The organism is Paenibacillus solani (assembly GCF_001277345.1).
Classification (GTDB): Bacteria; Bacillota; Bacilli; order Paenibacillales; family Paenibacillaceae; genus Paenibacillus_AQ; species Paenibacillus_AQ solani.
Map to the genome: position 1 here is coordinate 545,294 of NZ_LIUT01000003.1, position 57,671 is coordinate 602,964.

Sequence of the window (57,671 nt, forward strand, 5' to 3'; positions counted from 1 at the left end):
CCATTTCTTCATTTGACGCATTTTTTTATCTGACGAACTGTCCGTCAAGTGAGCAAACCTACTTATGGGACAGCCCCGTTTAAAACGTTTTGTGCTTTCTGCGGTGCGGTGGAATGACCGCTTTCTTTCCCTCCTCCTTTCCCTCCAGTTCAAAACCTTCGCCGCCAGGTTTAAACATCTGACGCAGCGTTCCCAGCATAGACAAGGCATAAGCCACAGTAATAAAGCTAAAAGCAATCTCCATGACCACAACCAGCCGGGAAGTGTTATCAACTGGCGCAACGTCGCCGTATCCCACCGTGACAAATGTCGCCATGCTGAAATACAGAAAGGTGATGAACTGACTTACCATATCCTCACCGAGATTTTTGCCTTCAAAGGAAACTCCTCCAAACAGCTTGTAGATCGACATATATACCATCGTAAAGAACAAGATGCACATCCCCGCCGCCATACTGATTCGGACCAAGGTTGTTTTCATGCCTACATGCTGATGGACGGAGTCTGCAATCTGACCGAATATATACAGTACATAGAAGATAACGGAGCCTAGGGCAAACAGCAGGATCAGGGCGCGCATGCCGCCTTCGCCTGGCACAACTTTCATAAGATCGATCCAGCCAAGCAAATCCTCGACGGACACCAGTACATATATGAGTAGTGGAGCAAGCAGCAAAGGCCTGCTGGACCACTTTTTATCCATGCTGTAGAAAAGATAGATCAACAGCAAAAGTCCAATCATATTGAGCAGCCACATCCACCAAGACATGTTCAGGCCCCCTCCTTTAGCTCGGTCCCGAACTCCGGGCCGTACCCTTACATCCTATATAACCTCAGCAGAGGATGTTTGCACCTGGAGACCGCTGGCAGTCGGAGCAGACAGATACATCTTTATTGTAAGCCAAGGGACCCATTCACCTCTGTACTTGAAATCTCTATCCCACCACCCATTGATGGCCACTCACATTAAACCGCACTGCTGCCATAGGGATATTAACGGTTAGTCTCCAACCACTCCACTGCGTAGTCGACCATCGATCTTTGGTCTGCCAGAACGCAATCAGCCTTGCCGACAAGGCCACGTTTATATGCATTGGGACATTGAGCTTCAAAAGCGGTGCCCAACTCCTCAAAATCGTCTGAATGATAGTTGATATCCTGAAAGGCCTCCCATTCTGTTTTCCCCTGAACTCTGCGAATCGGTGCATGAGCGGTAACCACCTTTTTTCCCGCCCAATCTGCACGATACTCGCCAAGATGAAAAGTAGTATTGTTGTCATAACCCGTGCCGAGCAACAATACATAAGCTCCTGCGTCATACAGACGTGCTAGAGGCGAGGCTTCGCCCAAGCTATAATCCAGCGCATGAGTTTGCATGAATGCTTCTGCAAGCCTCCCGCGCGCTGCAAACGAGACATGCGGATGCAAACTGCGGATGACGCCTGCTTGTTTGCGGAATGTTTCCGCAATAATCCCCATCCCCATACTGGCCGTCAAATTCGGATCGTAAGGCGGCATTTCATCGCGAATCAGCTCCCACCACTTCGGGTCCGCCGGAGGATACCTCCAAGTCTCTGGATTCGTCAGGTTTGCAGATTGCGTCGGCATTACCAGCGTTCCCTCTTCACCCAGAACCTCTTCGAGTGCGAGAATGACAGCTTCCGCACCGCCAACGATCCATCCGCCCAGGCTTTTAAGCGAGGAATGGACCAGTAGCGTCATTCCCTTCTGTACTCCCAGTGCCGCCAGGTCATCACAAATATCTCTTATCGTAATCGGTCTTTCGATGATCAAATGACTCACCTCAATCTATTATCCTGTAGAACATATGGAATGATATCACACAACAAAAAAAGCGTCTGTACCGAAGCCATGCTCCGGTCAGACGCCTTGTGATGAAACTAAACCGATTAAACGCTCAACCAGCGCTTAAACAGCTGTTTGGTTGTATCTTTATTCATTTCCGCAATGGACGTTGTCAGCGGGATGCCCTTCGGACAAGAACGCACACAGTTCTGCGAGTTACCACAGCCCTCAATGCCTCCATCCTGCATCAGCGCTTCCAGACGCTCTTCCTTGTTCATCTCACCTGTCGGATGAGCATTGAACAAGCGGACTTGAGATATAGCGGCTGGTCCGATGAAGTCTGTTTTTTCGTTGACATTCGGACAAGCTTCGAGACATACGCCGCAAGTCATGCACTTAGAGAGCTCATAAGCCCACTGACGCTTCTTCTCGGCCATTTTCGGTCCAGGGCCCAGGTCGTAGGTGCCGTCGATCGGAATCCATGCCTTCACACGCTTGAGCGCAGTGAACATGCGGCTGCGGTCGATCACCAAGTCTCTTACAACCGGGAATGTCTTCATCGGCTGGATCCGAATCGGCTGCTCCAGCTTGTCGATCAATGCCGCACAAGCTTGACGCGGCTTGCCGTTAATGACCATGGAGCAAGCTCCGCACACTTCTTCCAGACAGTTCGAGTCCCAGCATACGGGTGCGGTATCTTTACCCTGTGCATTTTTGGGATTACGCTGAATCTCCATCAGCGCACTAATGACGTTCATACCGGGACGGTACGGGATTTCGAATTCCTCGGTATAGGGTTTCGTCTCCTGATTGTCCTGACGTGTAATGATAAACTTAACAGTTTTTGAAGCGGCTGCTGTTTGTGACATCGTAAATCCCCCTTTCTTCTTACTTGTCTTTCGAATAGTCGCGAACACGCGGCGGGATTAAGGAAACATCTACTTCTTCATATGAAATCTGTGGGCCATCAGGCGTCCAGGTTGCTTTGGTTGTTTTGAGGTATTCCTCATCGTTACGATCAGGGAAATCCGGCTTGTAGTGAGCACCGCGGCTTTCATTCCGGAGAAGAGCTCCCAGTGTCATAGCTTCGGACAGCTCCAGCATGTTCCACAATTGACGGGTGAATGCCACGCCTTGGTTATTCCAGCGGGAAGTATCCGTCATATTGATATTGCGGTAACGCTGTTTCAATTCCTTGATTTTGTTGATGGTAGCTTCCAGCTTGTCATTATAGCGAACAACCGTCATATTGTTGGTCATCCATTCCCCGAGCTCTTTATGGATCACGTAAGCATTCTCGGTTCCTTCCATCTTGAGCAGTCCCTCATATTTGTTCGTTTGCTCTTTCGCTGCACGATCAAATACTGTAGAGGAAACATCCTCGGAAGACTTCTTCAGACCTTTGACATATTCAATGGCCTTCGGTCCGGCCACCATACCGCCGTAAATAGCGGAGACCAGGGAGTTGGCGCCCAAACGGTTCGCGCCGTGATATTGATACTCACATTCTCCGGCTGCAAACAAACCAGGAATGTTAGTCATTTGATTATAGTCAACCCACATGCCGCCCATGGAATAGTGGACTGCAGGGAAGATTTTCATCGGGATTTTGCGCGGATCATCGCCCATGAACTTCTCATAGATTTCGATGATACCGCCGAGCTTAACATCAAGCTCTTTAGGATCCTTATGTGACAGGTCGAGGTAAACCATGTTCTCGCCGTTAATGCCCAGTCCCATATCGACGCAGACGGAGAAGATTTCACGCGTTGCTATATCGCGCGGCACCAGGTTCCCGTAAGCAGGATACTTCTCTTCGAGGAAGTACCATGGCTTGCCGTCTTTATAGGTCCAGATCCGTCCACCTTCACCGCGTGCCGATTCCGACATCAAGCGGAGCTTGTCATCGCCAGGAATGGCTGTCGGGTGAATCTGGATAAACTCACCGTTAGCATAATGAACGCCTTGTTGATATACAGCACTGGCTGCGGTTCCCGTGTTGATAACCGAGTTAGTTGTTTTTCCGAAGATGATACCAGGGCCACCGCTTGCGAGAATGACAGCCTCGGCTTTGAATGCCTTGATTTCCATCGTGCGCAGATCCTGGGCAGCAATCCCGCGGCATACGCCTTCATCATCAATGATGGCATTCAGGAACTCCCAGTTCTCGTACTTGGTCACAAGACCTGCAGTTTCCCAGCGGCGAACCTGCTCATCCAGCGCATACAATAGCTGCTGGCCGGTGGTTGCTCCGGCGAATGCCGTCCGGTGGCGCTTCGTTCCGCCGAAACGGCGGAAATCGAGCAAGCCTTCCGGTGTACGGTTAAACATAACGCCCATACGGTCCATCAAGTGGATAATACCCGGGGCCGCTTCACACATCGCTTTTACCGGTGGCTGATTCGCAAGGAAGTCGCCGCCGTATACCGTGTCGTCAAAGTGCTCCCAAGGAGAGTCACCCTCACCCTTCGTATTAACAGCTCCATTGATACCGCCTTGCGCACACACGGAGTGAGAACGTTTAACGGGTACAAGTGAGAATAGATGAACATGAGCTCCGGCTTCTGCCGCCTTGATGGTTGCCATCAATCCGGCAAGACCGCCGCCCACTACGATAATATTAGATGATGCCATTGTTGGTTCACTCCCCTTAACTTAAGACTGTCTTAACTACATCGAATGCTGCTGTAGCAGCCTGAAATTCAGAACCGCGGAATGCTGTCATAGCAAGAACAAACAGCACGCTCATCAATACGAACAAGCCCATGCAGATGTACGTGGATACCTTCTGCGCACGCGGACCAACCGTGATCCCCCAGCTTACGAGGAATGCCCATAATCCGTTTGCGAAGTGGAAGGTTGCCGATACAACCCCGATGACGTACAGTGCAAACAATACCGGGTTGTTCATGATGCCATGCATCGTGGCGCCCAGATCATCGTGCGTGATTTTACCGATCATGATCTGGAAGCGCGTATCGTACATATGCCAGATGATGAAGACGAATGTAATAACGCCTGTAATCCGCTGAATCGTGAAGCGGATGTTTCTCTCATAGTTGTAGTTGCCTACGTTGTTATTAGCTTGATAAGCAATGTATAACCCGTAGACGCCATGATATAGAAGTGGCAGCCAAATCAGGAACAGCTCAAGGAAAAAAATCAGCGGCATGCTGTTCAGAAAATTCACCGCGCTTGCGAAGCCTTCCTTTCCACCCTCGAAAGCTTTAAAGTTGGAAATCATATGGCTGAGCAAGAATGCCCCAAGCGGTATGATGCCGAGTAAAGAATGAAGCTTTCTGGAATAATACCCTTTCATCAGTTGACGTTCCCCTTTCCAATGTGCAGCGTTTTCATTTTCAATCTTTTCTTATTCTCAGAACAATACACTTACCTGTCCTGCTTAAAACCGTTGCAACGACAAAAAGCTGCCTATTTCGGCAATAGTGTGAACAACTTGTGTCATATCTCATGTTACTCCTTTTTATCTTATAATGGAATTGCAATATACGTATTAATTGTTATAACATTTATGCATAACCATTGTTACATGCAAAACGTTTCTATTAAATAGGCGATCAATTTAAGAGATCATTCTTTTTCAATATAACTATACGTCGAGTACTTGGAGGGATGCTACCTATGATGGAAGATTTTCTGGTATTCACTACGGTCGTTGAGCAATCCAGCATGAACAAAGCTTCAAAGCTGCTAAATTTGTCGCAGCCAGCCTTGTCACGCAAAATAGCCAAGCTTGAGGAGGAATGGGGTGTCGCGCTATTCGAACGGAAAGGGAAGCGACTGGAACTGACCCGCGTCGGTCAGGAGGCTTACATATACGCCATGGAGCAGTGCCAGCGCCACCAGCATTTCCTGCAGTCGGTTTCCCGCTTCAAAACGGCAGAACGAAGGGTCGTCACTCTCGGAGCAAGCCTTACAACAATCCAGACGACCCTGCCCCCGCTGGTCACCGCGCTCATGAATAAATTGCCAGACATCGAGGTGAAGCTCATTACGGGCAAAACCCATGAAATCGTCTCCTATGTCCGCGACAAAAGGGTCGATCTGGGCGTCGTCGCCTCGTCGATTTCCGAGCAGGGCTTGAAATGCATCCCCCTGTTTCAGGACCACCTGGAGCTGGTCGTTCCCCGGAACCATGTCCTGGCTGGAGAACAGCCTGCCGCCATGGAGGATTTAAACGGGCTGCCCATGATCATTTTCTCCAAAGGAACATGGTACCGGAAGCTGATTGATCATCTGTTTGGACGATACGGCATCATACCGGATGTGCGAATGGAAATCGATTCCTTCGAAGCCATTGTCCGTCTTCTTCCGACATGCCGAGCCGCCGCGCTCCTGCCGCAATCGTATCTGAGGCCCCAACTGCTTAAGGATAATGAACTGGTGGCTCTGCCCATGAAAGAGCTGGAGCAAACGCGCCGGGAGACCTGCCTTATTTATGGCAGCAGCTTGGAGCTGACTCAAGAGACCAAAGATTGGATTAAGGATATCAAGGGCTGTCTGATCAATGCCCTGGAGCTGGAGCAGATTTGAAAACATCGTGAAGCATAAAGCAAATCACACAACGGCAAAAAGCAACCGCGAGCAAAGACTTCCGGTTGCTTTTTTAGGATTTTTTTAGAAAAACAAACGATCTGTTAAGCTTTCAAGCTATCAAAGTATACCTTTTGCCCTGATTGTGCGGACAAATAAAGCGCTTCAAGCGTCTCGGCAAGTGCAATCCCATCCTGGACAGCATTCGGCAGGCCCGCTTCTCCCTCCATGGCTTTAAGCCATAATGAAAGGGTGGATTCTCCGGCTTCGCCCATCGCGGCTGCCTCATTCAAAGCCTGCTTCTTCTCTTCTGGGGCAAACAGCCTTATCGTGCTATCGGAAGGATTCAGTAATTTGCGGTGCACTCCGTTTATACCTCCTCCAAGAAAGCTTCCGGATGTTCCGTAAAGCTCGATAGAGAACGGTGAATGATCGGCTGCGTAGCTAGTATCGCATATGACCAGTACACCATTCGGAAATTCGAACAATGCTGCCGCATTATCCTCCGCTCGGTGGTCTGTGTAATGAGCCGCAATTGCAGTTACGGCAATCGGTCGTCCCAACAGCCATCTCAACAGATACAAGCCATGGGCACCAAGATCCGTGAATACGCCATATGGCGTATTCAAATATCGCGAATCAAGAGGATTTTCTCCGATCGCTCCGTTATGCGCATTCCGAATCCGAAGGCTGGTAATGTCACCGATGATTCCTGCAGACACGACTCTCTTGGCTGCTATATTGACTGGCCAGCGCCTTAAGGACATATCGATCGCGAAGTGAATATCAAAGCGCTCAATACATTTGGAGATCTTGTTTGCTTCCTGCAACGAAAGGGCCAGCACTTGGTCGCTGAGTACATGCTTTCCTGCTTGAGCGGCAAGCTCAATCAATGATCCGGCCTCTGCAGGTGAAGAGTCAATAATGACGCCATCCAAATCTCCTCTAGCCAACAGCCTCTCTAAATCCGGCTCGAAATCCGTACCAAATTCCTCGGCAAAAAACTTCCCCCGCTCCATAGCGGAATCCCAGACGGCGCTGATTCGTACATCAGGGAAATCGGCCAAATCTCTAACGAAGCTTCTGGCATGATAGTGATTCCAGCAGCTCAGCATAGCTATATTGGGCACAAGTCTACCTCCTTTTCCTGAATAATCAAAATCATATATTGACAGCAATGATCGCCAGAATGCCTGTCGCAATTCCAGCCGCTCCCCCGCGCGTCACCTTCTCCTTAAAGAAGATGGCAGAAGCGAACGTAAGCAGGATGATCATGCTCCCGTTGACAAGCGGATAAAGATAGGCACCCGGCAGCCTGCCTGACAGAACATTCATCAATGCATTGCCTATACCGGTCGTTAGCGCGACACCGATGATCAGAAGCGTGGACTGCCAATAGACCGGGATTATTTTAGAAGATTCTCCCGAATTCCTAATTCCGCTGTACCCGCCGCATACCATCCATCCAAGCAGGGAACAAAGTGCCGCCACGGTGAAGCCGACCAGCGTCAGTTCTGCCGCTTCACGGCCGCCCATCAGCAATTGATGCGTTTTTGCAACCACGGGAATAAGTCCATTGAAGAGAAAAGCAAGCAGGCAATAAGCAAGCCAGCGCTTGTCTGTCTTGCCCGCATTTTCCCGGTGTTTGCCATAAATCTGGATGAAGTAAAAAGAAAGGAGAAACAGGATCAGTCCGATCCATCTCATAATTCCAGCCTTCTCCTGCCATATTGTCATGCTGGCCAGAACAGGAACCATGAGACTTGCAGAGAAATAAAAGGAAGAATACGAAAGCGGGCCGGTATTCATCGCGCGCGTGTAGCAGAACATTGTTGAAGTAAAGACAACACCGTAAAGAGAGCCGAGCAGCCACGTCATCGTGCTGGCCGCCATCTCTGCGGTAAATAAAGACCATACCCACAAACCAATGGCGATAAGAGAGCAGTAAGCTGCTATAAGTCCGAATGATGCCCGGTTGTTTTGTGGATCCGGCAGCCGTTTAAGACATAAGGACTGGAGAACGAACATGACGGCGGCGGCAATTGCAGCAAGCAGCATGTTTCCTCCTGCTTAATCTGCGGTCGATAGTCCCAGCATCGGGAACATTCGCTGCAATTCTGCGCCGCTAGGGCGGCGACCATAAGAAGCAATTTCAAATGGTTCTGCATAACGAACCTTTTTCATATGCTCCTTGCCATATCCGTACTCAAGCGCCGGTCTCATTTCTTCGGAGACGTTCATAAATTCGGCCCAGTACTTCAACAGGAAACTCTTTTTGTCCTCCCAACTCTCAGGCACCTCGCCCAGGAAACCGCCCTGCCACGGAGCAAATTCATAGAACTGGGAAGCATGAGCATCGCATGCAAGGAGCTTCTTCTCCAGAACGGGCTCAATATCAATGACAAGATCTGCCGAATAGTGCTGTTTCATTGAATAATCAGGCATTAACAGCACAACGGGGCTTTGATTCAGCGCAGCAGCTTCCGTAACGGCATTCGGCGTCTTGGCAGTGAGTGGAATGGCATCGCCAACTACCTTTCCAGCGTAACGGTTATCGGGATGTGCTCCTCCTTCAGGATGAAAGGTAATGACCACATCCGCTTTCCAATTTCTAATCTGCCGAATGACCTCGTTACGGACCTCAAGGGTGGGAAGCAGTTCTCCATCCGGCGTATGCAGCACTTCGTATTCGTCAATTCCAAGCCTCTTCGCCGCGTCCTCGGCTTCCTGCCTCCGCCGCTTGACCAGCTCTGTGCGAGTCATCGAATAATGCCCACAGCAGCCGTCTGTCAGAGACAAAAATTTCACCCGATGCCCCAACTCCGCGAATAATGCTGCCGTTCCACCTGCATAAATGTCCGGTTCATCCGGATGTGCCCCGATGACGATTACACGAATCTCCTCTTTCATTCCACACGCCTCCTTAAAGTTTAAGTTATATTCAACCAGCTAATCCAAGCTCCCTTAGCACCTGCTGAAGGTACTTCCGGGATGACTCCAGCCTGTCGTCCATCTCATCCCAGTAACTGATCGCCTCGTATACATCCGGCTTCATCCATTCTCCCGAAGCTATTTTCTGCTCGCAGAGCATTGCCAATCTGACCAGCTCCGTCACTTCTGCCATGTTAAGATCAGGGTGAACGTTCCTCCACTCCTCAACAAAAATATCAACATGCATCAATCCCTTGTGATCTTCAACCTGGACATGAAGTTCGGGATTAACCTTGCCAATCTCCGCAAAGATCGTCTTGTAGTCAACGATCCCTTGACCGGAAGCCTTCAACTGGCGCACCAGCCCGTTCTCCGAAAAATATAAAATACCATCCTTCGCATGCATCTGATGAATATATGGCGCAGCCCGTCTGGCAACAGCTACTGGATCTTCGGCCCGGGACAGCACATTGGCCGTATCAAAGGCAACGCCGAGCACATCGTCTCCCACCTCCTCAATCATGCGCAGCACTTCATAAGAAGTGATTTCCTCGTGCGTCTCAAGATTGATCCGCGATCCGGCGTCCCTCAGCACTGGTGCCAGCCGCTTCAAAAAGCGGGTTGTTGCTTGCAGCTGCTCTTCCCAGGTGACATCTGTCCGGAAACGATCGTTCACAAAATATCCGGTGTGCTCTCCACGCCACCCTGCGGTCACTCCGATAAGCTCCTTTGCACCCATCTCCGCAGCTGCGTAGATTTGCTTCTCCATCGCCAGCTTATAGTCGCCTCCGCCCAGCATCCAAATCTCCGGCGATTCCGTCGTATTATAAGGGTTAACCCGCCCGATGCCAAAATCGAGGAACATCTCAAGCTGCTGAGCGCATTGACTTGCTGCCCTTAAAGCACCGATATCCAATGTCTTGGATACATAGAATGGGGATTTATAATACACTCCCTCGTAACCATCGGCTTTCGCTTTCTGGAGCACTTGCTCAACAGACATATATTCATCCCTTAAATAACCGTGATGCAGCTCGATACCTACCTTCATGGCTCTCGCCCCCCTACTGTTGTCTTGATCCGGATCCTCATATCGAGACAGCCCCTTGATAAATAGCAAGAGGCTGTCTCCCATTACTTGCTTACTTCAATGTATTGTTATAAATTTCAAGCAATCTGGTAACACCTTTTTCGTTAATTTCCTGCACGTAATTGTCCCAGTCCTTATCGATCGAAGATTTACCATAGACGAACTGTTCCTGCATTCTCATGAAGTAATCATGAACGGTTGTATTTCTCATCGTCTCTTCTTCCTTGTCTTCAGGAGTCAGCTTCGGAACTTTGGCAACGGCAGGGAACCAATTCTTCTGATTCGCTTCATCTGTTAGGGATTCAACAAGCGGATTGTTCAACACCTTAGAAAACCAGTCATATGTAAATACCGTAGTAAAGTTGTTGTTGGAAGCACCCACATTCCATAATGCCTTCTGGATGCTGCCGCTTTCCTTCACAGCATCGGTGAAATCCCGCTGGCCGTCCTTCTCCATAAACGTTTCGCCATCAATACCCCAGGTTCCTATATTGATAGCCTCATCGCTATACATCCAGTTCACGTATTCCAGCAGCTTGTCAAAGTTCGGCTTTTTAGCCGCGCTCTCCGGAATGGCATAAGCGAAGTTGATGCGCTGTGCAGAAGGCCCCTTGACTCCGCCCGGTCCGGCAATCGGCGGAAGTGGAGCAAGCTCAAAATCCGGCGTTACATTCTTCTTGCCATCCGCATTAATCTGGCCTAACTCGCTGATCCAGGTATAGGTGAATACGCTTTGTCCTGTCGCCATTTTCTGCTTCCACTGATCCGTGCTGGAAGTAAAAATCTCCGGATCCGCCAATCCATCCTCCATTAAACGACTAAAGAAGGACAAGTATTGTTTATAATTCTCGCTTGTATATGCATATTCGAACTGGTTTGATTCAGAATTGAACAAGAAACCGTTATAGACAGGTCCGACACCCCATGCAGCCCCTGACAAGTTCAACAAGCCGAGCGCTCCGTTGAGGTTGGCCATCGGATAACTGTTGGGATCAGCCTCCTTCAGCTTTTTCAATACCGTGTACAGCTCGTCCATCGTTGTTGGAGCTTCGAGATTGTATTTTTTGAGCAAATCTACACGTATGACCGGAGCCGTGTTATACATCGCCGATTCGAACATAAAAGGCAGCCCATACAACTTGCCATCCTTCAACGTCCAGTTGTCGAGTTCCTCGGAAATATTGTATTTCTCCAGTTTTTCCTTCAAATTTGGCAGTTTGTCCATATAATCGCTGATCGGCAGTAATACCCCGGTTTGAGCGAATTTCATATAGACAGGGTGTCCGACGGAGCTGATAAGGTCCGGAGCGGTGCCTGAACTGAGAACAATATTCAGCTTGTTCTGGTAATCAGCGTCGGGTGTCGGCTGGATCTCCAGCTTCACATTCGCCTGCTTTTGAAATTCCTGCAATACAGGCCAGGACGCATTGAAGGGATAGGACGGATTATCGTCATACATCATCGTAATCGTGACAGGCCCATCACCGGCTTTTTCTGTAGCCGCACCTCCTTTGTCCTTCGTGCCAGAGCCTGAGCATGCGGATAAAACTAACGACATCGCCAGCGTAAGCGCGGCTCCCTTGGCAAACCACCTGCTTGCTCTTTTGCCTTGTACCTCTTTCATTGTTCAACTGCCTCCCTTTGATTGATATTAATCTATCATTAAAGCTGTTCAGGCTGAGCCTGCGTTTAAAACTGCCTTCATCCCTTAACGGAGCCGATCATAACTCCCTTGGCAAAATACTTCTGTGTGAAAGGGAATATAAGCATGATTGGAAGCGTAGTTGACATAATCGCGGCCGCCTTAAGCGATGCCGTCGATACACTGTTTCCGATGTCGCCAACCGCGGCGGCATTTCCCGCCAGTTCTGATCCCGAGATAATATTGCGAACAATCATCATAACCGGATGCTTATCCGTGTTGTTCAGATAAATCATTGAATTGAACCAGTTGTTCCAGTAATACACAATGAGGAACAAGGTAAGCGCCGCTAAAATCGGCTTAGACAACGGAAGCACAATTTTTACAAGGATACGAAAAGGTCCTAATCCGTCAAGCATCGCAGATTCTTCAATCTCTTCGGGAATCCCTCCAAAATAAGTCATCATCAGCAGCAAATAATAAGGCGTAATACTGAAGGGGAGTACGATAGCCCAAATGGTGTCTAACAGCCCCAGACTCTTGACCAGCATATAGGTTGGAATCAAGCCTCCGCTGAAAAACATAGTAAACATTATGAAGAGGATAAGCAGTTTACGGCCCTTAAGTGTTCTTTTTGACAGGGGATAAGCACAAATCGTCAGCATGAACAAACTAAGCGTCGTACCCAACACGGTTTGAAAAATAGAGTTTTTGAACCCAACGATAATACTCGGATGCTCAAAAACGCGAACATACGCATCCAGATTGAAGCCTTTGGGCCATATTCCTACCTTTCCTCCCACGACTGCGCTGGAATGGCTTAATGAGACGGAAAGAAGATGAAGAAACGGAATTAAGATAGCGGCTACAAGAAGGAGCATAATGACTGAATTAATAACCATGAACCATTTGAACCCTAGTGAACGTCGGTATAGCATTGCAGTTATCCTCCCTCCTGCTAATACAATGAAAAGCCGGATATTTTTCTTGAAATATAGTTGCCCGCCGAGACGAGCACGAGTCCGATTAACCCGCCAAACAGGCCTACGGCTGTAGCGTAGCTGTAATTGTTATTCTGCAAGCCCATACGGAAGACGAATGTGTCGATAATTTCACTCGTTACGGAGTTGCTAGGCGTATACAGCAATAACACCTTTTCAAATCCAAGCATCAGCATGGAACCTAGGGAGATGATCAGCACAACGGAGATCGTCGGCAGAATCTGTGGAATCGTTACACTTAACGTTTGCCGCCATCTCCCGGCGCCATCCATCTCTGCCGCTTCATATAACTGTGTATCCACCGAGGAGAGAGCTGCAGTATAGATGATGGCATTCCAGCCCATGAACTGCCAGATGTCGGATGAGATGTAGATGGTCCGGAACCAGCCAGGCTCGTTAACAAAAAAGATGGGGTCGATCCCAAAATACCCCAAAAAGGAATTCACGATCCCGCTCGTGGGAGACAGAATTTCCTTCAGCATGCCCACGACAACGACAACTGCGACGAAATTCGGGAAATAAGAGATCGTCTGAATCACGGTCTTGATCTTCTTATTCAAAATTTCATTCAGCAGAAGTGCAAATAGAATGGGGAGCGTAAACGTAATAGCCAAATTCATAACGCTCAGGAGAATCGTATTCTGAAACGCCTTCCAGAAGCTGGGGTCATTCCAGAACATTTTGAAGTACTGAAGTCCGACCCATTCCTCCCCGTATATTGACCCGCCCGGTACATACTTTCTAAAGGCGAGCACGTTACCGATAATTGGCCCGTATCTGAAAATAATGAAATAAACAATTGGCAGTATGAGCATGATGTAATACGCTTTGTAGCGTTTGAAATATGGACTCACCCGCATACCAACCTCCTTCTTTGTAATCTTCCATTATCCAAACACATCCGAAAACCGCTTACTACAGCCAAATCAAGCCGAATGTCACACGAATCTACTTCTTCAAAGTCACAAAAAATAATCTTGTAACACTTTTCTACCTATTTGCTTAATGAATAGCTTGACTCGTTGACAAGAAAGCGCATCCATAATACTCTTTGTGTCTAAGCAACGAATAACTCGGGACGGATGTCAGGTGGCTGGATAAGAAAGGTGGGTTTAAGGAATGGGGCGGGTGACTAACATATGGAAGGTTGGTTTCCAAAGTATCTTTTTTCGGTTCATCATTTTGTTTGTCTCCATATCCTTGTTTATTCAAATCATTAATTTCGCAACTTACAATATGTATTTGCAGTATGTGCAGAGCCACATCGAAACCAACTACATCAGCTCTCTCTCTAACGTGGCTTCTTCTCTTAACCATCTGTTTGAGGGGATATATCAATCCAACTTTTTGCTTGCGCTTGACCGAAGCATTCTGAGTGTCTTCTCCGAGGAAGAAGACAACAAAGATATATCTAAATACGCCGACATTAGCCAAAGCGTTAGATCCTTAGCGAGGATTAAATATTTTGATTCATTTATTGACAGCGCTTATATTTACAAAAAGAAAGACGACCTTATTATTAGCAATGAAGGTACCTTCTCGGCCTCTTTCTTCTATGATAAGGTGTACCGGTTTGAGGAGTATCCCGCCGATTTCTGGAAATCGAATCATACCAGCAACCAGTTGTTCTCCATTTTGCCCCCCTCACAGATCAGCGGAACAACAAAGAATGTAGACAAGGTCATTATCCCGATTGTTCAGACTAAGATTGCGGAATATTGGTCCAACAATCTGTATGTTATCAACCTGAATGCTCAAGCCATAGTGCGACTGCTGCAAGATTACAAATTAACGCCGGGCAGCATATTGTTCATTGCCGATAAGGAAGGGACGATGCTGTCTTCCTCTGAAGCCGATTTTGTCCGTAATTCGGAGTTGCAGGCATTCATGTCCAGTCTTCTTAGAACCTCGGATACCGGGGCACCAGTAAACTATCGTGAACAAAAAATGAGGGTAATCACCCTCAACACAAATTTTTTCTATAACGATGTCGTCATGATCGCCGCTGTGCCGGAAAATGAAATCCGCAGCAGTCTAAGCAATCTGGAGAAATTGAGGACTTGGTCGACGATATTCACTTTCCTTCTCTCCTTGATCTTGTCGGTGGCTTTCAGCAAGAATCTGTATGCCCCGATTAAATCGCTCGTAGATCGGCTGAATGGCCCGCGTAACAATGAATTTAAATACCTGAATGATGAGATTGGCCGGATTATGAACAATGTACAATCGCTTAATCAGCAGCTTTCCTACGCGCTTCCACTAGCAAATGAGCAGTCCCTGGTAAAAATGCTGAAATATAACTACCTGTATGATGATGTCAGCATCGAAATCCATCCGCATAATAGCAGCTTTTCATTTGAACACGACCATTTTATCATCACCGTCTTCCAGTTCAATTTCCGGAAGCCTTTCTATCATTCGTTCAGTGAATCCTTTCAGAGCGATTCTTCGAGAATGCTTACAAGCCTTTTAAAGGCGCTGCTGCCCGCAGATCATCCCTGCTACTTTCTGGAGATGGATGCCCATTTGTTCTGCTTGCTCGCTAACGTACCGGAGGGGACCTCTCAGGAGTTCTATCAGCGGTATTGCGAGGATATTGTGGAGCTGTTCCGTACGGATGAGGACTTCCTCAGAGTTCATGCCGGAATCGGAAGCGTGGGCCATGGATATAAAGGGATGCGCCAGTCATATATTCAAGCGATGAAGGCGCTCTGGCGCATTTCTCCATTCGATGGAAAGCGCGTTTATACATACACGGATATAGACCAGGAACCGGGCGTGATGCGATATTTGCTAAGCAGAGATGACGAGAATCGGCTGTTCAATCTGCTCTTATCTGATAAGAAGGAGGAAATGCATGATCTGTTAAAGAAAATTATCGATCAAAACTTGGCTGCACGTATTTCTCCTTCACTGCTCAAGGAGCTGTACATGAGATTTTATATGATCGGCCTCCAGGTTCTGAAGCAGCGGGACAAGGATTTGGATGAGGAAACCAGCAATCTGTATACGAGTTTTATTCTTTCTAATGAGTCCTTATCCGTAGATCAAATCACGGAATCCATTTTCTCCTATTTTGACACGGTTTCAAGCTTGTCCAGCGAAACGCTCAAATTTGACGTCGGTTCCTTCAAAGCCTTCATAGACGGGCATTATTACGAGGATATTCATTTGGAAATGCTAGCCCAGAAGTACAATACTTCCGCGCAGTATATGTCCCGTCTACTAAAAAGAGAGCTTGGCATGGGCTTCCAGGAATATTTACTGGATCTTAGAATTCGTAGAGCCAAAGAGCTGCTATCTCAATCCGACCGCAAAATCGGGGACATCTGGGAAGCTGTCGGCTTCAATAACAGAAATACATTTATTCGCGCCTTTAAAGGCAAAGAGGGCATTACACCAAGCGAATATCGGAAAAACATGAATAAATAAACTGCTTTTTGCCTAACAAAAGAACGAACCCTAGAAGGAATCTAGTGGTTCGTTCCTCATTTGTTTATGGGAGCCATCCATGTTCATCTCCGACTTCATCTGCCGTAATAAGAAATTGCTTGACCGTTCCTTCTTATCGCTACTCATCCTCGTTAATGACAGCCTCAAATCTATCAATATTATCATTATCACCGATCATGACCATAATATCTCCGGCGTTCAGCACATCCATCGCGGTAGGAGCAACAATGACCCCTGTCTGCTTTTGGATAGCGACGATGGTGCAGCTGTAATTCACGCGCCGGTTGATCTCACCCAGCATCTTGCCGTCAAGACATTGGGGCACACTTAACTCTACGATGCTGTACTCCTTTGACAGCTCGATATAATCAAGCAGATTGGGCGTTACAAGCTGGTGAGCTACCCGGATGCCCATGTCCCGCTCCGGAAAAATAACCCGGTCCACACCCAGTCTCTCCAGCGCCCGACCGTGGAGCACGGATATCGCCTTGGCAACGACCATGCCTACACCCAGCTCTTTCAACAGGATGGCCGACAGGATGCTCATTTGGATATCGTTGCCTATGGCAACGATCCCGCAATCGAAGTTGCGGATGCCAAGCGATTTAAGCACCTCTTCATCTGTAGCATCCGCTACCACCGTATGTGTCAGCAGCTCGCTCATATCTTCGACGACCTCTTCGTTCCGGTCGATACCGAGCACCTCATAGCCCTGTTCCATCAGTTCGAGTCCGAGGCTTGCGCCAAAGCGTCCCAAACCGATGATTGCAAATTGCTTTGGTTTCATGTCTCTCCATGCTCCTTATCCAATAATCATTTTGCCTTCCGGATGACGATACAATTCTTTACCCTTTCTACGCCCAAGTGCATAAGCAAGCGTCAATGGCCCCAATCGCCCTACAAACATGGTAAGGCTGATCATGATCTTGCCAAACACGGTCAAATCAGGCGTTAAGCCCATGGAGAGACCCACTGTTCCAAAAGCGGATGTGGTTTCAAATAAAATCTTCAGAAAATCCCCTTCTTCTGTCGTCGACAGAATCATCGATACCGTAAGAATAAGCAGAAGTGCCAATAATACAATGGTCAGCGCCTTTAACACCCGTTCCTGGGCCAAGCGGTAGCGGAACATAACGATGTCCTCGCGCCCCCGCATCATGGCGATGACCGCTCCGACCATAATGGTAAAGGTGGTTGTCTTGATGCCGCCCCCTGTTGATCCCGGAGATGCTCCGATAAACATTAGGATAACAATGAAAAATTGCGTGGCCTGTCTAAGACCGGTTATATCTATCGTATTCGCGCCTGCAGTTCGCGGCGTTACGGATTGGAACATCGCACCAAAGAATTTCCCGCCCCAGTTCAGAGAACCAAGCGTTCTTGGATTCGTAAATTCAAAAATAAAAATGATGATAAATCCAACCAGCAGCAATGCAGCTGTCGTGGTGAGCACAACTTTGGATTGCAGGGACAATTTCCGCTGCTTCCGGAAATCGATCAGATCAGACAGCACAATAAAACCAATACCGCCGGATACAATCAAAAATATAACTACAATATTGACCACCGGATCATACACATATCCGGTCAAACTCCGATAATCGCCGAACAAATCAAATCCGGCATTGTTAAACATCGAAACAGCATGAAAAATGCCATAATAAATCGCCTGCCCGAGCGGCATGTCAAACGCAAAGCGAATCATGAGTATAACTGCGCTGCAAGCTTCGATAATGAGCGAATACAACAATACCCTGCGAATGAGTCTTACGATGCCTTCCATGGAGGACTGATTCATCGCTTCTTGCAGAATAAGTCGGTCCTTGAGGGATATACGTCTCTTGAATGCCAGTGCAAACAGAGTCGCCATCGTCATAAATCCAAGGCCGCCGATCTGAATCAGCAGCATGATCACAAATTCTCCGAAGTAACTGAATGTCGTCGCTGTATCTACCACAACCAGACCCGTCACACATGTTGCTGATGTCGAGGTGAACAATGCATCTATGAATCCTAGAGACTCCCCCGTTCGCGTTGAAATCGGCAGCATTAACAGCGCAGTCCCAAGCAGGATAATCGCTGCAAAGCCAAGCACGAGAATGCGCGGAGGAGATAATCTGAGCCATTTTAATTTCTCGTTCAATCGGTCACCTTCTTAAAAAAAATCAACGAAAAAAGACACTGGAAAACGCAGTGCCCCTAAGGTCTGGTTCCTGTGCTGCAGCCTACGAGGTTAGCTGACGGGTTCGGGCATATCCACAGGCCGCCCTATTCATGCTCCTTACGAATCATGAAATTCACCCCAATTACATGGTTCCCCCATTTTCAATACGAAATTCGGCTGGCATATTCAGTTCCTTGTACTTTCCGTAAAGCATGATGTGATTATAACGCAATCTGAAACGTAACCCAACGCCCTTTTTCACCCAAAAAATCTTTAAAAGGACGCGAATTGGGCATATACAAGAATACAAGCATAGGGTTCTCTAACGTTTTCGAAATCTTTCATTGATTTTCATCGATTTATTTCAATATTTCTCAAACTGGGATAAGCTGCTTATGACCTTCATAACTATGTTATATTGACTTTATGTGTTAATGTGTTCCTGAAATCAGGCCACTCGAATATCTGTAGAATCTCAACTTTCTTTATGAGGAGGAATTTCATGAATCGTGCAAGAGAGCCCTTGAAGCTGGAACCCAATCTCAAACAGCTTTTTGTGCCTGCCGCAATCGGCCTGATACTGTTCCTGTTATTTCAGGTTTTTCCAACCTTCAGTCCCGAATCTGCCGAGATGGCATCGCCGGATATCATATCCAAGGAACAGGCTCAGCAAGCAGCTTTAAGATTTGCTTCGGAGCAGCTCCAGTTTTCGGCTGTGGACCCGGATGAAGCCTTGGTTACATATCAATCGAAATCCGAGCTTTACGGCTATTTAGCTAAGGTTAAGAAGCTTCAGGAATATAACAAGACTTATGAAGCCAAATATCCCTATGACGTATATCGTGTTCGCTTGAGTGAGCCGGGAGGTGATGCGCTGAACGTGGACGTGCATATGCAAAATTCAGGTATCGTCGGCTTCTCCTATGATTACGCCCGCTCCAGTTATGACCGGATCGAGCTGAACAAAGGAGATGTACAGAAGCAGATGCTTCTTATTGCCGAAGATGGCCTGACACTGGCCGAGAAAGAGGCGCTTGCTGAGCCTTGGCTCCAGCGGGCGGGTTACGACCTGCAGCATCTTGAACGGATTACGAAGGAAGGGGAACCAAGGCTCCAGTATGTGGACCGGGAATCCAAAATCGGCGATTCTGCTCTTGAGCTCCGATTTACCTTCGAAAATGGGAAGCTGCGTTCCTATGAGCCGCTTTTCTCCGTTCCGGCATCCCATTCGGCTTATGTCAACAAGCAGACTAAGAATGCAACGTGGCTGACGCTGGCAGGGTATGGCCTATTCACCCTTATTCTTGGCATTCTTGCGATTGTCTACAGCGTGAAGACCAGAGCCCACACATCGTTTAAGCGCGGCCTGTTTCTGTCGGCGCTGCTGTTCGTCATACAGATGCTGAATACGTATAATCTGATTCCGGTTTTCAAAGCCCAAGGCATGTCCCAAACCGGCTTAATCGGGATGATGATTTTCTATGCGATCTATTCACTCATTTTCTCGGCGCTGCTCTATTTCTCTCTTGTGGGCGGCAACGGACTGTGGAAAAAAGAGGACGGACTCAATCCTTGGCCGCGTGCCAAAGAACCCGGATACGGACATTATGTACTAAACAGTATGAAGCTGGGATATGTATGGGCTTTAATTCTGCTAGGCATCCAATCCATCATCTTTATCGTTTTGAGTCTCACCTTGAATACATGGTCCACCACAGATGCCACGCAATCGCCTTATAATATGCTCTACCCTTGGATGTTCCCGCTAATGGCCTGGCTGGCCGGCATATCCGAGGAGGCCGTCTATCGGCTGTTTGGTATCAAAATGGTGAAGAAAATCGTCCGCAATACCTTTGTGGCGAGCTTGATTACCTCGCTCATCTGGGCGCTGGGGCACACTCTATATCCTATTTACCCGGTCATTTCCAGACCTATTGAGCTGGTCATTATCGGCTTGCTGTTCAGCTACATCTTCCTGAAATACGGTTATTTAGCGGCCATGTTCTCCCATGTCATCTTCAACAGCATCTTGATGGGCATCAGCCTGATCATGCTTAAAGATACAGCTAATATGCTGACAGGGGTCTTCTATATGGTGCTGCCGGCAATTGTCGCATATGTGATCTATCGATTTAATCCAACAAAAAAAGAGAAGCCGTATATTACGACTCCTCCTCACGAAGTGCATTAAGAATATCCGTTGCTAATTTCTCACCGATTGAAAGGGGCTTGAAGTCTTCGACTGAAGCCTCTTTTATTTTTTTGATGGAGCCAAAATGCTTCAGCAGCATTTTGCGGCGTTTCTCCCCAATGCCTGGGATGGAATCCAGCTTGGAGGACACCATCGATTTGCCCCGCTGTTCGCGGTGAAAGGAAATCGCAAAACGGTGAACCTCATCCTGAATACGCTGCAGTAAATAGAACTCCTGGCTGTCCCGGGGCAGATTAACCGGCTCAGGCGGATCTCCAACCATCAGCTGAGCTGTTTTATGCTTGGCATCCTTCACAAGCCCGCACACCGGAATGAATAACCCCAGCTCATTCTCCAATACATCGATGGCTGCGGAGATTTGTCCCTTCCCTCCATCGACTACGATGAGGTCGGGAAGCGGCAAGTTCTCTTTCAACACGCGTTCGTACCGCCGCCGGATCACTTCCCGCATCGTATCATAATCATCCGGTCCAATGACAGAGCGGATCTTATATTTACGATATTCTTTCTTATCCGGTTTTCCGTTCGTGAATACGACCATGGCCGATACTGGATTGGTTCCCTGAATGTTGGAGTTATCGAACGCCTCAATCCGGTTTAATGATTCAAGCCCGATCACTTCACCCAGATTGGCTGCAGCGACCGAGGTCCGTTCTTCATCACGTTCAATTAAACGGAATTTCTCATCCAAAGACACCTTCGCATTATCTATTGCCATGCCTACCATCTGTTTCTTCAAGCCGCGCTGCGGCACAAGCACCTTCACACCGAGCCATTCCTGCAAGGCGGCTGCGCCTCCAGCAGCATCCACGATGCCTGCTGCCTCTGCTTTCTTCTCTTGAGCTTCGACAAGCGCCTCCTGCTCTTCGGATGAGACCGAAGGAGCCTGCTCCTGCGATTCGTTTATAAGCTCTGAGGTGCGCTCACCTTCAACATCGGCAGAGGTTTCCATTGCCTTACCTGAATCAGCTTCCTCCAGAAGCAGCGGGCCCGGCAGCAGGATTTCCTGCGGCAGTGCCGGATTGTCACTGTAATACTGGGCAACAAATGACATAAAGTCGCTGTGCGCATCACCATAGAATGGAAAAACCGACTTGTTACGCTGCACCATTTTTCCCTGACGCATGTACAGAATTTGCACACACATCCAGCCTTTATCCACAGCATAACCGAATACATCCCGGTCCCGGGTATCCGTTGTCGTTATCTTCTGCTTCTCCATTAAGGTATCGATATGAATGATCTGGTCTCGAAGCTCCTTGGCTCGTTCAAAATACAGCTCCTCCGCAGCCTCCTGCATCTTGCGCTGCAGTTCCTTCTTGATCTCTTCATGACCGCCGCTCAAGAAAGAAGTGATCTCTCCCTTAATCTCTTCATATGCATTCTCCGGCACTTTCTTCTCGCATGGTGCCAGGCACTGCCCCATATGATAGTACAGGCAGACTTCTTTGGGCATAACACCGCATTTGCGCAAAGGATACATTCGGTCGAGCAGTTTTTTGGTCTGCTGTGCAGCATAAGCGTTCGGGTAAGGGCCAAAATACTTGGCTTTATCTTTAAGCACCCTTCTGGTCACTTCCAGTCGGGGATGCTCTTCATTCGTTATTTTAAGGTATGGATAGGTTTTATCATCCTTCAGCAGCACATTAAATCTCGGCTGATGGGTTTTGATCAGATTACATTCCAGTATCAGAGCTTCCATGTTGCTGCCTGTTACAATATATTCAAAATCACGGATCTCCGAAACAAGCATCTGGGTTTTTCCATTATGGCTGCCGGTAAAATAAGAGCGAACCCGGTTCTTCAGCACCTTGGCCTTGCCCACATAAATAATCGTACCTTCCCGATTCTTCATCAGGTAACAGCCCGGCTGGTCCGGAAGCAATGCCAGCTTATGGCGGATATTCTCCATGGCCTTCTCCTGCTCCTGAAGCTGGTTAGCAAAGTCATCCATACTCATCCTCCTCTCCAAGGAGATTGTATATTATAGTAACCACACAAAGCGCCTCCGGGTTACACCGAAGGCGCTGTATGAAAGCAGATGATGAAGCGTCCTGCTTATTGATGTTTTGCAATGATGCCCTTCAGGGCTTCTTTGGAGTTCAGACCTACTACTTTATCGACAGGCTGGCCGTCTTTAAAGAAGATCATGGTCGGAATGCTCATCACACCGAAGCGTGCCGCGGATTCAGGATTCTCATCCACGTTTACTTTTGCAATTTTTACATCATCACCGAGTTCCGAAGACAATTCGTCCAGAATCGGAGCAAGCATTTTACAAGGGCCGCACCATGGCGCCCAAAAATCAACTACAACCGTTCCTTGGCCTTCAACTTCATTCACGAAGGTTTGATCGGTAACATTGACGATAGCCATTGTATTCTCCTCCTCACAGGATAAGATCAGGTATAGTGCGATGCATATTTGTCGAATGAGTCGACGAATTTAGTATACCACAACGCACCAGAAAAAGTGAAATATACTCACCTTAAGAAAGAGCTGCATTCAGGTTTTTCACGCAATCTTTACAAATGATTTGACCTTTGGGTATACTACTAGTAACAAGTCGGGGAACTGTCAATTTTTTTCTCTTGTTCATTCGGCATGTTCACCTATGGAGGAGGCAAGCACCATGGATGTAAATGTACGTATTAACGATCCACGGGAGCATATCAATGAAGAGCCGCGCAATGACTTTGGTGATTTGATGATGGGCTTCATTGGGATGTTCGGTTTTATGACCGTCATCTTTTTCGGATTTGTCATCATCAAGTTCTTGGTTGGCTAATTACGGATGACTCCTTGTGCGCACATAAAAAGTCTGATCCTATAGCGTTCCTTACGCTAACAGGATCAGACTTTTTAACGTTTTACTCCCTAAGGAGGCCCCTCCCCACGGAGGAGCTGCGCTGTTATGGTATTAAAACTTCCCTCTCTGATTCTCTCCGAATAAATGAACGACATCCACAAAAGGCGCAATCCGGTTCATCAATCGCTGGCCTTTGTGCATCTCCTCGCCATCCTTGCTCGTAAAGCTAAGATGCTGTTCAAGTCCATCAAGCGGATAGTTCGACGTATAGAAGGTCGGGAGTCGGTTCATTCGGAAATTCAGAATGGAACCAAGGACATGGTCCCGAACCCAAGGATTCAAATTCTCAGCTCCGATGTCGTCAAAAATGAGCAAATCGCAATGCTTCATCGTCTCGACCATATCCTTGAGCTTCTGACCGTCCTGCATCATCGTTTTCAAATCTTCCACGAAATCCGGCATATATACGATCACACCTGAGTGACCCGCTTTTGCAAGCTCATGCATCAAATAACCCATCAGATAGGTTTTTCCGGTACCGAACGAGCCTGTTAGATACAAGCCCCGCGGGGACAAGCCGTTCTCCTTCGTATCCTTAATATACTTGAAGACCTGGTGCACCGCTGGCGCCCGCAATCGGTCTTTTGCCATAATCTCCATGTTGTCATAACCTTCGTTCAAGGCATGTTCATCAACATAGAAGCTGCGGATCCGCTTCTTGATTTTATCTTCATTCGTTTTTGCAACCTGTAGGGAACAAGGCGTCTTCCGCTCATAAATCTCCACCGTCCCATTCATCCGCTGGATATCGAGCTTGCTGAAATGTCCCTGGAAGTCATTCGGACAATGCTCCAGCCCAGGACATTCCCGACAGTGGGCCTGGTCTCCGGCATATTGATACAATTTACTTAGATTCAGTCGTATGACTCGGTCATCGATCTCCGGATATTCACTCCGCAAAGCTTGTATCAACGGATTCCGCAGTAAATCCTCCGTGATCCGCTCGGTTCTTTGCCGGAGGGCGGGACTTTTCATACTTTGCAGCAATTCGCCAAGGGACTCCATTTCCAATTCCCTCCTCTCATAAACATCTGTAGTTATCCGCCTTTATGATTACCAGCCTGCATTTCTGCTGCAAATCGCATCATGGCTTCGAATTCTTCATCCGATACGGCCTCACCCTGGTCAGTCTCCAGAGCCACTGGAATTTCCGGTTTCACCTTACCGCCTGCAGCGTATGTACGCGTACGCTGTGTGCCTGCCTTCTGCTTGCCTTTCATCTTGGCTTGATCCCTTATATATTGAACGGCTTTCTCATAACTGTTTATCTGTTTCAGAAGCATATTGGAAGCAATGGCCTCCACGAAATTGCGGTTGATTCGCTGCTCGCCACCTGCGGCCATTAAGGACATCAGATAATGAATGAGCACATTAATGACTTCACCCGGCAGCTTATAGCTCAGATCAATTTTTTCGAAAATATCAAGAAATTGAGCTGGAACTGAACCCGGGAAAAATGTCTGCAGGAGCCGGGTATAAGGTTCGTTGCGAAGCATCATATTATATTGGTGAATATCACATTTGGATTGAAATTGAGCCGGAACCTCTACATAATATTCCATCTGAACCGCATGCTCCTGGACAGGCTCATCCGGATCAGCCATCAATTCCTGATGCAGAGCCACCACTTTGCCAGCCGTAATCTGCCGCTGCTCCTGCATCTTCATGCCCTGCCGGAAATGAAGACTGGCCTTATGCTGCAGATCATCCAGCACGACCTCGCCGTGCTCGGTAAAGATCCCGTCTTCATCAAGCAGACGACATAAATCCTGTATGCTCAGATCGTATTTTCGCACAACGTAATTGACGATGCCCATCTGTTCGTGATCATAGCGCAGTCGCTCAACAAAGACCCGATTGCGAGATTCACGCGGAAAGCGAAGAATAATGTCCGCATAGTTCAATCCCTCGCCTTGGTGACTCGACGGCACGATGGGCTTGCGTGAGACTGCCACCTCTTCCAGTGCTTGCTCGAGTTCATAGTCGATAACATGCGTATTCAACTCAAAAATATCATAGAAGGGAACTGAAATGTTCTCCTTGTTCAAAGAAATACCAGACCATTCAAGGGGTTCCTTGCTCCACAGCTCTTCCCGCAGTGACAGAACTGCGAATTTCCCCACCATGTCGCGAAGCAGCAGCGTCAGATGCTGTGTATTAAAGAATTCTGCAGGGCTTAGCGGTGCCTGCAGTTCATATTCGTAAACATGGTCGTCCGTTTCTGGAACGAACATCCGGCTGGTCTGCAATAACCCGACCGCCTCCAGCTTGGAGGTCTGCTCGATGAGATAGCGGCGTCCTTTTTCACTTGGCTCTAGGCCCAGTGTCAAGAACAGTCGCCGCTGCTGCTCGATTGCTGAATACCCCACCTTCTCCATCGGCACATGCGATACGAGAAGACGGTACAGACTGACCGCAAATGCACCAACCATCGGTTGATAAATCGAACCAAGCATTTTGTCATCCAGGCCGCTTAAACAGAAGTCACGGTATACGCAGTAACGGTGATTCTCTGTAAAATGCAAAAAATTGGTCATGCGCATCGTTTATGCTCCCCCTGTCGCCCAAAAATAGACTTCCTCTATTCTATCACAAAACTGAAGTTTCGAAGTCGGTTCTTTTGCATTGAAATTCTGGAATTCATACTTCAATTCAATGAAAATGACTGGACCATAAATAATAAATGACGGCCCTCAATAATTGGAGAGCCGTCATTACTACTACATTCAATTTACAACAAATCGATTAAAACATTCTAAAGCCCTTAATCCGCAATGTCTTAATGGTCCATCCGCTCATATAAGCACCAATCAGACCTGCTACCCCCGTTAAGTAATCCACCAGTTGGAACGATCCAACATGGGTCCAGAACGACATCTGGCCCCGATCCCACAAGCTGTATACAACGACCGGCAAAATAACAATCACGAACAGAAAGCATGGAAACCAGGTCGTCTTCATCAACATATTTAGGATAAAACCGATACCGAACATCATGACAAAAAACAAAATCATCAGCACGAGCACAGGAATAAATTGAAGCATGATCGCTGTTTTCACCTCTTCTTTATCACCTACGCATAGCAGCTATCCTACTTAATTTCAGCAAGAAACAGCACACCAAGCTTTAGCTAATTGCTAGTTTACTAAAAAAAATGTCACAGATCAATGAACAATCATGAATACATTGTGTCAGCGTTTGCCCTTACGCCCGCGCTTACAGTACAATGTAGTGAGTTAACGCAAGCGGTCATCCGCTTCCATGATAACGAACATAACGTTTAGGAGTGATCACATGAACGAAGCTGCTATGACGCTTGAGGGCTGGTATGCGCTGCATGATTTCCGCACCATCAATTGGCCGGCCTGGAAAGCTGCAGATGAAGAAGTACGTGCTTTTGCGCTGGACGAGCTGAATGCGTTCCTCGAGGAATGGGATGCCCTTGAAGCTGCTCTGAAAGGCAGTACCGCTGTATATACCATCGTCGGTCAGAAAGCCGATTTTGTATTCATGCTTTTGCGCGAGACGCTGGAAGAGTTGAACGCGATCGAGAATGCCTTTAACAAAACAACGTTCGCCCAGTTCACCACCAAGGCTTATTCTTATGTAAGCATTGTCGAGCTGAGCAACTACCTGGCCGGCTCCTCCGATGAGGATCCGATGCAGAATCCGCATGTCATTGCCCGTCTGAAGCCGGCTCTGCCTAAATCGAAGCATATCTGTTTCTACCCGATGAACAAGAAACGGGACTTATCGGATAACTGGTACATGCTGAGCATGGACGAACGCAAAACTATGATGAGAAGTCATGGTATGATCGGCCGGGGCTATGCCGGCAAAGTGAAGCAGATCATCACCGGTTCCGTTGGATTCGACGATTGGGAATGGGGCGTAACCCTTTTCAGTGACGATGCGCTTCAGTTCAAGAAGCTCGTGTACGAAATGAGATTTGATGAGGTAAGTGCGCGTTTCGGCGAGTTTGGTCCGTTCTATGTCGGAAATCTGCTTGATCAGGCTTCATTTACAGATTTAATGAAGGTATAATTCCTTCTGCACATAAACAGCATGTACGCAAAAAGGGATGCTCTCAACACGAGAGCATCCCTTCTTCTATTCCTCACCGTCGTCCTCATCTTGCTCTTGCTTGCGCAAGTTTTCAAGATATTCAGCCGTCGCCCGGTCCCGGGCACGACCTTTATCCTTGAGCCGCTCAATGGCAGGAAGAATAAGAAGGTCAACTTCCTGTTGAATGGTGTATGCAAGATCATACCGCTCTTGCGACTCCAGATAGGAGCCGACTTCCATCAGAGCATTGTAACGATCCAGCTCGTCTCTCGTGAGCAGCCCCCGTACTTGAACGCTGCAATGTCTCATTTATAGAAACCTGCCTTTTTTCAGGACAAGCGGAATGCCTCCAATGATGAATAGGTAACGCAGATCCACCAGTTTCTTCAGCTGGGCCGCTTTCCATCCCTGATATTTCTTATCTCCGACCACTGCAATCCCTTCACCCCGACCAAGGGATGCGACGGTTCCTTTGTTATGGAACTCAAACTTGCGCATCGACTTATCCCGAATCGCTGCAACGATATTTTGTGCACAGCATACGCCCTGCTGCATCGCCATCTGGGCAGTAGGCGGGTAAGGCCGACCTTCCTCATTAAAAATCAAGGAATTATCACCGATAATATAGATATTCTCATAACCTGGGGCACGTAAATACTCATCTACCTTCACGCGGCCTCTCATCGTTTCGAAGCCTGCTGCTTCGATTAGGCGATTCCCGCGGATACCGCCCGTCCATACTACGGTCGCGGCTCGAATCTCTTCCCCATTGCTCAGAATAACGCCGCCCGGTAGACATTCCTTGATGGCAATGCCCATTTTGAAGGTAACGCCCTTCTTCTCAAGCACATTCATCGCGTACTCTACCAGTTCCGGTGCAAAGCCCGGAAGAGCAGCGGGAGCAGCTTCTACATTATAGATATTAACCAAGGCCGGATCTACGTCATATTCCTTACACAGCCTTGGGATGCGATCTGCCAGCTCGGCTACAAATTCGATACCGCTAAAGCCGGCTCCGCCCACCACAAAGTTAATTCGTTCTTGTGGTCTGCGCTCATTCTTATATAATGCAAATTGATATCCGATATGCTCCCGAATCAATCGAACCGAGTTGATGCTTCGAATGGTCATCGCATGCTCAGCGAGTCCTGGAATACCAAAGGTCTCCGGCTCTCCACCAAGTCCAATGACGAGATAGTCATACGACAACGTTCCATCTTCAAGAATGACCTTCTTATCGTGAAGCCGGATTTCCTGAACCGAGGATTTCACCAGGTCGATCTTGAACTCATCGATCAGTTTGGATATGGATACCCGAGTGTTCTCAATGCTGTCTGTTCCTGCTGCCGGCATATGCAAATGCGTTGTAATATAATGATAGTCATGGCGATTCACCAATGTAACATCGGCCTCATTATAATTCAGCTCTTTTTGCAGCCGCTGCGCTGTCAATATGCCCCCGTAACCCGCGCCAAGGATTACGATCTTCGGTATGCTGCTCATTCTACTGCTCCTTCCAACTTACTTCTTTTATATATACAGTATGGTGTAGATGTTAACATTCTGTGAAATGACATCCAAAAAAAGAGAAGAGCCCTAATCAGAGCCCGTTCCAGCATTTGTTCTGATGGTTACTAATAAATCAATAAAAGCCTAAATACCGCGGTATCCTTATAGAAGCACATGCTCACCAATAGATATAGCAAGCCCGCAATAAACGCAAGTTATCACGTTAATCATATGCATAATTCTTGCAAATATCAAGAATTTTTTTGCCATTTTATGTGCAAATTCTTCCAGTTATATCGCCTATTATCGAAAGTAAGCGCAACCAATTCATTGTTACGCGTTTTAACTCAATTCTCGTCTTTTCATGCTGGTTCGGGAAGCTTATAATAAGTAAGAATTCCTGAATCAGCTTATTCCGGACAAGTACGTCTGTCTGATTCGAATATAAACTCATTTTATGGAGGTGCTTACCGCATGACAACGATGCCACAAGACAACAATATGACGGATCTTTTGATTATCGGTGGCGGACCTGCCGGTATGTTTGCTGCTTTTTACGGCGGAATGCGCCAAGCTTCGGTAAAACTTATCGAGAGCATGCCTCAGCTTGGAGGCCAATTGGCTGCGCTGTATCCCGAGAAATATATTTATGACGTTGCGGGTTTCCCAAAAGTAACCGCTCAAGAGCTGGTGAACAATCTTTCCGCACAGATGGATTTGTTTAACACGGATATTCGTCTTGAAGAAAAAGTCCAATCTGTGGAAAAGCTTGATGAACGCCATTTCGTTGTAAAAACGAATCTGGGCGAACACCATGCCAAAGCCGTGATTATTACAGCTGGCGTAGGAGCATTCCAACCTCGTCGCTTGGAGATTGAAGGATGCGAGAAATACGAGAAGAACAACCTTCATTATTTCGTCAACGATCTCAGCCGCTTCAAAGGCAAAAAGGTATTGATCAGCGGAGGCGGTGACTCTGCAGTAGACTGGGCGCTTATGATCGAACCGATCGCGGAACAGGTAACCCTGGTTCACCGTCGTGATAAATTCCGTGCCCATGAGCATAGTGTTGAGCAGTTAATGGCATCGAAAGTGGATATCATCACCCCAACCGAAATTTCCGAATTGCATGGTGAAGGTTCCATTACCAAGGTGACGCTTTCGCATATCAAAACCAAAGAAACACAAGAGCTCGAAGTGGACGATGTCATCGTCAATTTTGGATTTGTCTCTTCTCTCGGCCCGATTTCCGAATGGGGAATTGCCATTGAGAATAACTCCATCGTCGTAGATTCCCGCATGGAAACAAGCATTCCTGGTATTTTTGCCGCCGGCGACATCACAACCTATCCGGGTAAGGTTAAACTGATTGCTGTCGGATTCGGTGAAGCACCTACAGCTGTAAATAACGCCAAGGTATACTTCGACCCGGATGCCCGCTTAGCTCCTGGTCACAGCAGTAACATGAAGCTGTAATAGCTATAGCTTTTATCTTCATCTGAATACGTATTACTATAGAAAAAAAGGTATCTTCGTTCTAGAGAGGCCAGGCGCCGCTCAGAGATCGAAGATACCTTTTCTATTTCTACCCGTCATATGTAGAACTTGGTTGAAGCTCCCACATTATATACGTGCATGTCGTAAATTTATCTATTCTATATACGAAAAATCGAGTTAATGCAGGATGCTACTGGAATCGGTGTCCAAGTTCCGTTTATGAATTTCAGCCAACAGTAGAGTGATGAACTCTCGCTCCAGCTTCAATTCAACAGCCATATGATAGGAATCGAGAAGCATTTCATCCGTTAACATAGCCATCCTCTCACACCCCTTCCTCAAATTTCCTAAATCTATCATATCAGACATCAGAAAACGGAACAACTGTTCGCTTATCCACAGCCTCTTGTGGAAATCCTGTGTATAATTTGTTGGTAAGTGTAAAAAACTAGGTCATATCAAAGTGGATTATGGGGATAAATGTTATACACAGGATATGTGGAAATCTACTATAAAAAAAATTGATCAATTATTATATCGGAATTTCTCGCTTATTTTTTTATTACCCTATTAAAAATTCATATAAACTAAATTAACTTGGTCTTGTATTAACTTCTAAAATCCATATTTTACCTTCCGTATCTACTCCATAATCAAAACCGAGCTCCCCGATCCCTGGAAAGCGGGATTCGAGTAACGAGATACATTGCCTTGTGAGATGACGCATTTCGTTTCGTTTTTCTACGGCATTAATATGGGGCAACGATAATCGCAGCGCATGACGGCAACGAAGCAGTACTCCCCCTTTGCAGACATTCGTTACGAAAAGCCCAGGACTCGCAAGCCGCCCAAGCATGGCTCGAAAACCCCATTTTCCCCGTTCCTTAACTACCTTCACCCGGTAATCCAGCGGACGTCCTTGAATTCTGGCCAAATGAATACCCTGCTGTATCAAATATCGCCGTCTCAGTCTCAGTCTGTTTAGTACATATAACAGGGAATGCAATGTATTTACATGGACCGAACGCCTTTTGTGAGTTATCAAATATCCCGTTTCGTTTTTTTGTATTCGGATGACCCCATTGCCACCAGTGCCCACAATCGGCTTGATCACAACCATTCCATATTCGGTGAGCATGGAGTCCAGATTATCCCCTCCATATGGCTTGGTAGCTGGAATGTAGGGAGCAACTTCCGGGTCGGTAAGCAACGTTTCCGTTTTCAGCCACTTGCTGGCCAATTGTCTTCCCGCCATGCTGCTTTCCCCTCCTTTTATTCATGACATACGTTATCCTATTCCTGTATCCGCTATTTGTCTTGGATGATTGTCCTGAACGTATGCCTAATAATTGGCATTATCGTGTCAGCATAAGGGCTTCCCTTTCCAAATGCTGTGATCTATCGTATAGTTAGGACAGAGATTTGTCTGTAATACATCCATCACCCAGGATAATTTAAAGGAGGCTTTATCCCCTTTGGCAGACCTGTTTGAAGTTTTGTACTGGATTGCTACTGTCGCCATGTCGGTTGCCTTTGCAGCCATAACCATCTTGATCTTTGTCATGGGCTTCAAGTTCATCAAAGACAAGCGCCGTGGCCTCGGCGTGGGCTGTATCGTCTTCTCGCTTGTTGCAGGCGGAATGATTGTCGTTATGCTCAACGATACCTTCTTCTTTCCCGTCTAATCGGATAAGAAGAGCACAAAATGCAGCTTCCTTCGTTACTGCGAGGGAAGCTGCATTTTTTCGTTCTAAATGAGGACTAAACAGCGGTAATTTAACGCGGAAATAACGCGCTACCTGCTGAAATGATTTCATTTTATTGTATTGAAGCCGTAAAAACCATTCATTATTTTTGTTGTTATATCAACAAGATGATATCAACGGTATAAATGCTTTCTAAATAAAGGAAATGAGGATATACCATGAGGAACATCATTATAATGTCGAGTCTTTTATTAGGAGTTATCGCTTTATCAGCATGTTCAGGGGAAAAAAATTGATTGAAGCAAGTGATATTATTTCAACTCCCGACAGCGGCTATCGAGTAGAAAATTTTGAAAAGTTGATAGCCGGCTCGGATCTTGTTGTTATCGGAACGGTAGATAAAGTACATCCAGCGACTAATAGAAATATAAGCTCGGATAAGTCTGATCCATTTTATGCTGTCTACACTGACCTTGATATTAAAGCGGAACAAATAATTTTCGGAGAGATTAATCAAGGCACTCAAGACATGTTTAAGATGAAACAATTAGGTGGATTATACGATGGAAAAGAATACCCGACCTACGAACCTATCTTAGAAGAAGGGAAAACATATTTATTTTTCTTGGCTACTTTCGATAAACTCGGCATACCAGAGGAGCCTTATACATTGGTAGGCACTGATGAAATCGTGGTACCTGTGGAAGATGGGATCGTAAAATTCCATCCATCTCTAACTCTCACGGATCCCCTATCAACAAAACAAATCAAAGATGAAACATCCACGAATCATGAAGTTGTTCTAAAGATCGATGATGTCATTGCCGAGGTTGTCAGAATAGATAATTACCTTCCGGAACCAATTTATAATATAGATAATTATCTTCCGGATATGCCCGATCCAGATAACAAATAGGCCTCTATAGGAGTGATAGCACAAGGCTATCACTCCTATAGAGGCCGTAATTCAGGACGCACATCCTGTGTAGTGCTCCCATTTCGAATCCGTTCAGATCAACGGATTACAACCGCGTGGCTACCTGATTAACAAGGCTCTTCGTTCGGTTTACCCGCATCCTTTGCGGTGCGGAAGGAAGAACCGCAGCCGCAAGTAACGGTAGCGTTCGGATTGTGGATCGTAAATCCGCCTGTCATGCCGGATTCCTCGAAGTCGATCTCAAGACCGTTCAGGTATTTCAAATCGTCCTTTTCAACAACGACTTTCATATCCTTCAGGTCCATATATACATCAGCCTCAGATTCTTGATCGTCAAAGCCCATGGCATATGAAAAACCACTGCAACCGCCGGCAGCGACACCCAATCGAAGGAACATATTGGGCGTTTCCTGTTCAGCAAGCATTTCTTTCAGACGTTCTGCAGCTGTATCGCTGATTGTTATCATAGGTCACCCTCCTTTTTGTTCATTCTTTAAGTATACTCCTGTTCACGTGTTCGCTCAAGGTGGTTATGACGGCCACTTGCCATGAGAGGAATAACCTATTTTCAATTCCTCTATATGTATTGCTACCCCGAAGGGTCAGGTTTATAATAGGGAAGGAACATGGGCGGCAACTGTTGGATTATTGTCACATCCCCCGGCTAAAAATCGGAAAAAGGTTATGGCTAGTCTACAGTTGTATTTTTTTTCACAAACCTATTTTGAATAATGATTTTATGCTCGCCCATTCATTACTAACGTTGTTAAACCACTACTACCAAACGGACCGTTCCCTAATGGGAGTGATTCACTTTATGATCACTTATGCTGCTCCATTGTCAGGCAGCTCAAGTGTGAACAGGAGGATGGAATATGTCCACAATTGTGACACCTTATACCGACCAGAGAATGGCTGAAATCGTTGCGAAAGTCCAAGGCGGCGAACGACTGAATCTCGAAGACGGTGTGTATTTGTATCAAACAGACGATCTGCTTACCCTTGGGCAGCTGGCGAATGAAGCCAATCTGCGCAAGAACGGAAAAAAAGTTTATTTTATCGAAAATATGAGTCTCTATTTTACCAACGTATGTGAATCCCGCTGCGCATTCTGCAATTTCCGTAAAGACCAAGGCGAGGAAGGCTCCTATACCCTGTCCGGCGCTGAGATGATTGAGTATGTAGAACAGCATATTCATCCGGGCATTCGTGAATTCCATATCGTTGGCGGACATAATAACCATGTGCCATTCCAGTACTACGTTGATTCCCTCAAGGCACTGAAAGAGCGTTTCCCTGAAGTAACCCTTAAAGCTTATACGGCTGCCGAGATTGAATTTTTCACCCGCATTAGCGGACTCAGCACTAAGGAAGTGCTGCAAGAGCTTCAAAAAGCAGGATTGCAATCTTTAACAGGCGGCGGTGCCGAGATCTTGTCTGATCAATATCGTCAAAAAATGAAGGTAGACAAGGCCAATGTGGATCAGTACCTGGACGTACACCGCACTGCACATAAGCTTGGAATGAAAACACACACAACCATGCTGTACGGATCGATCGAGAGCCATGAAGACCGCATTCGCCATATGCTTCAAATCCGTGATCTGCAGGATGAGACAGGCGGATTCATGGTATTTATTCCTCTCTCCATGCAGCCGAAGAACAAGAACGCAGGCATCATGCGTCGTAACTCCGCTTACGAAGATCTCAAAACCATTGCGATCAGTCGTTTGATGCTTGATAATATCGACCATATCAAAGCATACTTCATTAATATCGGTGCGCAATTAACTCAGGTTGCCCTCAGCTTTGGTGCTTCCGATGTTCATGGTACGATCCTGAAAGAACGCATCAGCCATGCGGCTGGCGCCTTAACTCCGGAAGGTCTGACACGCAAAGAGCTTGTATGGCTCATCCAGGGTGCTGGCCGAATTCCGGTTGAACGCGATACGTTCTATAACGAAGTTAAGGTTTACGAATAAGCCCTACCGCAGAGATGAATCAATTGCAGCGTTCCAAGAAACGGAAAATAGGTTAAAGAGATAATATAGCGTGGGTACCCTAAGCCGCTTTTAGCGGCGTTTTTCTTGCGATTGACGCCCACCTTCTTATTTCTTGAGAAAGGGAGAAATCTATGAAAAAGCTCGTCATTCTCGGCGGAGGCTATGGTGGTCTTGCCCTAATTCAAGAATTATTCAGCAGCTATCTTCCTCCGGACGTGGAGGTCGTGCTCATCGACCGCATGCCATATCAAGGACTTAAAACCGAATATTATGCACTGGCAGCAGGCACCGTGGCCGATACCGCCGTTCGTGTGAAATTTCCTGTGTATGACCGTCTCCAGATTGTTTATGGCGAAGTTAAATCCATTGATCTGGACAAAAAGCTGATTAATCTGGACAACAATGATCCCGTAGAATACGACCAGCTTGCTATTGCTCTCGGATGTACAGATCGCTATCATGGGGTACCCGGCGCTGAAGAATTTACGTTCAGCCTGCAATCTTTCTCCGCATCCCGGGAAACCTATTTGAACCTGAACAACCTGAGGCCGTATGCGTCAGTTCATATCATTGGCGGAGGCTTAAGCGGTATCGAGCTTGCTGCCGATCTCCGTGAAAGTCGGCCCGATCTGAATATCGCCATTTTGGACCGGGGACAACGGGTACTTTCCTCTTTTCCCAACCGATTGTCTGCATATATTCATCGCTGGTTTGAGGAGCATCATGTTGATATCCACAGCGGCGTTTCCGTTTCACGTGTTGAGAAAAACGCTGTGTATAACATGGATGTTCCCATTGCAACAGACTTGGCCGTGTGGACAGCCGGGATCCAGCCTGTACAAGTCGTACAGGATCTCGATCTGCCAAAAGACCGCAGCGGACGCATTCTGCTGAACGAGTGGTATCAAGTACCCTCCCATCCGGAGGTGTATGTGATCGGAGACTGTGCCAGCCTCCCATTCGTTCCAAGTGCACAAGCTGCTGGTGCTCAAGCCGAGCAAGTAGGACATGTCATGAAAGCCTTATGGCGTGAGGATACGCCCCGAGTATCTCCGCTTAAGCTGAAGGGGACGCTAGGTTCCCTTGGCAAACATGCGGGCTTTGGCCTCATGGGCAGCACATCAGTGATGGGCCGGGTGCCAAGAATATTGAAGAGCGGCGTGCTCTGGAAATCCAAGCGTCATTACTAGTCTAAAGGCCTGGGTTATGTGCTTATAAATCCTTCTATAGAAGGATTCCACAGAGCAGAGCGGATCGTCAGCTTTTCCCTTCATCGTCCTGAAAGCTTTCAAGTTTCTGTACAATAACTTCCAGAAGCTCTTCTGCTGTTGGTGCCTCAACCCAATCGCCGTCCACATAGGCGAAAGGCATGAGGTAGCATTGCCCACAACTGGTGAGGCAGCCATATTCAACAACCTGGCAATCGAATCGGTCTTCAAGCGTGCTCAGTACTTTATCAGTACCGAAGTATGAATTATTTGTACAAAACTCAATGATAATGGACATGATATTAGACCTGCCTTAAGATTGGCATTTTATTTTGCCGATTTATGTACTATAATATAGGGAGGAAAGGAGTTGAACAAGATGAGTGAAAACACGCAAACCACTGTATATGATGAAGTGGCTGAAGTTCTTGATAAACTTCGTCCGTTCCTGCAGCGCGACGGCGGTGACGTGGAATTGGTCGACGTTGAAGACGGCATCGTTAAGCTGAAATTGATGGGTGCATGCGGTAGCTGTCCAAGCTCCACCATTACTTTGAAAGCCGGGATCGAACGTGCCCTGGTTGAAGAAGTAGAAGGCATTCAAGAAGTAGTACAAGTATTCTAAAATTATTCTTTAAACTATAAAGAGTCTTGGCTTCCCCTGTGGAACCAAGACTCTTTTTTTGATAAGGAAACATAGTGCAGTGCGTTAATCATTCTTAATCAGAGGACGGATTGGATCGAGTCCCCCGGATATATCCATAATGTTGCCCGTAATGAAATCGGAGTTGTCGAGGCATAAGTATTCAATCACTCGGGCGATGTCCTCTCCACTACCTGATCTTCCCCGTGGAGTCAGCCCATCGAAAGTTCCTGACACTTCGGCAATAGTTTTCTCTTTATTCACCCCACGGATATCCCCGGGACAGATCATGTTCACGGTGATGCCATACGGTGCTTCTTCCACGGCAAGCGACTTCGTAAACGAAACCAAGCCTACTTTGGCAGCTGCATAGGCTGCGCGCTGAGGCCAGGCCCTGGCCTCTCCCGCATGACCGAAGCCAAAGTGGATAATGCGTCCCCATTTCTTATCCCGCATGGCAGGCAGCACCCGATGGTCCAGCAGCATCACGCCGGTTAAATTACCATTAACCATATGTACGATTTCATCACGGCTGTACTCTGAGAACAGACGACGTTCCCGAATAAACGGACCAGCGTTATTCACCAGAATATCAACGCTTCCCAGCTTCTCCTCCGTCTGATCCACCAATGAATACAGCTCACGCTCGCTCGCGATATCCGCTTTAATTGCAATAGATCTGACACCCAGCCCTTCAATTTCACGGGACAGCGCCTCTGCCTCATCCTTGCTATTTACATAATTTATAACAAGATCACACCCCTGACGAGCTAACGCCAGAGCCGTCATTTTTCCTAAACCTGTCGCACTGCCTGTAATCAGCGCCACTTTTCCCTTCAAGGCTTTCCCTCCTCAGATGGCTATCCTTTCTTCAGTATAAAAGATTTCATAAGCCCTCACAACTTAAGAGGCCACATATTACAAAGCCACAAAAAAGAAAAGGCATGCTCCTTAAAGACCTACAGGTCTTCTGGAGCATACCCTTTCTTAATGAATGCAACTCGATTAGAATGCCGGAATTACAGCACCTTTGTACTCTTGTTCAATAAAAGTTTTTACGTCTTCGGAAGTCAGCGCCTTCGCCAATTTCTGAATAGCATCGGAATCCTTGTTGTCTGGACGAGCTACCAGCAGGTTGGCATAAGGATTCTCTTTGTCTTCAATAAAGAGCGCATCCTTCGTCGGATCGAGTCCCGCTTCCAGCGCGTAGTTCGTATTGATGACAGCCAGATCCAGCTCATCGAGCATACGCGGCAGCATTGGAGCTTCAACTTCCTTGAACTTCAGGTTCTTCGGATTCTCCACGATATCCTTGGCGGTAGCTTCAAGCTTCGTTTCATCCGCCAGCTTGATTATGCCATTTTTGGATAGCAAGGTGAGTGCACGGCCCCCATTCGAAGGATCATTCGGGATAGCTACAATAGCTCCGTCCTTCAGCTCATCCACAGATTTAATCGTTTTGGAGTAAGCGCCTAGCGGTTCCACATGGACGGCGATTACAGGTTCAAGGTTCAATTTACGCTCCTTGATCTCATTATCCAGATAAGGCTTGTGCTGGAAGAAATTTGCGTCGATTTCTTTAGAATCCACTTGTGTATTTGGCAGAACATAGTCTGTAAACTCCACGATTTCCAGATTCACGCCCTCTTTTTCAAGTGCTGGTTTGACATGCTCCAGAATCTTGGCGTGAGGTGATGGCGAAGCCCCAACTTTCAAGGTTACCGTCTCCTGATTGTCGCCTCCCGTTGTTCCCCCTGGCTCCGATGCGTTATCCGCAGGCTTGCTGCCGCATGCAGCCAGCACCGTTACCAATGCCAAACTAATCAATGCTAATGTCCACTTTTTCATGCTAAAACCTCTCCCTCCGAAAAATATATTATTTATATGTTGTCTTTCTTGATGCTTCAATTATCCGTCATTTTCTTGTATAACGTCGTACTAAGCGGTCACCAACCATTTGAAGGACCTGCACCAGTATGATCATTAAAACAACGGCCAGAATCATAATTTCAGTCTCATAACGGTAGTATCCGTACTTGATAGCCAAATCTCCCAATCCGCCCCCGCCGACTTGGCCGGACATGGCAGTGTAAGATACCAGGGTCACAATCGTGATCGTCATCCCGGCCAGCAAACCCGGGCGGGCCTCGGGAAGGAGTACCCTCCATACAATTTGACTTGTCGAGGAGCCCATCGCATGAGCTGCTTCGATTACGCCTTTATCTACTTCGTTCAAGGCCGTTTCCACCAGTCTGGCAAAGAACGGCGCAGCCCCTACCACGAGCGGTGGAATGGTTCCTAGTACACCAAACGAAACACCCACAAGCGATTTTGTAATCGGGATCATGGCCACAATCAGGATAATGAACGGAATCGAACGCAGGATGTTCACAATGAATGACAGGATCGAGTATCCAAAGCGTACGAGGGCCGACGTAGATCTGGCGGCCATGTAGAGCAGCACGCCTACTGGCAATCCAATAATAAAACTGAACAAAGCCGAAGCCCCCAGCATTCGCAGGGTATCCCATGTTGCCGTCCATATTTCTGTCCAGTCAATCTGGGTAAAATCAAGTCCAAACATTATTGAATCACCTCCACATCTAATCCCTGTTCAAGCAGCTTGGCGATCGTAGCATCGATGGCGCTCTCCATCCCTTCAAAACGGACGATAAGCTGGCCATACGGCGTCTCCTTAATCGTGGATATCGTTCCCTGCAGAATCGCAAAATTCACGCCCGTCTCATGCACGGTCTGAGACAGAATGGATTCGTACGTTTTTGATCCAAGGAAAGTGATCTGTACCGCCCGGGAGTGACTATTCCCCTGGCCTTGAATGGCCAGTCGCAAAGCTTCTCCGCTGTCCATTTCCTGACGGATAAATTCACGCGTCACTTCATGCTTCGGCTTCAGGAATACTTCCGTCACCGGCCCTTGCTCCACGATGCCACCCTGATGAATGACCGCAACTTTATCGCATATGCTTTGAATCACGTGCATTTCATGTGTGATCAGCACGATTGTCAGATGAAATCTTTTATTAATGTCCAGCAGCAGGCGCAGGATTGAATCCGTGGTTTGAGGGTCAAGTGCAGAGGTTGCCTCATCACACAGCAGCACTTCCGGATCACTCGCCAGCGCTCTGGCTATGCCGACCCGCTGCTTCTGCCCGCCAGACAGCTGGGACGGATACTTGTCCCGGTGGGCCTCCAGTCCGACCAAATCCAGCAGCTCTTTAACTTTGCGTTCTATTTCATCCTTCGACGTTTTGTTCAGACGCAGCGGAAATGCAATGTTATCGTACACGGTTGCGGAAGACAGTAGGTTAAAGTGCTGAAAAATCATGCCGATTTTGCGGCGTTCCGTCTGGAGCTGCTTCTTGCCGAGCGATGTTAAGTTCTTGCCATTCACCCATACCTCGCCTGAGGTGGGACATTCCAACAAATTGATACAACGGATCAATGTACTTTTACCTGCGCCGGAGTGTCCAATGACTCCGAAGATTTCTCCCTTTTCAATCGACAAATCCAAGTCGGACAAGGCAGTTGTTAGAGTTCCGGCTTTTCCGTACCGTTTCGTCAATTGCTTAAGCTCAATCAATCCGATAATCCTCCTTTTTCGATAGCTTCATATCTATTTTACCCAATAGAAAAGAGCCTCTTTTTGTAGATTCAAAAAGGGCCCTCTTTACGTAAAAGTCAACGCCTTTTCTCATCTGTCAAAGCTAAAGGACCACCCTTTAACTTTGAAGGAATTAGCACCATGTCACTCCAAGCGTCATCGCGTTGATGCTGCGGTACGCTGGAGTCGGTTGCCGGGCTTCATCGGGCCTGTCCCTCCGCCTCTCTCGATAAGAAAACATCAATATATAATTTTTCCGATTATTTTGATCTGATTTAATAACTTAATGAATGCAATTGCTAGTATAGAATCTTTTTGAGTTTTTGTCAAAAGGTATTTCATGGCGATATCAGACCTATGTCCTGATTCCATTCTCTGCCCACAGCTTATTGGTATATTTGTAAGATGCTGCCAAGCTCTTGCATACCATCTCGAGACCCTGTTTCAGGTCATCCAAATGCTGATCAATATCCTCAAGCTCAATCTTTTCCTTTAGTCCTTGGTGTCGCTGCCATAGATCATCCTGCATTTCGGCATTCATGTAATGAATCTCAGCATTACGCCGTTTTCGAAGAGCGTTCAGAGGTTTCTTGTATTGATCTTTAATCTCCTCCAGTTCGTCTGCCAGCTCACCGTGTGACTTGAGGAATCTGAACTGCCTAAGCACCGTAAAATAAGAAAAGTGCGCTTTTACCTTGGAGGTATTAAGATCGTATAAATCATTCAACACCGTACCCAGCTTGTCAAGGATCGAGAATACGCGAATGAACCCGTTTTTGTAAAAATATACATAGCGCTGATATTCCCCCTGCTCCTGAATCGACATATCATCGATATAACCTGACTGGACGGATTGGCTGAAATGTTTGGCTGCATTCCAGCTCTGCTCCAGCTCGTCCAGGGATACGATCAGGCCTTTGGTCCAGATCTCAAGCTTGCGAAAATCATGCGTCGGATCTTGATGTTTATCTATTTCCTTCTGAAGCAGCTGGGATGTCTTGACCATCGATTCGATGGCTTCTTCCAGCAGGCCATTATTATGTCGGGGCTGTTCCCCGAGCAGCATGCGAAGCATAGCGGCCCCCCCTTGCGTCTTTGGATTATCACCGATTGCATGCAATTACAATTACCGATAAGGCTTGTCCGCTTGCCGCGACTTCTTCCTGATTCCTCCTGGCCTGTAATCCTCTCCACGTGAGGTTCGTTCTGGCTCCGGTTCATTCGTTTCGTTCTTTTAGGATGCCCTCGAAACAACAGACAACCCTCACCATATCGAGCGGGAAATGTAGGGCATTAAGGATTGTTATCTGTTAAATAAACAAGCGGGCCTTCCACCGACCGATCCCCATCAGCGCCAGCTTCCAGAGATGGCGTTCATGTCTGCGAGCTAAGGGTGATATCTAATTTATATAAACAAATCCATTGGATAATCAAACTTCTCATTGGCGTTTGGCAAGCCACAGGGGCCGGGATATTGCACGTCCACAGCCATTCAAGCATGCCCCGAACCATGCATTGTGCGCGCAGGGAGAGATGCCATGATGTACAAAGCGGATGTCCATTTCTATACAACAAAGCCCTCGAGCTTACAGCTCGGGGACTTTGCTAACATTTAGGGTTATACATCGAATATTTGACTTTAAGTCGTGATGGTTACGCTTAGACCACTTTTTCGCCGGGAATGCTGTGATTCTGAACCATCTCGGATTCATGCGGCCTGCTAAGCTGCCATACCCGGACGCTCAAATAACACAGTACGCCGAACAAAGCCGAGATGAGCAGCGTATGTCCCAGTGCAGAGAAGATATAGACCTCCTCATTATGCATCGTTCCCATTATGATGGCACCGCTGATTACCTGTAGGAAACAGAGAAGGGTTGCAGACAGGCCCAGCATCTGAATCTCACGGTTATCCCGATTACGCCAGTAGGCGAAATGCCCCATTACAGCAACCACGATCAGCAGCAGCAAAGCTGCTACCCGGTGCATAAAGGCAATACCGACTCCACCGCTAAGCTCGGGAATCACTTCCCCGTTACACAGCGGCCAACCGGAGCAGCCTTCTCTGGAGTCTGTATGGCTGACGAACGCTCCGACATAGACCACGACATAACTATATATAGTAGTCCCCCACACGAAATTCCGAAAGCCCTTGCTTACACGAGGCAGCCCTTCCCGGCCACTCGGTTTCTTCGCCTGTTCCAGCCGCCGCATACCCAGTGCCAGCATAACCGAGCAGGCAAAGGCAATCAGTGAGAAGCCAAAATGCAGCGCCATGATGGCAGCCGACTGGGGTTTCACTACGGCAAGTGCCCCCATAATGGCTTGTACAACAACGAACACGGAAGTTCCAATCACATAAGCCATCAACTCCCTGCGCTCTCGCTTGTATCTCCAAAAAGCAAGCAGTGAAGCCAAGGCTGCCAAGCCCGCCATTCCACTGACTGCCCGGTGCGAGTATTCAATCATGGAAGCTACTGTATAAGCAGGGACAAACTTACCATTACATAACGGCCACTCCTGGCCACAGCCAAGACCCGAATCTGTCTTGGTTACAACCATGCCACCGAAAGTCGCAAAAAACATCACCAAGCATGTTATGTAACTCAGCCACTTTAATTGTTTATCATTCACTCTTCTCACCTGCTGCTCTTAATCATTCACTATATTTCCTATCTGTAAACCTTTACAGTATACCATTACTACATAATCCACATTTCATTATACCTGATTCTGCGGCTACGGTCACTTGAGCGATTGTGACAAAATGTTCAAAAATGGGATTGATTTCCGCGATTCTGCACTTGACAGTGCAAACCAAGCAGATAGATTCAAAAACAGAACCGCCGCCCGAGTAGCTGTGGCGGCGGTGCTATTATCACTTATGAATCGTACCATACACATCAACGGCACGCTGTAGAAAATCCTCAATCTCTTGGCGCGATTTGCGAAGTTTGTTAACGTAGCGAACCAACTCGCGACCATCGGAATAGGCAACAAAGCTTGGTATACCCATAATATTCTGCTGTTGGCTTACGTCGCCAACGGCATCGACGTCAACTTCTACCAAAGTCAGCTGATTGGAGAATTTAGTCTCAACCTCTGGCATGAATGGATCGATAAACTTGCAATCACCGCACCAATCGGCCTTGAAGACGGCTACTGTCAGTCGCGGAGACTGGATTGCAACCTGAAATTCTGCTTCTGAAGTGATTTTTTCCATTGATTATCTCCCCTTTACGTCGAATTCCTTCCTTCTCTTCTAGTGAATCAAAATGTGGAGTGGAAGTCAAATGTTTAGAGCATACTGACAACATAATATTGATGACCTGGATGATCATGAGAAAGTGCAGGTGACAACTGTAATGCACTCGCACGAAGTAAAGAACAGAAGAAAACGCGACACTGATGGATCCTGGACAGCCGCCATATCCCATGCCTTGACCGAGTCATGGACCGGTGCATTCGCTTCTTTACGATTCTCTATGAAGCTTCGTACCCGCAAACAGGAGCTGCAGTGGGAGCGCGCAGCTGTGAATGCGATTCACATAAAGCTGAAGGGAATTCTTTCATCGAGCTGCTGCGAAATGGAGCGGAGACCTCCCCTGAATTACGATTATCAAGTTGATCCTATTCCCTGGGAAGAACAGCAGCTTATACAACGCATCTATGAAAAAACATCCGAGGCCAATCGCAGCAATGTGACCCGGACTCAAGCATACTGGGACTGCTATCTCTCCTATCCTGAAATCCATTGGGCTCTGCTGGCCCATATGGTGTCGCGTAATGCTGGTTGGAATATGAGTGATCTGAAGGGTGGGTTAATGTCGGATCTCACGGATCCGGCATTCAAGAACAATCTATACCGCTTTCTGGAACGCTGTAATGCCCTGATTTTTCAAGATGCTTATCCACAGCTGCTTCTCTATATGCATAGTCGTAAAGAAGGAAAGCCTTTATTTCATTTACTTCCACACTTACATGTTTCATCGTTCATGGCACCGTTCTGGGAGCAGTTTTGGCAGGATGGAGGAAGCTCTCTGCTCACGATAGCCCTTATTATTAATGAGCAGAATTACATTGAGGGACGAGTGGCAAAACACCCTTTTTACCAGCAGCATCTTCTGAAGCATACTCTCTTCCGAACGCACGAGCTTGCCAGGCTGAATCAAATCGTGTTTCCCCTAGGGGACGGATATGTGAACAAATCCGATATGGATAACACCATTGGGCAAAACCTTCCTTCCCGACCATTAGCCGGGCTGACCCTGCCCAAGTTCGATAGCCTGTCGCTTCGGATCAAGGCAGGCCGTTCACTGTATGCTTTATTGTTCGGTTATGAGGAAATACATCGTGCTGTGCTGGCATTCGCTCAATCAACCAAACATCAGGGCTCACGTGCCGAATATTGGCCTGCCTTGTTTACGCCAACGGTTGATCAGGCCATGAATCATGCTCACGTAAGCATTGATCTACTCAAATCGGAATGGCTTCCGGCCGGTCAGCGCCTGTACAGCCCCCGTCTCGAAGAGGTTTGGCACGATGAACCTTCCGAACCCATCCCCCGTTACGACTGGTACCAGGACGATTCCATGTTGACGCATATTCGAAAACCGCATCGTCCGCTGCGGCCAGATATGACTCATGCTCATCGTGCAGCCCTGGAGAAAACCTCCATCGCTCACGATGCAGCTGCCCGGCTGCCATTCCATCGACATTAGTACCATAGCAAATAGAGACCATCCCGATACTGCGGGATCGTCTCTTTAATAAACCTGTATATTAGCTCTTGCTCCCTTATCTTAACGGTTTAACTCCGCTCACGGATACGGGAAGACTGCAATCTCATGAGTGGACGAAACACCTTCTGTAAAGGGCGCGGGTACGTGCTAAGTTCATCTTTACGCAATACACCAAGCACCACCAACAGTACAAGGTATAGAATAACTACAGCAGCGCCTACCACCAGACAGGTTATCAGGAAGGCTACTCGTGCTGGCATAACATGCACCAATTGAATACCAGCCTGATTGAGTCCATAGCCGATGCCTCCGGCAACCGCCACGGTCAATAAGAAACCTGCCCAGCGTCCCCCCATAATCGAGAAGGAAACAATCGCTTTGATGGAACGCAAATTAAGCAGCGTAATGACAAGAAAACAGAGGGCAGTGCTGCCAATAATGCCATAAATGCCAAAGAACTGAGATAGCAAGAAGCTGGCAGCCAGCTTGACTGCAATTCCGATCATCACATGGACCATCGACAGCTTGGCCTTACCGATACCAAGAAGAATGGAATTGGTAGTCATCATGGTAATCTGGAAAATCGTGCCGAACGTTAGAAGACCGATGATTCCGCTTCCCCCCAGAGAACTGAACAGCAAGCCGTTTATGGAATAGGACGCAACGCATAGGGCGATCACGACGGGCATGCCCGTCAAGATAGCAACACGCATAGCCAGCGTCACCTGCTGCTTCAAATGCTCCTGATCTTTCCTGGCAAATGCCGCTGAAATAATCGGAATAAGCGAGGTGCTGAGCGCAATCGCAAGTATCGGCGGAATCCCTGCCACACTCTGTGCGCGGTTACCCAAAATGCCTAGAGCAGAAGTCGCCTGTTCCAGACCAATCTGTCCCATGAGCAAAGGCTTTACGATAGAACCGTCAATGAAGTTAACAGCCGGTACCGCCAACGAGGACAGCACTATCGGTATAGACAGTGTGAATATATCCCGGTAGATGCCGCCAAGCGGAATCGAACGATCCGCTGCTGGCATCTTGAGCTCACGATCACTCCGGCGAAGCTTTACTGTGAAATACAGCATCACCGCAAACGCTCCGATACTGCCGAGCACTCCACCAAACGAGGCGCCGGCTGCAATCCAGGTATCATCGTATCCTATCCGCAGCAGCACATAAGCCAAGCCGATCGCTGTTGCTACCCTAGCAATCTGCTCAATGATCTGCGATATACCGCCTGCGGTCATGTTATTACGTCCTTGGAAGTAACCCCGCATCATGGCTATGGCTGGAAACAACAGCAGTGCAGGTGCCAAGGCCTGAATAGCAGCGGCTGCCTCCGGCTGTTTAGCAATATGGGTAGCATAAAAAGGAGCGCCAAAAAAGAGCAGAAGCGTCATAAAAAGTCCTGCCGCCCCAGCAAATATAAGAGCTGCATGATATACACGTCTGGCCTCTGCTGGCTTATCCAAAGCATGCCGTTCCGATACCATTTTGCTCAGCGTGCTGGGAATGCCCGCAGTAGCTACAGTCAATAGCATTAAGTACACATTATTCGCGAGTGTGAATGAGGCATCCCCAATATCATTCAGCATATGCTCCAGCGGCACCCGCTGAACAAGGCCCAATACGCGGGCTACCAACGCAGCGGCAGCCAAAATAATGGTGCCTTTAATAAATGATTCCTTCTTAGACAAAACCGTACCCTTCTTTCTCCTCCAAAGCGCCTGTTACAGCGATTCCTAAGCGTCGATTAGAAAATCCAGATGAAGAAAATGATAATCATTGCTAACTGCAAGATAATCTTCACCACAATGCTGCTGAACAATCCAAGGACAGAACCGAAGCCCACCTTCATGGATTTGCTTGGTCCCGAGCCAGCGAGCATTTCACCCAGAAAGGCCCCAAGAAACGGCCCGATAATCAATCCAAAAGCGGGAATAACGAACGGCCCGATAATCAGCCCGATCGTACTGCCCCATATCGAAGCTTTGGAACCACCAAGCTTCTTAACTCCCCATGCGTTAACAGCATAATCGGCAATAAAGAGCACTACGAGAATTAGGGTCTGAATGATCCAGAACCACATATTGTAATGCTCAAACGTAAAGAACCAGCCGTAAACGAACAACGCCAGGTAAATAGCGACAACCCCCGGCAAAATCGGGTAAATCGCTCCTGCCATCCCAATGATAAACAAAGCGATGACGATAATCCAGCCTAATATGTCCATCGACATCTCACCCTTCGATCAGAATATGATCCCTGATGACTTCCACGATTCCATCCTCATTGTTGCTAGAAACCACGATGTCCGCCTCGTCCTTCACCGTCTGCTGGGCATTGCCCATAGCTACTCCCAGGCCTACCTGCTGAATCACAGCGAGATCGTTCAAGCTATCGCCCACGGCTACGACCTCAGACATTTGAATACCAAGCAGTTCACACACCTGTTCGATTCCGGTCGCTTTGTTAACACCCAGTGGATTGATTTCCAGGTTATCCGGCGAGGAATTCGTGATCTCCAGCCCGCCCATCTCCTGCAAACGCATCAGAATATTGTGGCGCACCTCATGATCGTTCGTGGTGTAACCAAACTTCAACCATTCCTGATTCGCGATATCATCTGTCCAGTTCTCGTAATTAAACAATCTATCTACTGCATACGCCCAATACCATGATCCGGTTTCAACGGCCAGGGCATGCATTTGCTCCACTAACTTGCTGTCCAGCAGCGCCCGGCGATGCAGTTCATAAGGAGCGCGCCATACCTCACCGCCATTCACCGTTACCATCGGTGTCATTAGCTCTAGCTGTTTGGCATATGGGTATGCATCCCGAAACGACCGACCTGTCGATAGACAGACATGAATACCCTGCCGAACCGCTTCTTTGATCCACTTTCTTGTTTCCTCCGATACTTCATGATCATCTTGAAGCAGTGTACCATCCATATCCAGTGCTAATAAACGATATTTCTTATTCATGGTGTTACCCCCTTATAGCCTTACCTCATTCTTGATCATCCGTTTTCTTGGGATGAGGCGTACCGTCAAGTCCATAAATCTCATCATACGCATCAAAAATCTTACGGGCAACCGGCGCAGCACTCTGAGAACCGAAGCCTGCTTCCGGTATTACAACCGCCACCGCAAGCTTAGGATTCTGGCGTGGTGCGAAGGCGATGAACACCCCGTTTTCGATCATTCTTCCACCAACCAACTGCTCAGATGTACCGGTTTTACGGGCAAAATCGTATTTGAAATCTTCAAAGGCACGAAGTCCTTGCGTATTCATCCCTGCAATCACTTCATTCCAGTACTGTTGTGGAAACTCCTCTTTGTTCAATATTTCGCGCTTGAATTCCTTAATCACATTTCCGTCCTGATCCACAATCTTGCTCGCAAGCTGCGGCCGGATGCGCTCGCCCTGATTGGCAAGCGTGCTGGCATACTGTGCCAATTGGAGCGTCGTATATTTACCGGACTGTCCGAATGAAGCGTATGCCATGGCAGCCAGATAACTTCCCGCCTGCTCGATATTGGTATACTCAATGATTCCTTTATGTTCTTTCGGCAGACCTGATTCCGTGGACACCCCCAGTCCAAACTTCTTCATATATTCATCCCATTTTCCAACGGATTCGGGTCCGTATTTGTTATAGAGGCGTTCCCCAACCCAATCAACCATGAAGGCATTGGAGGAATGCTCGATCGCTTTTCTTGCGTTCAGGGACCCATAGGCTTTACCGCCGGAGTTCCGAACCCTTGAGTTATCTTTACCAAAGAATGCAGCACCGCCATCATAATAATAATCGTTCGGCCCGAACAATTTTTCATTAAGTCCAATGAGTACACTTAATGGCTTTACTGTCGAACCCAACAGCACAACCGACTCCAAATTGTTCCCGGATCGGCCCGAGTTGTATGGAGAGATGGTTCCATTGCCATAATACTTCATAACGGTTTCCCAATCGTCGGTTCCATTCTCCCATACATTGGGGTCATAGTCCGGCATACTGGCCATGGCAACAATATTACCAGTGTCCACCTCCATCGCTACAGCATAACCCGTTTGTGCATTCGGATGTGTCTTACCAGATACTGTATTGGTGTGAAGCCATTTCAATTGATCCAGGATCGCTTGCTGGGCAACCTTCTGAATATCTTTATGGATCGTCGAATGAATATTGTAGCCTTTCTCCGGAGCGACCATAGTCGGCACCCCGCTGGCCATGTTCTGCGGATTAATCGGAATACCGATATATCCATTCTTGCCTCGCAGTTCATCCTGGAACATCATTTCAAGTCCATCTACGCCTACCTTCTCCTGTTCGGTGTAAATGAGCCCCGGATCTTTTTGCGTTTTGTTCTTCTCATCGATCTCTTTATATTTATCGAGCGTTTTATTTCCGCGGAACTCCCTCAAATAACCGATCGTTTGCACGGCGATTTTGTCCGGATTATATTGACGCTGACTCTCTTCCACAACCTCAACCCCGGGATACTCGCTCTTATGCTCCATAAAATAAGCGACTTCTTTAGTCGATAAATCCGCCTTAATACGTCTAGGCTCATAACCCGGCTGCTTGTTAAATTCCAGGTCCATCGCTTTGATTACATCATCCACGGTTAGCTTATCTGCTTTGGGGTCACCATATTTGTCGAATACCTTAACCATTTCCTCAGCCAGCTTCTGGATCTCCGGCCGATTCTTCTTTCCCCGCTCAGATGAGCTGTAATCCTTTAACAGCGTTAAATACAGCGCTTGAGAGGGCGTCGAATAAGCAATCGGTGTTCCCGAAGCATCAATGATGCTGCCTCGGATCGGCTGCAGCGGGAAGTTCTTAACCTGCCCTCCGGTTTCGAGTTCTTTCAGCTCAGGCCCTTCCACGAACTGCAGTATCGCCAGTCGTATAATGATGACACAAAATATGATAAATGTACTGAAAAAAAACACGTTTACCCGCAAGTTAAATTGACTGCCGGCAGTTTGTTCTTCTTGTTTGCGCTTATCCGGCCTAAACCCTTTCACGTATGCTTCTCCCCTTTATCCACAATCCATAAAACCATATTAACATATCCGCCCTCTCCACTTCATCCGCCCGGCCTTCCAGATGGGAGAGGCGCACTTCCGCTTCCGAAAGTCCGCCCCTCTCCATCATCCATACTCGTTCAAAATACCTGTTCCTTTATATGCGTTTCATTAAAGCGCGGCGGGTTAAACCAGTTTCCGCTCTGGGCCCATGTGGGATCCAGCGGCACCCACCGCTTCTCTTCGGCCAAATAGACCTCATTCCATGCATGCGGACCGTAACCGCCTTGCCCGTTGTACCCTCTTCCTGTTACTACGCGGACTTGAAGATCCTGAGAGCGGGCCATCATCGCATATAGCCGCGCGTAATCGATGCATACACCTAACCGGGTATCGTACGTATCCTGCGGGGTTTGCTCTTTCCATATCCGCTGTTCTTCATAAAGTGTGACCTTATCATAATCGTACGAAATTCGGGTCCCCACCCAATCATAGAGTTTTCGTGCCTTCTCTTCATCGGTTTCCGCCCCTTGGACGACATGGGCCGCGGTCTGCTCAATACCTGCGGGAATTTTATGGTCGATAACCTCATACTTCCGCTGGATAATCCCATTGAGTTCCTCTTGGACTGACTGGGTAAATACCGGCAGTTTTTCCCGGACGAGCTTACCTGACAGCGGCTCTATGACTGCTTGGGCTCCCTGTTGATAAACTGGTGAAGCCTCAACGTACCGGCTGAAGCTTTGATCGGGATTAAGGCTGACATAGATGAATAACAGCGCAATAACGATAATAGCGCGCGCGGCACCCATGATCACGCCGATTCCAGCACCAGTCAGGCGGCTGGGCAGCGATGAAGATCTATCCTTTCCAGATCTAATCAGCCCTTGTCCTTCCCCCATTATGAGGGATACCAAGAGACGAAGCATAAATACAATAAGGGCATAACTCAGCATGAACAACACAGCAAATCGCAACAACGGAAAATCGGCCAGCGATTTTATAACGGTATAATACATCTGTTCCCACACGCGCAGCCCACGATTCGGCAGGCTTGAGACACTGCTCAACCACTCTCCTGCTTTCGGTGAGAGCCACAATGTAAAAGGGATAGATATCGCCAGTCCAACCAATCGAAGCACCGCATCCCCCAGAAAAAAAACAAGCTTCCCTGCCGAGCGGGAGGCTCCCCGATTCCATCCTTGTAATAAAGAAAAAGCTACAATCAGAAGCAGCAAGATGGTAATCCCATTACCATCCAGCACGCTTTCTTTCCATGCTGACATCAACGGGTAACCCCTCCTCTCTCATGATGTCTTCACTCACCGTGGCAAGCGGGCCAGCATGAATACACTTACGCCCGCTTACATACGTATCCGATTATGCTTCGTCAGGATTTATTTAGATGCCGCATTGCCCTTTGCATCGTCGATAAAACTCCGAATCGTCTCATTGATTTCCCATTTCCCGACAGACACACCGCGGAAAGTAACGTCAACCTTTTCCGAACCGGCACTTCCTGTCAGCTCCAGATTAGGAGCTTTGATGGAGTAGGTGCCGTCTCCATTGGAAGTATACTTCGCTTCCTTTGCTTCCTTCATCATCATGTTTAGCGCTTCTGTTTTTATCGTATCTACCGTTTCATCCTTTACAGTCGTTACGACCTCCTGAATCTTGTCGAAGGAAATTCCACTGTATATCAACAATCCCCCAATAATAAGCACAACAAGTGCCCACTTAATGACGGTTCTCACCACATTAAGCACAATAAATAAAATAATTAACGCAATCGCAATGACTAACCAATTTTGTTTAAGGAACTCAATCCAGACCTGCATATCCAATTCGTTTCACTCCCGTCAATCGTTTCAAAGCGGCCAGCTTAGGCCCTTATATTAATTATACATGATACCCCGCAAAGCTGTCAGCCAACCGGTCTTTTCATAAAAAGGTCTAAGCTTGCCCTTTCGAACGTACAAGTAGTAATGACGTATCGACAATTGCCGGATTGGAGGGGGCCCTATTGAAAACCGCTTTATGGCTCTATATGTTTTTATTCCTGGCGTTTTTTGATTTGCATGCTCAGTATCCTGTGCTGACACCCTTTGCGATCTCGCTGGGTGCAGCTCCTACCTTTATCGGATGGATGATGGGCATCTATGCTTTAACACATCTGCCCGGTAATCTGCTTGCAGCCAATCTTATTGATCGACATGGGAGCAGACGCTACATTATTTTCAGCCTAACCGCCGCTGGTGTTATTTTACTGCTCCAAGCACATGTCCAATTACCCTGGCAGCTGCTCGTCCTCCGCTCAATCAGCGGCTTTGTACTAGCATTTTTATCACCCGCCTGCTTGGCGCTGCTCGCCTCTCTATCCCGGGATCCCGTGACACAGGGGAAATACATGTCCGGTCACGGTGTAATCCATACGCTGGCCTCTGTGTTATCTCCGGCGGCAGGAGCCTTCATTGTGGCCAAGGCCGGGTTTTCTGGGACATTCCAAAGCTTGGGCTGGCTATTGATATTCACCGGCTTGATGGCATTCTTAAGCCTCCCCAAGCGTATGCCAGCTCTAGCCCAGAATGAGGAACAACGATCTCTCACGCAACAGACGCCGTCAAGGCTGCCTTTTAGCCTGCGTTTATATTTAATACCTTTTGCTATCGCATGCTCTCAAGGAATCCTGTTCTTCGAAATACCGCTTCGAGAGAGCGGCCAAGCAAGCATTATGTCCACTGGACTTTTATTCTCTGTCATAAGCCTTGGAGCACTAGTGACGCTTAGCATGCTGTTCCTCAACCGTTATGGCCCTCATTCCAGAGTCGTCATCGGTGTGTTTGGGCTCGCTATTTGCTTCTATGCTTTGGCTGCTGCGGAACAAATACCAATTACTATCATTCTGTTCACACTCGGTCTTGCGAAGGGCCTGCTCTTTCCTGCGCTCTCCTCTTTGTTCATTGAACTTAGTGGCGGCGGCAGGCTCGGTAAAGTATTCTCCCTGCAATCGATTGCCATGTCGCTAGGCTCCTTTGTGGGTCCAATTGCGGCAGGACAGCTGCGGATCGTTGTATCTCCATATTTCATCGCGTTTCTGATGCTGATGACCGTCCTGCTGCTGCTTCCTAAACGCCCTCATGAGGAGCCGGTAACCTCTATCACCCCGGAAACTCCCATTACATCCTGAAGCTGCACCAGGCGAGCGCCTAAATAGATACAGATGGGCCAATGCACAATCCGTATGGGTAAACCCACATAAGATACAGTGTGGCATATGACCACTGATATCTAATCAAGGGGTGAAGCAATCATGACTCAAGTTCATCATCAACATCACAAACCTTGTTATACGGCAGGTCTCGGAAATGATGTAGGAATGATTTTGGTTTTGTACATTCTGCTCGTCATTATTCTGAGCTGCTTCTACTAACCATACATGGAAATAACATTTACGGCCCTCCGCATGGATGGCCGTTATTTGTCCTTTGCATGATCCGCCAAAAACAAGTTACACTATGATTACATTATTCGACGGCACAACAACATTTCCCGGGGAATTGCCGCCAGAGATCTCCGTATCATGACAGAGGTGATAAATAATGCCGATATTTCTCATCGTAGAAGGGAAGAACGATCGAAGCCGACTTCGCCGTTTGCTCACTTCGGATATAACCATCCTATGCACCTTCGGAACGTTAAACTCCACCAAGCTTGAGAGCCTGTATAAACAGGTCAAGAACCAGGAAGTCTATCTCTTTATGGATAATGACAGCTCCGGCAAGAAAATCCGTGGTGCCCTTCGAGATGTATTTCCTGATGCTGAGCAAATCTATACACGCCGAGGATATGCCGGTGTCGAAGGAACTCCCGACGAATACTTAATAGCCCAGCTGGAGAAGGCTGGTTTGGAAGAATTTATCATTTACCCTCCTCCTGATTCTTTTTGATTACAATGTACGAATCAGAGAGTCTCAATAACTCTTCAATTCAAATCAAAAAGGCGTGCTCCATATATAACGATAGAGCACGCCTTTTGGTTTTACCGATGATTATTCCTTGATTAAGGTTTTAATGTCCTTGACAATGTCCTCTGTCTTCATTTGAGCTGGGTCCGCTGCGTTGTAGGTCTTCCGAATATTGTTATCACGGTCAACCAAGGAAATGGAATTACCATGCGTGAAGTTTGTAGAGTTATTCCCGAGCAAAGGAATTTTGAAAGTATCCTGCATCAGCTTCCGCGTTTCCTCCTGGTCGCCCCGAAGGAAATACCAACCGCTATAATCAGCGAAGAATCGGTCACCAAATTCCTTGATTTTATCCTTTGTATCGGTCTCCGGATCAAACGAGATGGATACAAAGTTCACTTCATTTCCGAAGAGCCCCTCTTTTTTCAGTTCTTCCTGTATTTGCGAGAGAACCAATGTCGTGATCGGGCACACATCAGGACAACTGGTGAAATAGAAATACATCAGTTTCACCTTGCCTTTGGTATCCTCCGAAGTGATCGTCTTCCCATCCACGTTCTCCATGGAGTAGGCGGCTACCTCTCGAACGATTGGGAGCTTATCCTTCCCAAATCCCAGCGAGTTGTATACCAGATAAATGGCAGCAATTAGACAGACTGCGAGCAGTGCCCACGTCCATTTATAGCGTTTAAAAGCTTGCATAACCTTCCATACTCTCCCTTCATCTCAGGCAATCCCTGTACACTATCAGGTTGTTTATAGCGCTAAAGCACTGCCACCTGTCAGAAGGTGGTGTTGAGTATTAGAACGATCAGGCTCAAGGTCAAATAGTTGATCGAGAAAATGAATAACTTTTTGGACCACGCTTCATCGTCCTTGGCCCAGAATCCCTGCAATGCGATATAAAGCCATCCGATTGCCAGGAGGAGTCCGATTACCAAAAAGAATATACCTGCGTACCCGTATGTGTACATTAGAATCGGTATGGGTATGAGAAGTACCAAATAAGGAATCATCTGAATCTTGGTACGTTTAATCCCCTTAACCACCGGCAACAACGGAAATCCGGCTGCACGGTATTCCTCGACCCGACGGATGCCCAGCGCCCAGAAATGAGGCGGCTGCCAGAGAAACAGCAAGGCGAACAACAAGATTGCTCCCATATCTACGCTGCCAGTCACTGCTACATAACCGATCACCGGCGGCATAGCTCCAGAAATAGCACCTACGGATGTACTCCAAGTCGAAGAACGTTTAAGCCATAGGGTATAAACTACAACATACACGAACATTCCAACGGCTCCGAACACACCTGCAAGCACGCCCGAGAACAGGAATAACATGGCTAGTCCCACGACTCCTAAAATAACGGCATACCAAAGAACAACCTTAGGGGTCAACCGTCCAGTTGGGAGAGAGCGGTCCCGAGTACGTTCCATCTTCATGTCGAGCTCGCGATCGAAATAGTTATTGAAAACACAGGACGAAGCCATGACGAGCACGGTTCCGAGAAGTGTCATAAACATCAAACCAAATTGAATATCCCAACGCGATGCTAACCAAAATCCGGCAAAAGCTGCTATCACATTCGACCGAATAATTCCAGGTTTCGTCACCGTGATAAAATCTTTCCAAGTCCCTGCCTGATCGGGAGGCACGGGCGCTGCCGAGGCCAATGCTGCGGATTCTGAAGGAGCTTGGTATCTCAAGTGATTATCCACGTGTAAACGTTCCTCCTTAATATCTGTCATTATGGAGGAAGTATTGCCTCCGCTATAAAGTTTATCATATCATTAGTAAAAAGTGTTTAGCAATCCTTCGGAATTAGTTCCATCTATATGACAATTCAGTGACATTCGATGGGTTCCGATCTTGACGTTATGGCGTTGTTTAAGGCACAATTTATCTATGTACTAGCCATTGTATCAAATCTTGATAAGTAAACAAAACCGGAGCGCTATTGCTAGCGCTCCGGGCTTTCTGCAAACATTATGAGAATAAGATTACAGCGTACGTCCAGAGCCCGAGAGAGCCTGTTCTGCTTGCTGTACCAAACGTTTTGTAATATAGCCACCCAGGGATCCTGTCTCCCGGGAAGTATAGTTACCATAGTAACCGTCTTGAGGAATTGTTACGCCCAGTTCTCGAGCAGCCTCGAGCTTCAAACTTTGCAATGCTGTTCTAGCTTGAGGTACAACCAGATTGTTGCTGCTGCGTGCCATATTAAATTTCTCCCTTCACTGAATGTCTGTTATTCCAGTGCAAGCTTGCAAACTTATTATGGCTCTATCCTCAAACGTTATACGTATTTTTTCAATTCAATCTTTGGAGGTTTTTTTCATATGAGTAAAGCGTTATCCCTATGGTTCGCGATCTCCTCTATCGTTCTGCTCGCCGCCTCAGCTATCTCCATAAGCTATAACGGTTTTCTTGCTGTCGGCTTGGGGCTGCTCTCCATCCTTAACATCGGGTGGGGCTTCATCATCAAAGCCAAGCGCAGACCTTCATAGAAGAGAAGCAAGATTATTTAGGTGCCAGAAAGCCCATCTTATCCTTCACACCATCCAGTATCTGAGTCGCTTTTTTCTGCGCCTGCTCGGCTCCCTTGGCGAGGATGTCATGAATTTCACCGGTTTGGCGAATTTCGTAGTATCTGTTTTGCAATGGCTCCAGAGCTGCTGCGACAACTTCGCCAAGCTCTTTCTTGAACGCTCCGTACATTTTCCCTTCAAAACGCGCTTGAACTTCTTGCAAAGATACCCCCGCGCACTCGGAGTAAATACTCATGAGATTGCTCACCTCCGGTTTAGCAGCTGGATCATAGCGTACCTCTGCCCCCGAGTCTGTTGTCGCTCGACTGATCTTCTTGCGAATTTGATCAGGTGTATCCAGCATCGCTATATAACTTCCCTCAACCGGATTACTCTTGCTCATTTTTTTAGAAGCATCATCCAATGACATGATTCGAGCGCCTACTTTCGGAATAAACGGTTCGGGAATGTTGAAATAGTTGCCGAAACG

57 protein-coding genes and 2 riboswitches (1 of these 59 cut by a window edge) are annotated in these 57,671 nt (G+C 47.4%); of the genes, 14 read left to right on the top strand and 43 right to left on the bottom strand.

The features are described 5' to 3' along the window. Positions 1-79 precede the first annotated feature (79 nt). From AM231_RS19875 to AM231_RS19895, 5 genes are all read right to left on the bottom strand, one after another. Positions 80-769 carry a potassium channel family protein gene (locus AM231_RS19875; protein WP_054404195.1) on the bottom strand — a complete coding sequence of 230 codons (690 nt, stop codon included), beginning with the start codon at positions 767-769 and terminating at the stop codon, positions 80-82. A 224-nt stretch (positions 770-993) separates the two neighbouring features. Further along, positions 994-1,794, bottom strand: a complete 801-nt coding sequence (locus AM231_RS19880) for an AAC(3) family N-acetyltransferase (protein ID WP_054404196.1) — start codon at positions 1,792-1,794, stop codon at positions 994-996. A gap of 116 nt (positions 1,795-1,910) precedes the next feature. After that, positions 1,911-2,675 (bottom strand): succinate dehydrogenase iron-sulfur subunit, encoded by a 765-nt coding sequence (gene sdhB, locus AM231_RS19885; protein WP_054404197.1) that lies wholly within the window; start codon positions 2,673-2,675, stop codon positions 1,911-1,913. A 19-nt stretch (positions 2,676-2,694) separates the two neighbouring features. Continuing rightward, complete coding sequence (gene sdhA / locus AM231_RS19890) at positions 2,695-4,440, bottom strand: succinate dehydrogenase flavoprotein subunit (RefSeq protein WP_054404198.1); 1,746 nt, start codon at positions 4,438-4,440, stop codon at positions 2,695-2,697. 16 nt (positions 4,441-4,456) lie between these two features. Further along, on the bottom strand, positions 4,457-5,125 hold the full coding sequence (locus tag AM231_RS19895) for a succinate dehydrogenase cytochrome b558 subunit (protein ID WP_054404199.1): 669 nt from the start codon (positions 5,123-5,125) through the stop codon (positions 4,457-4,459). A gap of 323 nt (positions 5,126-5,448) precedes the next feature. On the opposite strand from AM231_RS19895, the gene AM231_RS19900 reads away from it, so the two are divergent. Further along, positions 5,449-6,360, top strand: coding sequence for a LysR family transcriptional regulator (locus AM231_RS19900; RefSeq protein ID WP_054404200.1), 912 nt, complete (start codon positions 5,449-5,451; stop codon positions 6,358-6,360). Positions 6,361-6,464: 104 nt separating this feature from the next. Here the strand turns inward: AM231_RS19900 and AM231_RS19905 are convergent, their stop codons facing one another. The 7 genes from AM231_RS19905 to AM231_RS19935 form a co-directional block, all read right to left on the bottom strand. After that, on the bottom strand, positions 6,465-7,490 hold the full coding sequence (locus tag AM231_RS19905; protein ID WP_054404201.1) for a Gfo/Idh/MocA family protein: 1,026 nt from the start codon (positions 7,488-7,490) through the stop codon (positions 6,465-6,467). 31 nt (positions 7,491-7,521) lie between these two features. Beyond that, entirely contained in the window at positions 7,522-8,418 is an 897-nt protein-coding gene (locus tag AM231_RS19910; protein WP_054404202.1) for a hypothetical protein, read from the bottom strand. A gap of 12 nt (positions 8,419-8,430) precedes the next feature. Next, positions 8,431-9,270: a PIG-L deacetylase family protein gene (locus AM231_RS19915; protein ID WP_054404203.1), complete on the bottom strand. Its 840-nt coding sequence runs from the start codon at positions 9,268-9,270 to the stop codon at positions 8,431-8,433. Between the two features lie 31 nt (positions 9,271-9,301). Next, a complete protein-coding gene (locus AM231_RS19920) occupies positions 9,302-10,342 on the bottom strand; it encodes a sugar phosphate isomerase/epimerase family protein (RefSeq protein WP_054404204.1) in 1,041 nt (346 codons plus the stop codon). A gap of 91 nt (positions 10,343-10,433) precedes the next feature. After that, a complete protein-coding gene (locus AM231_RS19925) occupies positions 10,434-12,005 on the bottom strand; it encodes an extracellular solute-binding protein (protein ID WP_054404205.1) in 1,572 nt (523 codons plus the stop codon). Between the two features lie 77 nt (positions 12,006-12,082). Beyond that, positions 12,083-12,961 carry a carbohydrate ABC transporter permease gene (locus tag AM231_RS19930; protein ID WP_054404206.1) on the bottom strand — a complete coding sequence of 293 codons (879 nt, stop codon included), beginning with the start codon at positions 12,959-12,961 and terminating at the stop codon, positions 12,083-12,085. Positions 12,962-12,981: 20 nt separating this feature from the next. After that, positions 12,982-13,884 (bottom strand): ABC transporter permease, encoded by a 903-nt coding sequence (locus AM231_RS19935; RefSeq protein ID WP_054404207.1) that lies wholly within the window; start codon positions 13,882-13,884, stop codon positions 12,982-12,984. A 268-nt stretch (positions 13,885-14,152) separates the two neighbouring features. On the opposite strand from AM231_RS19935, the gene AM231_RS19940 reads away from it, so the two are divergent. Further along, complete coding sequence (locus tag AM231_RS19940; protein ID WP_165593443.1) at positions 14,153-16,456, top strand: helix-turn-helix domain-containing protein; 2,304 nt, start codon at positions 14,153-14,155, stop codon at positions 16,454-16,456. 139 nt (positions 16,457-16,595) lie between these two features. Here the strand turns inward: AM231_RS19940 and AM231_RS19945 are convergent, their stop codons facing one another. Then, positions 16,596-17,264, bottom strand: a complete 669-nt coding sequence (locus tag AM231_RS19945; protein ID WP_054404209.1) for a potassium channel family protein — start codon at positions 17,262-17,264, stop codon at positions 16,596-16,598. Positions 17,265-17,279: 15 nt separating this feature from the next. Beyond that, positions 17,280-18,620 (bottom strand): TrkH family potassium uptake protein, encoded by a 1,341-nt coding sequence (locus tag AM231_RS19950; RefSeq protein ID WP_054404210.1) that lies wholly within the window; start codon positions 18,618-18,620, stop codon positions 17,280-17,282. A gap of 64 nt (positions 18,621-18,684) precedes the next feature. Beyond that, a riboswitch (cyclic di-AMP (ydaO/yuaA leader) is annotated at positions 18,685-18,830 on the bottom strand. Positions 18,831-19,143: 313 nt separating this feature from the next. Here AM231_RS19950 and AM231_RS19955 point away from each other — a divergent pair. Beyond that, complete coding sequence (locus tag AM231_RS19955; protein ID WP_054404211.1) at positions 19,144-20,832, top strand: CPBP family intramembrane glutamic endopeptidase; 1,689 nt, start codon at positions 19,144-19,146, stop codon at positions 20,830-20,832. Here AM231_RS19955 and uvrC read toward each other — a convergent pair. Continuing rightward, positions 20,804-22,807 carry an excinuclease ABC subunit UvrC gene (uvrC, locus tag AM231_RS19960; RefSeq protein ID WP_054404212.1) on the bottom strand — a complete coding sequence of 668 codons (2,004 nt, stop codon included), beginning with the start codon at positions 22,805-22,807 and terminating at the stop codon, positions 20,804-20,806. The genes AM231_RS19955 and uvrC overlap by 29 nt on opposite strands. A gap of 104 nt (positions 22,808-22,911) precedes the next feature. Then, positions 22,912-23,229: a thioredoxin gene (gene trxA / locus AM231_RS19965; protein ID WP_009592891.1), complete on the bottom strand. Its 318-nt coding sequence runs from the start codon at positions 23,227-23,229 to the stop codon at positions 22,912-22,914. 256 nt (positions 23,230-23,485) lie between these two features. Between trxA and AM231_RS28685 the strand changes: the two genes are divergently transcribed. Continuing rightward, positions 23,486-23,641 carry a YqzM family protein gene (locus AM231_RS28685; RefSeq protein WP_106406104.1) on the top strand — a complete coding sequence of 52 codons (156 nt, stop codon included), beginning with the start codon at positions 23,486-23,488 and terminating at the stop codon, positions 23,639-23,641. Between the two features lie 132 nt (positions 23,642-23,773). Here the strand turns inward: AM231_RS28685 and dnaI are convergent, their stop codons facing one another. The 3 genes from dnaI to AM231_RS19980 all read right to left on the bottom strand — a co-directional run bounded on the left by dnaI (position 23,774) and on the right by AM231_RS19980 (position 26,767). Further along, positions 23,774-24,727 carry a primosomal protein DnaI gene (dnaI, locus tag AM231_RS19970; protein WP_054404213.1) on the bottom strand — a complete coding sequence of 318 codons (954 nt, stop codon included), beginning with the start codon at positions 24,725-24,727 and terminating at the stop codon, positions 23,774-23,776. A gap of 32 nt (positions 24,728-24,759) precedes the next feature. Beyond that, complete coding sequence (locus AM231_RS19975) at positions 24,760-26,265, bottom strand: replication initiation and membrane attachment family protein (protein WP_054404214.1); 1,506 nt, start codon at positions 26,263-26,265, stop codon at positions 24,760-24,762. A gap of 202 nt (positions 26,266-26,467) precedes the next feature. After that, on the bottom strand, positions 26,468-26,767 hold the full coding sequence (locus tag AM231_RS19980) for a YuiB family protein (RefSeq protein WP_015737411.1): 300 nt from the start codon (positions 26,765-26,767) through the stop codon (positions 26,468-26,470). 250 nt (positions 26,768-27,017) lie between these two features. Between AM231_RS19980 and hemQ the strand changes: the two genes are divergently transcribed. Next, positions 27,018-27,767 carry a hydrogen peroxide-dependent heme synthase gene (hemQ, locus tag AM231_RS19985; RefSeq protein WP_054404215.1) on the top strand — a complete coding sequence of 250 codons (750 nt, stop codon included), beginning with the start codon at positions 27,018-27,020 and terminating at the stop codon, positions 27,765-27,767. Between the two features lie 66 nt (positions 27,768-27,833). Here the strand turns inward: hemQ and AM231_RS19990 are convergent, their stop codons facing one another. Then, the gene (locus AM231_RS19990) at positions 27,834-28,097 is read right to left on the bottom strand and encodes a hypothetical protein (protein WP_054404216.1); all 264 of its coding nucleotides are present in this window, start codon (positions 28,095-28,097) and stop codon (positions 27,834-27,836) included. Beyond that, on the bottom strand, positions 28,098-29,291 hold the full coding sequence (locus AM231_RS19995; RefSeq protein WP_053491571.1) for an NAD(P)/FAD-dependent oxidoreductase: 1,194 nt from the start codon (positions 29,289-29,291) through the stop codon (positions 28,098-28,100). Between the two features lie 480 nt (positions 29,292-29,771). Between AM231_RS19995 and AM231_RS20000 the strand changes: the two genes are divergently transcribed. Continuing rightward, complete coding sequence (locus tag AM231_RS20000) at positions 29,772-30,773, top strand: NAD(P)/FAD-dependent oxidoreductase (RefSeq protein WP_054404217.1); 1,002 nt, start codon at positions 29,772-29,774, stop codon at positions 30,771-30,773. A gap of 198 nt (positions 30,774-30,971) precedes the next feature. Here the strand turns inward: AM231_RS20000 and sda are convergent, their stop codons facing one another. From sda to AM231_RS29695, 3 genes are all read right to left on the bottom strand, one after another. Then, positions 30,972-31,115: a sporulation histidine kinase inhibitor Sda gene (sda, locus tag AM231_RS20005; protein WP_106406105.1), complete on the bottom strand. Its 144-nt coding sequence runs from the start codon at positions 31,113-31,115 to the stop codon at positions 30,972-30,974. A gap of 271 nt (positions 31,116-31,386) precedes the next feature. Beyond that, entirely contained in the window at positions 31,387-32,049 is a 663-nt protein-coding gene (locus AM231_RS20010; protein WP_054404218.1) for a YheC/YheD family protein, read from the bottom strand. 211 nt (positions 32,050-32,260) lie between these two features. Then, on the bottom strand, positions 32,261-32,611 hold the full coding sequence (locus AM231_RS29695; protein WP_207383643.1) for a hypothetical protein: 351 nt from the start codon (positions 32,609-32,611) through the stop codon (positions 32,261-32,263). 181 nt (positions 32,612-32,792) lie between these two features. Here AM231_RS29695 and AM231_RS20020 point away from each other — a divergent pair, with 181 nt between their 5' ends. Continuing rightward, positions 32,793-33,416, top strand: a complete 624-nt coding sequence (locus AM231_RS20020) for a hypothetical protein (protein WP_131724783.1) — start codon at positions 32,793-32,795, stop codon at positions 33,414-33,416. A gap of 128 nt (positions 33,417-33,544) precedes the next feature. Here the strand turns inward: AM231_RS20020 and AM231_RS20025 are convergent, their stop codons facing one another. Continuing rightward, positions 33,545-33,904 carry a HesB/IscA family protein gene (locus AM231_RS20025; protein ID WP_054404220.1) on the bottom strand — a complete coding sequence of 120 codons (360 nt, stop codon included), beginning with the start codon at positions 33,902-33,904 and terminating at the stop codon, positions 33,545-33,547. Between the two features lie 408 nt (positions 33,905-34,312). Here AM231_RS20025 and mqnE point away from each other — a divergent pair, with 408 nt between their 5' ends. Continuing rightward, positions 34,313-35,419: an aminofutalosine synthase MqnE gene (mqnE, locus tag AM231_RS20030; protein ID WP_054404221.1), complete on the top strand. Its 1,107-nt coding sequence runs from the start codon at positions 34,313-34,315 to the stop codon at positions 35,417-35,419. Between the two features lie 152 nt (positions 35,420-35,571). Beyond that, the gene (locus AM231_RS20035) at positions 35,572-36,630 is read left to right on the top strand and encodes an NAD(P)/FAD-dependent oxidoreductase (RefSeq protein ID WP_054404222.1); all 1,059 of its coding nucleotides are present in this window, start codon (positions 35,572-35,574) and stop codon (positions 36,628-36,630) included. Between the two features lie 67 nt (positions 36,631-36,697). Here AM231_RS20035 and AM231_RS20040 read toward each other — a convergent pair whose 3' ends face one another. Then, entirely contained in the window at positions 36,698-36,946 is a 249-nt protein-coding gene (locus tag AM231_RS20040) for a YuzB family protein (protein WP_054404223.1), read from the bottom strand. An 81-nt stretch (positions 36,947-37,027) separates the two neighbouring features. Between AM231_RS20040 and AM231_RS20045 the strand changes: the two genes are divergently transcribed. Beyond that, positions 37,028-37,273 carry a NifU family protein gene (locus tag AM231_RS20045; RefSeq protein WP_006212609.1) on the top strand — a complete coding sequence of 82 codons (246 nt, stop codon included), beginning with the start codon at positions 37,028-37,030 and terminating at the stop codon, positions 37,271-37,273. Between the two features lie 84 nt (positions 37,274-37,357). On the opposite strand, the gene AM231_RS20050 is transcribed toward AM231_RS20045, so the two are convergent. The 7 genes from AM231_RS20050 to AM231_RS20080 all read right to left on the bottom strand — a co-directional run bounded on the left by AM231_RS20050 (position 37,358) and on the right by AM231_RS20080 (position 44,135). Next, entirely contained in the window at positions 37,358-38,131 is a 774-nt protein-coding gene (locus AM231_RS20050) for an SDR family oxidoreductase (protein WP_054404224.1), read from the bottom strand. Between the two features lie 165 nt (positions 38,132-38,296). Then, entirely contained in the window at positions 38,297-39,139 is an 843-nt protein-coding gene (locus tag AM231_RS20055; protein ID WP_054404225.1) for a MetQ/NlpA family ABC transporter substrate-binding protein, read from the bottom strand. Between the two features lie 67 nt (positions 39,140-39,206). Then, positions 39,207-39,875, bottom strand: coding sequence for a methionine ABC transporter permease (locus tag AM231_RS20060; RefSeq protein WP_054404226.1), 669 nt, complete (start codon positions 39,873-39,875; stop codon positions 39,207-39,209). Then, entirely contained in the window at positions 39,875-40,891 is a 1,017-nt protein-coding gene (locus AM231_RS20065) for a methionine ABC transporter ATP-binding protein (RefSeq protein WP_054404227.1), read from the bottom strand. The genes AM231_RS20060 and AM231_RS20065 overlap by 1 nt, the downstream gene beginning before the upstream one ends. A 108-nt stretch (positions 40,892-40,999) precedes the next feature. Continuing rightward, positions 41,000-41,148, bottom strand: a riboswitch (SAM riboswitch). A 119-nt stretch (positions 41,149-41,267) separates the two neighbouring features. After that, positions 41,268-41,987 (bottom strand): Cthe_2314 family HEPN domain-containing protein, encoded by a 720-nt coding sequence (locus AM231_RS20070; protein WP_054404228.1) that lies wholly within the window; start codon positions 41,985-41,987, stop codon positions 41,268-41,270. Positions 41,988-42,571: 584 nt separating this feature from the next. Next, positions 42,572-43,546 (bottom strand): COX15/CtaA family protein, encoded by a 975-nt coding sequence (locus AM231_RS20075; RefSeq protein ID WP_054404229.1) that lies wholly within the window; start codon positions 43,544-43,546, stop codon positions 42,572-42,574. 244 nt (positions 43,547-43,790) lie between these two features. Then, on the bottom strand, positions 43,791-44,135 hold the full coding sequence (locus AM231_RS20080) for a thioredoxin family protein (protein ID WP_053491556.1): 345 nt from the start codon (positions 44,133-44,135) through the stop codon (positions 43,791-43,793). Between the two features lie 142 nt (positions 44,136-44,277). Between AM231_RS20080 and AM231_RS20085 the strand changes: the two genes are divergently transcribed. Continuing rightward, positions 44,278-45,633: a DUF2515 family protein gene (locus AM231_RS20085; RefSeq protein ID WP_054404230.1), complete on the top strand. Its 1,356-nt coding sequence runs from the start codon at positions 44,278-44,280 to the stop codon at positions 45,631-45,633. Positions 45,634-45,722: 89 nt separating this feature from the next. On the opposite strand, the gene AM231_RS20090 is transcribed toward AM231_RS20085, so the two are convergent. The 6 genes from AM231_RS20090 to AM231_RS20115 form a co-directional block, all read right to left on the bottom strand. Continuing rightward, on the bottom strand, positions 45,723-47,348 hold the full coding sequence (locus AM231_RS20090) for a putative polysaccharide biosynthesis protein (RefSeq protein WP_054404231.1): 1,626 nt from the start codon (positions 47,346-47,348) through the stop codon (positions 45,723-45,725). A 56-nt stretch (positions 47,349-47,404) separates the two neighbouring features. Beyond that, positions 47,405-47,884: a DUF456 domain-containing protein gene (locus AM231_RS20095; RefSeq protein ID WP_053491553.1), complete on the bottom strand. Its 480-nt coding sequence runs from the start codon at positions 47,882-47,884 to the stop codon at positions 47,405-47,407. A gap of 7 nt (positions 47,885-47,891) precedes the next feature. Next, entirely contained in the window at positions 47,892-48,638 is a 747-nt protein-coding gene (locus tag AM231_RS20100; RefSeq protein ID WP_054404232.1) for a Cof-type HAD-IIB family hydrolase, read from the bottom strand. A 25-nt stretch (positions 48,639-48,663) separates the two neighbouring features. Then, the gene (locus AM231_RS20105) at positions 48,664-50,685 is read right to left on the bottom strand and encodes a peptidoglycan D,D-transpeptidase FtsI family protein (protein WP_054404233.1); all 2,022 of its coding nucleotides are present in this window, start codon (positions 50,683-50,685) and stop codon (positions 48,664-48,666) included. A 140-nt stretch (positions 50,686-50,825) separates the two neighbouring features. Then, complete coding sequence (locus AM231_RS20110) at positions 50,826-51,974, bottom strand: transglutaminase domain-containing protein (RefSeq protein ID WP_106406106.1); 1,149 nt, start codon at positions 51,972-51,974, stop codon at positions 50,826-50,828. A gap of 108 nt (positions 51,975-52,082) precedes the next feature. Then, complete coding sequence (locus AM231_RS20115) at positions 52,083-52,529, bottom strand: hypothetical protein (protein ID WP_054404235.1); 447 nt, start codon at positions 52,527-52,529, stop codon at positions 52,083-52,085. Positions 52,530-52,708: 179 nt separating this feature from the next. Here AM231_RS20115 and AM231_RS20120 point away from each other — a divergent pair, with 179 nt between their 5' ends. Together AM231_RS20120 and AM231_RS20125 are read left to right on the top strand one after the other, a co-directional pair. Then, positions 52,709-53,872: an MFS transporter gene (locus tag AM231_RS20120; RefSeq protein WP_054404236.1), complete on the top strand. Its 1,164-nt coding sequence runs from the start codon at positions 52,709-52,711 to the stop codon at positions 53,870-53,872. A 412-nt stretch (positions 53,873-54,284) separates the two neighbouring features. Further along, positions 54,285-54,632, top strand: coding sequence for a toprim domain-containing protein (locus tag AM231_RS20125; RefSeq protein WP_053491547.1), 348 nt, complete (start codon positions 54,285-54,287; stop codon positions 54,630-54,632). Between the two features lie 102 nt (positions 54,633-54,734). Here the strand turns inward: AM231_RS20125 and AM231_RS20130 are convergent, their stop codons facing one another. The 3 genes from AM231_RS20130 to AM231_RS20140 form a co-directional block, all read right to left on the bottom strand. Then, positions 54,735-55,352, bottom strand: a complete 618-nt coding sequence (locus tag AM231_RS20130; RefSeq protein ID WP_054404237.1) for an SCO family protein — start codon at positions 55,350-55,352, stop codon at positions 54,735-54,737. Between the two features lie 80 nt (positions 55,353-55,432). Then, positions 55,433-56,371, bottom strand: a complete 939-nt coding sequence (gene cyoE, locus AM231_RS20135) for a heme o synthase (RefSeq protein ID WP_054404238.1) — start codon at positions 56,369-56,371, stop codon at positions 55,433-55,435. A 282-nt stretch (positions 56,372-56,653) separates the two neighbouring features. Continuing rightward, a complete protein-coding gene (locus AM231_RS20140; RefSeq protein WP_053491544.1) occupies positions 56,654-56,872 on the bottom strand; it encodes an alpha/beta-type small acid-soluble spore protein in 219 nt (72 codons plus the stop codon). A 120-nt stretch (positions 56,873-56,992) separates the two neighbouring features. Here AM231_RS20140 and AM231_RS29215 point away from each other — a divergent pair, with 120 nt between their 5' ends. Further along, positions 56,993-57,160: a hypothetical protein gene (locus AM231_RS29215; RefSeq protein ID WP_165593444.1), complete on the top strand. Its 168-nt coding sequence runs from the start codon at positions 56,993-56,995 to the stop codon at positions 57,158-57,160. Positions 57,161-57,173: 13 nt separating this feature from the next. On the opposite strand, the gene trpS is transcribed toward AM231_RS29215, so the two are convergent. Continuing rightward, positions 57,174-57,671, bottom strand: partial view of a tryptophan--tRNA ligase gene (gene trpS / locus AM231_RS20145; RefSeq protein ID WP_053494100.1) — the 3' portion only. Its footprint extends 489 nt past the window's final position; the window shows 498 of its 987 coding nt (coding positions 490-987); its start codon lies beyond the right edge, outside the window; it ends in the stop codon at positions 57,174-57,176.

Coding starts and splice junctions, on each gene's coding strand:
- AM231_RS19990 (WP_054404216.1), bottom strand. CDS start 28,097: ATGAGACATTGCAGCGTTCAAGTACGGGGGCTGCTCACGAGAGACGAG.
- AM231_RS20035 (WP_054404222.1), top strand. CDS start 35,572: ATGAAAAAGCTCGTCATTCTCGGCGGAGGCTATGGTGGTCTTGCCCTA.
- AM231_RS20025 (WP_054404220.1), bottom strand. CDS start 33,904: ATGATAACAATCAGCGATACAGCTGCAGAACGTCTGAAAGAAATGCTT.
- AM231_RS19995 (WP_053491571.1), bottom strand. CDS start 29,291: ATGAGCAGCATACCGAAGATCGTAATCCTTGGCGCGGGTTACGGGGGC.
- AM231_RS20060 (WP_054404226.1), bottom strand. CDS start 39,875: ATGTTTGGACTTGATTTTACCCAGATTGACTGGACAGAAATATGGACG.
- hemQ (WP_054404215.1), top strand. CDS start 27,018: ATGAACGAAGCTGCTATGACGCTTGAGGGCTGGTATGCGCTGCATGAT.
- AM231_RS29215 (WP_165593444.1), top strand. CDS start 56,993: ATGAGTAAAGCGTTATCCCTATGGTTCGCGATCTCCTCTATCGTTCTG.
- AM231_RS20000 (WP_054404217.1), top strand. CDS start 29,772: ATGACAACGATGCCACAAGACAACAATATGACGGATCTTTTGATTATC.
- AM231_RS20140 (WP_053491544.1), bottom strand. CDS start 56,872: ATGGCACGCAGCAGCAACAATCTGGTTGTACCTCAAGCTAGAACAGCA.
- sda (WP_106406105.1), bottom strand. CDS start 31,115: ATGGCTATGTTAACGGATGAAATGCTTCTCGATTCCTATCATATGGCT.
- AM231_RS29695 (WP_207383643.1), bottom strand. CDS start 32,611: ATGAAATCATTTCAGCAGGTAGCGCGTTATTTCCGCGTTAAATTACCG.
- AM231_RS20070 (WP_054404228.1), bottom strand. CDS start 41,987: ATGCTTCGCATGCTGCTCGGGGAACAGCCCCGACATAATAATGGCCTG.
- AM231_RS19895 (WP_054404199.1), bottom strand. CDS start 5,125: ATGAAAGGGTATTATTCCAGAAAGCTTCATTCTTTACTCGGCATCATA.
- AM231_RS28685 (WP_106406104.1), top strand. CDS start 23,486: ATGGATGTAAATGTACGTATTAACGATCCACGGGAGCATATCAATGAA.
- dnaI (WP_054404213.1), bottom strand. CDS start 24,727: ATGGAGTCCCTTGGCGAATTGCTGCAAAGTATGAAAAGTCCCGCCCTC.
- AM231_RS19955 (WP_054404211.1), top strand. CDS start 19,144: ATGAATCGTGCAAGAGAGCCCTTGAAGCTGGAACCCAATCTCAAACAG.
- AM231_RS19945 (WP_054404209.1), bottom strand. CDS start 17,264: ATGAAACCAAAGCAATTTGCAATCATCGGTTTGGGACGCTTTGGCGCA.
- sdhA (WP_054404198.1), bottom strand. CDS start 4,440: ATGGCATCATCTAATATTATCGTAGTGGGCGGCGGTCTTGCCGGATTG.
- trxA (WP_009592891.1), bottom strand. CDS start 23,229: ATGGCTATCGTCAATGTTACCGATCAAACCTTCGTGAATGAAGTTGAA.
- AM231_RS19980 (WP_015737411.1), bottom strand. CDS start 26,767: ATGCTTCAATTTATTCCTGTGCTCGTGCTGATGATTTTGTTTTTTGTC.
- AM231_RS20080 (WP_053491556.1), bottom strand. CDS start 44,135: ATGGAAAAAATCACTTCAGAAGCAGAATTTCAGGTTGCAATCCAGTCT.
- AM231_RS19915 (WP_054404203.1), bottom strand. CDS start 9,270: ATGAAAGAGGAGATTCGTGTAATCGTCATCGGGGCACATCCGGATGAA.
- AM231_RS20100 (WP_054404232.1), bottom strand. CDS start 48,638: ATGAATAAGAAATATCGTTTATTAGCACTGGATATGGATGGTACACTG.
- AM231_RS20010 (WP_054404218.1), bottom strand. CDS start 32,049: ATGGCGGGAAGACAATTGGCCAGCAAGTGGCTGAAAACGGAAACGTTG.
- uvrC (WP_054404212.1), bottom strand. CDS start 22,807: ATGGATGACTTTGCTAACCAGCTTCAGGAGCAGGAGAAGGCCATGGAG.
- AM231_RS19875 (WP_054404195.1), bottom strand. CDS start 769: ATGTCTTGGTGGATGTGGCTGCTCAATATGATTGGACTTTTGCTGTTG.
- AM231_RS19925 (WP_054404205.1), bottom strand. CDS start 12,005: ATGAAAGAGGTACAAGGCAAAAGAGCAAGCAGGTGGTTTGCCAAGGGA.
- AM231_RS20125 (WP_053491547.1), top strand. CDS start 54,285: ATGCCGATATTTCTCATCGTAGAAGGGAAGAACGATCGAAGCCGACTT.
- AM231_RS19920 (WP_054404204.1), bottom strand. CDS start 10,342: ATGAAGGTAGGTATCGAGCTGCATCACGGTTATTTAAGGGATGAATAT.
- AM231_RS19975 (WP_054404214.1), bottom strand. CDS start 26,265: ATGCGCATGACCAATTTTTTGCATTTTACAGAGAATCACCGTTACTGC.
- AM231_RS19930 (WP_054404206.1), bottom strand. CDS start 12,961: ATGCTATACCGACGTTCACTAGGGTTCAAATGGTTCATGGTTATTAAT.
- AM231_RS20045 (WP_006212609.1), top strand. CDS start 37,028: ATGAGTGAAAACACGCAAACCACTGTATATGATGAAGTGGCTGAAGTT.
- AM231_RS20040 (WP_054404223.1), bottom strand. CDS start 36,946: ATGTCCATTATCATTGAGTTTTGTACAAATAATTCATACTTCGGTACT.
- AM231_RS20130 (WP_054404237.1), bottom strand. CDS start 55,352: ATGCAAGCTTTTAAACGCTATAAATGGACGTGGGCACTGCTCGCAGTC.
- AM231_RS20055 (WP_054404225.1), bottom strand. CDS start 39,139: ATGAAAAAGTGGACATTAGCATTGATTAGTTTGGCATTGGTAACGGTG.
- AM231_RS19935 (WP_054404207.1), bottom strand. CDS start 13,884: ATGCGGGTGAGTCCATATTTCAAACGCTACAAAGCGTATTACATCATG.
- sdhB (WP_054404197.1), bottom strand. CDS start 2,675: ATGTCACAAACAGCAGCCGCTTCAAAAACTGTTAAGTTTATCATTACA.
- AM231_RS19900 (WP_054404200.1), top strand. CDS start 5,449: ATGATGGAAGATTTTCTGGTATTCACTACGGTCGTTGAGCAATCCAGC.
- AM231_RS20095 (WP_053491553.1), bottom strand. CDS start 47,884: ATGGACATATTAGGCTGGATTATCGTCATCGCTTTGTTTATCATTGGG.
- mqnE (WP_054404221.1), top strand. CDS start 34,313: ATGTCCACAATTGTGACACCTTATACCGACCAGAGAATGGCTGAAATC.
- AM231_RS20085 (WP_054404230.1), top strand. CDS start 44,278: ATGCACTCGCACGAAGTAAAGAACAGAAGAAAACGCGACACTGATGGA.
- AM231_RS19910 (WP_054404202.1), bottom strand. CDS start 8,418: ATGCTGCTTGCTGCAATTGCCGCCGCCGTCATGTTCGTTCTCCAGTCC.